General features: G+C 45.1%; 34 protein-coding genes and 1 pseudogene. 22 read left to right on the top strand and 13 right to left on the bottom strand.

The window, feature by feature from the left end:
- Nucleotides 1-73: 73 nt before the first annotated feature.
- A complete protein-coding gene (locus AAE02nite_RS24005; RefSeq protein WP_146904564.1) occupies nt 74-2,236 on the bottom strand; it encodes a TonB-dependent receptor in 2,163 nt (720 codons plus the stop codon).
- Nucleotides 2,237-2,620: 384 nt separating this feature from the next.
- Between AAE02nite_RS24005 and AAE02nite_RS27105 the strand changes: the two are divergent.
- Nucleotides 2,621-3,023: pseudogene (locus AAE02nite_RS27105) on the top strand (transposase).
- Nucleotides 3,024-3,190: 167 nt separating this feature from the next.
- On the opposite strand, the gene leuD reads toward AAE02nite_RS27105, so the two are convergent.
- The 6 genes from leuD to thrA all read right to left on the bottom strand — a co-directional run bounded on the left by leuD (nt 3,191) and on the right by thrA (nt 11,880).
- Complete coding sequence (leuD, locus tag AAE02nite_RS23995) at nt 3,191-3,817, bottom strand: 3-isopropylmalate dehydratase small subunit (protein WP_146904561.1); 627 nt, start codon at nt 3,815-3,817, stop codon at nt 3,191-3,193.
- A gap of 6 nt (nt 3,818-3,823) precedes the next feature.
- The gene (gene leuC, locus AAE02nite_RS23990) at nt 3,824-5,239 is read right to left on the bottom strand and encodes a 3-isopropylmalate dehydratase large subunit (RefSeq protein ID WP_146904557.1); all 1,416 of its coding nucleotides are present in this window, start codon (nt 5,237-5,239) and stop codon (nt 3,824-3,826) included.
- 2 nt (nt 5,240-5,241) lie between these two features.
- Complete coding sequence (locus tag AAE02nite_RS23985) at nt 5,242-6,426, bottom strand: 2-isopropylmalate synthase (RefSeq protein WP_146904554.1); 1,185 nt, start codon at nt 6,424-6,426, stop codon at nt 5,242-5,244.
- A gap of 114 nt (nt 6,427-6,540) precedes the next feature.
- Nucleotides 6,541-7,872, bottom strand: coding sequence for a threonine synthase (thrC, locus tag AAE02nite_RS23980; RefSeq protein ID WP_146904551.1), 1,332 nt, complete (start codon nt 7,870-7,872; stop codon nt 6,541-6,543).
- Nucleotides 7,873-8,133: 261 nt separating this feature from the next.
- Entirely contained in the window at nt 8,134-9,060 is a 927-nt protein-coding gene (locus tag AAE02nite_RS23975) for a homoserine kinase (protein WP_146904548.1), read from the bottom strand.
- A gap of 375 nt (nt 9,061-9,435) precedes the next feature.
- Nucleotides 9,436-11,880 (bottom strand): bifunctional aspartate kinase/homoserine dehydrogenase I, encoded by a 2,445-nt coding sequence (gene thrA / locus AAE02nite_RS23970; RefSeq protein WP_146904545.1) that lies wholly within the window; start codon nt 11,878-11,880, stop codon nt 9,436-9,438.
- 515 nt (nt 11,881-12,395) lie between these two features.
- On the opposite strand from thrA, the gene ilvD reads away from it, so the two are divergent.
- The 6 genes from ilvD to AAE02nite_RS23940 all read left to right on the top strand — a co-directional run bounded on the left by ilvD (nt 12,396) and on the right by AAE02nite_RS23940 (nt 20,284).
- Nucleotides 12,396-14,099 (top strand): dihydroxy-acid dehydratase, encoded by a 1,704-nt coding sequence (ilvD, locus tag AAE02nite_RS23965; protein ID WP_146904542.1) that lies wholly within the window; start codon nt 12,396-12,398, stop codon nt 14,097-14,099.
- Nucleotides 14,100-14,201: 102 nt separating this feature from the next.
- Nucleotides 14,202-15,941 (top strand): biosynthetic-type acetolactate synthase large subunit, encoded by a 1,740-nt coding sequence (gene ilvB, locus AAE02nite_RS23960; RefSeq protein WP_146904539.1) that lies wholly within the window; start codon nt 14,202-14,204, stop codon nt 15,939-15,941.
- Nucleotides 15,942-16,090: 149 nt separating this feature from the next.
- Nucleotides 16,091-16,651 (top strand): acetolactate synthase small subunit, encoded by a 561-nt coding sequence (ilvN, locus tag AAE02nite_RS23955; RefSeq protein ID WP_146904536.1) that lies wholly within the window; start codon nt 16,091-16,093, stop codon nt 16,649-16,651.
- A 131-nt stretch (nt 16,652-16,782) separates the two neighbouring features.
- Nucleotides 16,783-17,829 (top strand): ketol-acid reductoisomerase, encoded by a 1,047-nt coding sequence (gene ilvC / locus AAE02nite_RS23950; protein WP_146904533.1) that lies wholly within the window; start codon nt 16,783-16,785, stop codon nt 17,827-17,829.
- Nucleotides 17,830-17,924: 95 nt separating this feature from the next.
- Nucleotides 17,925-19,199 carry a threonine ammonia-lyase IlvA gene (gene ilvA, locus AAE02nite_RS23945; protein ID WP_146904531.1) on the top strand — a complete coding sequence of 425 codons (1,275 nt, stop codon included), beginning with the start codon at nt 17,925-17,927 and terminating at the stop codon, nt 19,197-19,199.
- A 719-nt stretch (nt 19,200-19,918) separates the two neighbouring features.
- A complete protein-coding gene (locus AAE02nite_RS23940; RefSeq protein WP_146904529.1) occupies nt 19,919-20,284 on the top strand; it encodes a response regulator in 366 nt (121 codons plus the stop codon).
- A 132-nt stretch (nt 20,285-20,416) separates the two neighbouring features.
- Here the strand turns inward: AAE02nite_RS23940 and AAE02nite_RS23935 are convergent, their stop codons facing one another.
- Both AAE02nite_RS23935 and AAE02nite_RS23930 read right to left on the bottom strand, forming a co-directional pair.
- Complete coding sequence (locus AAE02nite_RS23935; protein WP_246151236.1) at nt 20,417-22,978, bottom strand: ABC transporter permease; 2,562 nt, start codon at nt 22,976-22,978, stop codon at nt 20,417-20,419.
- A 126-nt stretch (nt 22,979-23,104) separates the two neighbouring features.
- On the bottom strand, nt 23,105-23,818 hold the full coding sequence (locus tag AAE02nite_RS23930; RefSeq protein ID WP_146904526.1) for an ABC transporter ATP-binding protein: 714 nt from the start codon (nt 23,816-23,818) through the stop codon (nt 23,105-23,107).
- 168 nt (nt 23,819-23,986) lie between these two features.
- Here AAE02nite_RS23930 and AAE02nite_RS23925 point away from each other — a divergent pair, with 168 nt between their 5' ends.
- The 8 genes from AAE02nite_RS23925 to AAE02nite_RS23890 all read left to right on the top strand — a co-directional run bounded on the left by AAE02nite_RS23925 (nt 23,987) and on the right by AAE02nite_RS23890 (nt 39,832).
- Complete coding sequence (locus tag AAE02nite_RS23925; RefSeq protein ID WP_146904523.1) at nt 23,987-24,670, top strand: arylesterase; 684 nt, start codon at nt 23,987-23,989, stop codon at nt 24,668-24,670.
- A gap of 440 nt (nt 24,671-25,110) precedes the next feature.
- The gene (locus AAE02nite_RS23920) at nt 25,111-26,307 is read left to right on the top strand and encodes a ribonuclease D (protein ID WP_146904519.1); all 1,197 of its coding nucleotides are present in this window, start codon (nt 25,111-25,113) and stop codon (nt 26,305-26,307) included.
- 589 nt (nt 26,308-26,896) lie between these two features.
- The gene (locus tag AAE02nite_RS23915) at nt 26,897-33,421 is read left to right on the top strand and encodes a PKD-like domain-containing protein (RefSeq protein WP_146904516.1); all 6,525 of its coding nucleotides are present in this window, start codon (nt 26,897-26,899) and stop codon (nt 33,419-33,421) included.
- Nucleotides 33,422-33,458: 37 nt separating this feature from the next.
- The gene (locus AAE02nite_RS23910) at nt 33,459-34,406 is read left to right on the top strand and encodes a PorP/SprF family type IX secretion system membrane protein (protein WP_146904513.1); all 948 of its coding nucleotides are present in this window, start codon (nt 33,459-33,461) and stop codon (nt 34,404-34,406) included.
- A gap of 30 nt (nt 34,407-34,436) precedes the next feature.
- Nucleotides 34,437-36,419 carry an OmpA family protein gene (locus tag AAE02nite_RS23905; protein ID WP_146904511.1) on the top strand — a complete coding sequence of 661 codons (1,983 nt, stop codon included), beginning with the start codon at nt 34,437-34,439 and terminating at the stop codon, nt 36,417-36,419.
- 203 nt (nt 36,420-36,622) lie between these two features.
- The gene (locus tag AAE02nite_RS23900) at nt 36,623-37,081 is read left to right on the top strand and encodes a GNAT family N-acetyltransferase (RefSeq protein WP_146904509.1); all 459 of its coding nucleotides are present in this window, start codon (nt 36,623-36,625) and stop codon (nt 37,079-37,081) included.
- A gap of 143 nt (nt 37,082-37,224) precedes the next feature.
- A complete protein-coding gene (locus tag AAE02nite_RS23895) occupies nt 37,225-37,863 on the top strand; it encodes a hypothetical protein (protein WP_146904507.1) in 639 nt (212 codons plus the stop codon).
- Between the two features lie 226 nt (nt 37,864-38,089).
- A complete protein-coding gene (locus AAE02nite_RS23890) occupies nt 38,090-39,832 on the top strand; it encodes a S41 family peptidase (protein WP_146904505.1) in 1,743 nt (580 codons plus the stop codon).
- An 87-nt stretch (nt 39,833-39,919) separates the two neighbouring features.
- Here the strand turns inward: AAE02nite_RS23890 and AAE02nite_RS23885 are convergent, their stop codons facing one another.
- The gene (locus tag AAE02nite_RS23885; protein ID WP_146904503.1) at nt 39,920-41,410 is read right to left on the bottom strand and encodes a hypothetical protein; all 1,491 of its coding nucleotides are present in this window, start codon (nt 41,408-41,410) and stop codon (nt 39,920-39,922) included.
- Nucleotides 41,411-41,766: 356 nt separating this feature from the next.
- Here AAE02nite_RS23885 and AAE02nite_RS23880 point away from each other — a divergent pair, with 356 nt between their 5' ends.
- The 4 genes from AAE02nite_RS23880 (at nt 41,767) to AAE02nite_RS23865 (ending at nt 46,271) form a co-directional block, all read left to right on the top strand.
- A complete protein-coding gene (locus tag AAE02nite_RS23880) occupies nt 41,767-41,952 on the top strand; it encodes a hypothetical protein (protein WP_146904502.1) in 186 nt (61 codons plus the stop codon).
- A gap of 102 nt (nt 41,953-42,054) precedes the next feature.
- Nucleotides 42,055-43,791 carry an ABC transporter substrate-binding protein gene (locus tag AAE02nite_RS23875; protein ID WP_146904501.1) on the top strand — a complete coding sequence of 579 codons (1,737 nt, stop codon included), beginning with the start codon at nt 42,055-42,057 and terminating at the stop codon, nt 43,789-43,791.
- A gap of 4 nt (nt 43,792-43,795) precedes the next feature.
- Nucleotides 43,796-45,175: an ABC transporter permease gene (locus AAE02nite_RS23870; RefSeq protein WP_146904500.1), complete on the top strand. Its 1,380-nt coding sequence runs from the start codon at nt 43,796-43,798 to the stop codon at nt 45,173-45,175.
- Between the two features lies 1 nt (nt 45,176).
- Complete coding sequence (locus tag AAE02nite_RS23865; protein WP_146904496.1) at nt 45,177-46,271, top strand: ABC transporter permease; 1,095 nt, start codon at nt 45,177-45,179, stop codon at nt 46,269-46,271.
- Between the two features lie 112 nt (nt 46,272-46,383).
- On the opposite strand, the gene AAE02nite_RS23860 is transcribed toward AAE02nite_RS23865, so the two are convergent.
- Nucleotides 46,384-46,881, bottom strand: a complete 498-nt coding sequence (locus AAE02nite_RS23860) for a DUF4112 domain-containing protein (protein WP_146904493.1) — start codon at nt 46,879-46,881, stop codon at nt 46,384-46,386.
- Between the two features lie 87 nt (nt 46,882-46,968).
- Between AAE02nite_RS23860 and AAE02nite_RS23855 the strand changes: the two genes are divergently transcribed.
- The gene (locus AAE02nite_RS23855) at nt 46,969-47,955 is read left to right on the top strand and encodes a lipid A deacylase LpxR family protein (RefSeq protein ID WP_170252680.1); all 987 of its coding nucleotides are present in this window, start codon (nt 46,969-46,971) and stop codon (nt 47,953-47,955) included.
- Nucleotides 47,956-48,129: 174 nt separating this feature from the next.
- Nucleotides 48,130-49,758, top strand: a complete 1,629-nt coding sequence (gene ligD / locus AAE02nite_RS23850; protein ID WP_146904487.1) for a non-homologous end-joining DNA ligase — start codon at nt 48,130-48,132, stop codon at nt 49,756-49,758.
- 104 nt (nt 49,759-49,862) lie between these two features.
- Here ligD and galU read toward each other — a convergent pair whose 3' ends face one another.
- Entirely contained in the window at nt 49,863-50,747 is an 885-nt protein-coding gene (gene galU / locus AAE02nite_RS23845; protein ID WP_146904484.1) for a UTP--glucose-1-phosphate uridylyltransferase GalU, read from the bottom strand.
- Nucleotides 50,748-50,866: 119 nt separating this feature from the next.
- Nucleotides 50,867-51,862, bottom strand: a complete 996-nt coding sequence (locus AAE02nite_RS23840) for a mevalonate kinase family protein (RefSeq protein WP_146904481.1) — start codon at nt 51,860-51,862, stop codon at nt 50,867-50,869.
- A gap of 1,270 nt (nt 51,863-53,132) precedes the next feature.
- Between AAE02nite_RS23840 and AAE02nite_RS23835 the strand changes: the two genes are divergently transcribed.
- Nucleotides 53,133-55,051 (top strand): putative Ig domain-containing protein (locus tag AAE02nite_RS23835; RefSeq protein WP_174761996.1); only part of this gene is annotated, 1,919 nt, incomplete at its 3' end.

Below are 55,051 nucleotides of genomic sequence, written 5' to 3'. Positions count from 1 at the left end.
TTACATAGCTGGTAAAAGGAGAATGGAGAACAATAATTAAAGTTGATTTACCACCTGCCAGCCTAAACCTACCTTAGATCGAAAGCTTAAGAGATATATTTATAGCCCGACCTTCTACCGGCATGTAAAGCGGCTTAAAGATAGGGTTGGTAACGGTGCCTTCTACCAAGGGTTCAAATTTAGATTGGCGCACATCAAAGATATTTTCGCAGTTTAAAACCAGGCTATTCCGGCCAAAGTTCTTCTGGATTACGGCTGCCGTAAAAAGGTAATTTTTTACTTTCTGGTTATTAAATAAATATTGGTTGGCGCTGTAACTGGCTTCTACCCCTAAGCGCCAGCTTTCTTCTACCTCGTAAGCCAACGTAGTCGAGAACTTGTCGCGGGGATTAAAAGGCATGTTTACGCGTTGCCGGGTATATTGCTGGTAGGCAGCGGTATGGTTGTAGCCCAGGTAAAGCTCAACCTCATCGTATTGCAGGCGTACGTAGGTATCGGTACCCACGCTGTTAACTTTATAATCGCCGTTTATCAGGGTTTGCAGGCCGGCACTGTTGGTCGTTAAAATATTAACCTGGTTAATATACGTGTAATAAAAAGCCTGATTAATATTAACGTTAATGGTATTAAACAGCAAGAGTTTGTAATTAATATCAGCATTTATGCCTTTAGATTTCTCAGGTTTAATATTCCGGGAAAAATCAATCAGGTAAAGAGAAGGATCGGTAAAGTCGAAGAGCGAAGGAGCCTTGTAACCGGTGCCAAAAGCCAGTCGCGCCGCCAGGGTATTCACGGGCTTGTAAAAAAACGAGATGCGCGGCAATACAAAATTACCAAACCGGTTGTGGTGGTCGTACCGCAAGCCGGTTTCTAAAGAGAAAGTAGGCGTTAGCTGCCAATCGTGCTGCACAAATACGCCCGGTATCAGGTTTTGGTAATCGGTAAAGGCAACCGCTGGGCCGGTATTTTTCCGGAAGGTTTCGGTAGTTAAATTAAGCCCGGTAATTAAGCTTTGCTTTTTGGTTTGCCAGAGGTTATTTATTTCGGTGTAAGAATTATACTGGGTGCCTTCAAAATCAAAACCCGGTAATTTTAAATGCCGGTTAAAAATATTACCCGCCGATTTTACCGTAAGGCTGTTCTGTTCGTTTAGCTGATGACGAAATTGCAACTCCGCCATATTCCGGAAAACCTTCTCGGTTTGAAGATAGGGATGGTCGGAGGTAGCCCGCTTTTGAATAGCCTGAATATCGCCGCCCTGGCGGTAGTTATAGGTGCCGGTGTAGCCAATATTTAAATCGGTGCCCGGTTTAAGGTAAAAGAATAAACGAGGGTGGATAGTCATGTTGTCATCGTAGGGCACTTCGGCAAAGCCATCGCGGTTAACATCGTTGGCTTGTTTGTGATTGGCGCCGGCAAATAAGGTAAAACCCACTTTGTTCCATTTGCGCGAGGCATACGCATTGAGGTTATACTCCCGCAGGGTGGTAGCATTTAATAACACCAAAGTTTGGGCCGAATCGGCGGGCGTTTTAGAGATAAAATTAATCAAGCCTCCAATAGCGCCGCCCCCGTAAAGCGTAGAGGCCGATCCTTTGATAATTTCGACCTGTTTTAAATCTAAAGGCGGAATAGAGAGCACACCTAAACTCCCCGAAAAGCCGCCGTATAAGGGTAAACCATCGCGTAATATTTGGGTATAGCGCGCGTCTAAACCCTGCATCCGGATTACATCGTTGCCATTAACCGGATTGGCCCGCTGCACGGTAATAATGGCCAAGTCGCCGAGTAAACTCGTGATATTGCCCGGTACAATTAAACTCTCTTCGTTCATCTCCTCCTGGCCCAGCACCTCTACCCGAATAGGTAAGTCTTCGATGCGGGCATTGGTACGGGTAGAACTAATCAGCACCTCGTCCAGGGCAGCGTGGGTGGGGACCAGTAAAATGGTAATGGGCTTGGCCGGATTTGCCAGCGGAAAGTTGTAAGTAGCCTGTTTTTTACCGTAGCTCAGGAAACTGAAAATAATGGTTTGTTCTCCCGCCGGAATATTCTGGAGAGTGGCCCGGCCCCGCGCATCGGTGGTTGTACCATTGGTGGTATTTTCGAGTAAAACCGTAACGCCCGGTAATGGTTCGTTGTTGCTGCTATCGCGTACTATCCAGGTAAGGGAATTTTGCCCGTTAGCCGCCAGGCAAACCAGCCAGAGCAGCAAGCTTAAGTATAATTTCCGCATAAGTAATTTTACGGATAAATAGAAAACTGGATAGAAATCTAAATTCCCGCAGGTTGTTTATGATGGCATTTTTATAATGGACTCAATAATATTGATTGACTTTATAAGGAATTCTAAAATTAAAATAATCAGAACTTATGCCTTTCCTTAAAATCTGGATTCATTTGGTGTGGTCTACTAATACCAAATAGTAAATATACTGTTCCATAACAGCATAACAACCTGCTTTTCTTACTTGTCATTCTGTTAAGAATCTTCTGCATAAATTGGGTAAACAGGTAATAAACCAAGTCTGGTATTTGCCTGTTATGCTTTCTATGCAGAAGATTCCTCCGGAATGACGGGTGTGGAGGAAATGATTTATACTTTCAGCTATAGAAGGTCATTCATACTAACTGGTATAAAAACCGGGAGCCTTTCTTAACCAGAGAAATCCGGCAAAAAGTGTTCCGGCAAATTCAGGAGAACGCCAAAGAAAAGGGTATCTATATTGATTTTATTAATGGCCATATTGACCACGTACATTGCCTAATTTCTTTAGGGATAAGTCAGAACATAGCTACAATAATGCAGCAAATAAAAGGAGAATCTTCGTTCTGGATAAACAAAAATAACTTATGTGCGGGTAAATTTGAATAGCAGGAAGAATATTTTGCGGTATCGGTGAGTGAGTCTATGGTGGATAAGGTGCTACATTAAAAATCAAGAGAGGCATCATCAGTTTAAAACCTATGCAGAGGAGCAGGAAGACTTTAGGCGGATCTATGGTTTTGAAAAGTTGGGCTAAAGCCTTTTAAAATAATCTGGTTCCTCCATCTAAAGATGGAGGCAATTCAGGGACGAGTAGATAAACAGTATTTTCTGGACAAATGAATGGCCACTAGCTTTAGCTAGTGAAAACAAAAAAGCCAGCTCAAACGAACTGGCTTTTCTATTTATAAAAATTCTTAAAACTTAAGCTTCTACTTCCTGGTCTTGACTTACTAAATTCAGGTATTTACTTGTTTTTTCGTAAGCTTCAATTTTCTCCCGCAGGTTCAGCAAATAATCAATATCATCGTAGCCGTTGATTAAGCAGGTTTTCTTGTATTGGTTAATATCAAACTTTTCCGAAATACCGGTACCCGCAATGGTTACGGTTTGGGCTTCTAAATCTACTTCTAATTGCGTGTTTTTATCAGCAAATATATGCTCGAACACGGTGGCTAAGAATGATTCCGTTACTTGTACCGGCAGCAAGCCGTTGTTCAGGGCGTTGCCTTTAAAAATATCGGCGAAGAAGCTGGAAATAACAACTTTAAAACCGTAATCCGCAATGGCCCAGGCGGCGTGCTCGCGGCTAGAACCGCAACCAAAATTTTTGCCGGCTACTAATACTTGCCCGCTAAAATTAGGGTTGTTCAGAATGAAATCTGATTTCGGATTATTTTGGTTATCGTAACGCCAGTCGCGGAACAGGTTATCGCCGAAGCCATCGCGGGTGGTAGCTTTCAGGAAACGCGCCGGAATAATCTGGTCGGTATCAATATCTTCTATGGGTAACGGAACAGCCGTTGAGGTTATCTTTACAAATTTTTCCATGGCGTACTAAGCGTTTAACAATTCACGAACATCGGTTATTTTACCCGTAATAGCAGTAGCGGCGGCCGTAAGCGGACTTACCAGCATGGTGCGAGCACCAGGGCCCTGACGGCCTTCAAAATTCCGGTTGGAGGTAGAAACGCAATATTCGCCTTTGGGTACTTTGTCTTCGTTCATGCCCAAGCAAGCCGAGCAACCTGGTTCGCGCAGTTCAAAGCCGGCTTCTTTTAATATTACATCTAAGCCTTCGGCTTTGGCCTGGTTTTCTACCTGCTTCGAGCCCGGTACAATCATGGCGTTTACGTTAGGGGCTTTGTGTTTGCCTTTTACAAAATCAGCTACCAGGCGTAAATCTTCGATGCGGGAGTTGGTGCAGGAACCAATAAACACGTAATTAACCGGTTTGTCTATTAAAGTGTCGCCGGCGTTAAAGCCCATATACGCCAATGATTTTTCGAAAGAAGCTTTGCCGCTTTCTTCTTTTAAATCTGCAACCGTAGGAATATGTTCGGTTATTTTAATGCCCATGCCGGGGTTGGTGCCGTAAGTAATCATCGGCGTAATATCGGCGGCATCGTAGGTATATTCTACATCAAAAGTAGCGCCTTCGTCGGTGAAGAGCGTACGCCAGTAAGCCACGGCTTCTTCAAATTTCTCGCCTTTAGGCGCAAACTCGCGGCCTTTAATATAGTCGAAAGTAATATCGTCGGGGGCAATTAAACCACCACGGGCTCCCATCTCAATGCTCATGTTACAGATGGTCATACGGGCTTCCATGCTCAGGCTGCGGATAGCCGAACCGGCATATTCCACAAAATAACCGGTAGCACCGCCCATCGATATTTTAGAAATGATGTACAGGATGATATCTTTTGAAAGCACGCCGTTAGCCAGCTCTCCTTCAATATTAATGCGCATGGTTTTAGGCTTGCTTTGCATGAGGCATTGCGTAGCCATAACCTGCTCAACTTCGGAGGTGCCAATACCAAAAGCAATGGTACCAAAAGCGCCGTGCGTAGAGGTGTGGCTGTCGCCGCACACGATGGTCATGCCGGGCAAGGTTACGCCTAGTTCCGGCCCGATTACGTGGACAATACCCTGGAACGGATGGCCCAAACCATAGAGTTCAATACCGAATTTTTTACAGTTTTCGGTTAATTTATCTACCTGAAAGCGCGATAGCGGCTCGGCAATGGGTAAATGCTGATCTTTGGTGGGTACGTTGTGGTCGGCGGTGGCCAAAACGTTTTGCGGCCGGAATACCCCAATACCTCTTTTTTCCAGTCCGGCAAAAGCCTGCGGACTGGTAACTTCGTGAATTAAATGCTTATCGATGTACAATACATCGGGTCCTTCTTCGATGCTGGTTACGACGTGCGCATCCCAGATTTTCTGAAATAATGTTTTCTTATCCGATGTCATTACTAAATATTAGCTTTAATACCTGCCTTCTCTTTCTTCGTCTCAATTTTTTGGTAAAGTACGCCCAGGTGGTCGTCATTTACAACTTTTACCTCATCTGCTAACACTAAGTAATCTTTATAAATTTCATCGAGCTCTTCTTTTGAGATAAAGTAGCCCAGGTTTTCCATCCGGTGCTTTAAAGCGGCGCGGCCGCTGCGGGCGGTTAATACAATTTTAGAGTTATCTACGCCCACATCGTGCGGATCGATTACCTCGTACGTTTCGCGGTGTTTCAGGAAGCCGTCTTGGTGAATACCAGAAGAGTGCGCAAAGGCATTGTCGCCTACTATGGCTTTATTTGGCTGCACACGCATCCTCATCAACCTTGAAACTAAGCGGCTGACGGGGTAAATGCGTTTGGAGTTGATACCGGTATTTAAATCCAGCTCTTTGTGACTCTTCATAATCATCACCACTTCTTCCAAAGAGGTATTACCAGCCCGTTCGCCAATACCGTTAATGGTACACTCAATCTGGCGGGCACCGTTCATAACGCCTGCAATAGAGTTAGCGGTAGCCAAACCTAAATCGTTGTGGCAATGCACCGAGATGATGGCTTTATCTATATTTTTTACGTTTTCGCGGAGGTATTTTATTTTCTGGCCATAGTCCCAGGGCAAAGTATAGCCGGTGGTATCCGGAATATTTACCACGGTAGCGCCAGCGGCAATAACCGCTTCCACCATCTGGGCCAAGAAAGGCAAATCGGCCCGACCAGCATCTTCGGCGTAAAATTCTATGTCTTCTACAAATTGCTTGGCGTATTGCACGGCCCAAACACCGCGTTCGAGTACATCTTCGCGGGTAGAATTAAATTTATGCTTAATATGCATATCAGAAGCACCAATGCCGGTATGAATACGCTTGCGCTTGGCAAATTTCAACGACTCTACGGCCACATCTATATCTTCTTTCTTAGCGCGGGTTAAGGCACAAATAACCGGTTCTGAAACCGCTTTCGAAATTTCAACGATTGAAGCAAAGTCGCCGGGGCTGGAAATAGGGAAGCCAGCCTCAATTATATCAACGCCTAGTTCTTCCAGGGCCAGAGCCACCTCAATTTTTTCGCGGGTGTTAAGCTGACAACCGGGAACCTGTTCGCCGTCGCGCAGCGTGGTGTCGAAGATATAGACCTTGTCGTTCATGAGAATTGATCTTTATAATTAAAAAATAATGGTTATTGGTAATATATTTTTACAAGTTACTAAGTTCAGCAGAAATTCTGAACAGAAATTTAGGTTTTTTGCTAAAACTGCGGCTTAGGCCTGCGAAATCAGGAAATCTTTTAATGCTTCGTAATCCGTTGTCATCCGGATAGATTCTTTCTTTTTCTCCAGGTAGCCCTGTAAATTAAAGGGTATTTCTATTTTTTGATTAATGGTATCTTCTACCACATCAATAAATTTAGCGGGGTGCGCCGTTTCCAGAAAAATACCAATCTGTTTCGTTGTTCGTTGTTCGTTGTCCGTTGTTCGATTTTGTTCTTCGAAATATTTCTTCAAGGCGCCGTAGCCAATAGCACCGTGCGGGTCCAGTACGTAATCGTATTGCTGATGGACTTCCTGCATCAGTTGGCGGGTTTCCTCGTCGGTAAAGCTGTAACCAATTATTTCTTCCCGAATTTTCTCCAGTGAGTTATCGTACATATCCATCAGGCGGGCAAAGTTGCTGGGGTTGCCCACATCCATGGCGTTGGAAATGGTATGCTCCGATGGCCGCGGGATAAAGAAACCGGTGTGCAAATATTCCGGCACAATATCGTTGGCGTTAGTGGCGGCAATAAATTTATGCACCTGCAAGCCCATGCGTTTAGCCAGTAAACCACCCGTAATGTTGCCGTAGTTGCCACTCGGGGTAGCAAACACCACTTCTTTTCCTTTGTCTTTTACCTGCGCATAAGCATAATGATAGTAAAACGATTGCGGAATAAGCCGGGCAATATTAATGGAGTTAGCCGAAGTTAACTGCATTTTCTGGTTCAGGTCTTTGTCGAGGAAGGCCTTTTTTACCAAATATTGGCAATCGTCAAACGTGCCATCTATTTCTAAGGCGGTAATATTCTGGCCCAGGGTGGTAAGCTGTTTTTCCTGAATATTGCTCACCTTGCCGCTTGGGTAAAGAATAACCACGTTAATGCCGGGTACGCCTAAAAAGCCATTGGCTACGGCGCTACCGGTATCGCCGGAGGTAGCTACCAAAACGGTAATTTGCTTCTGGCTATCCTGGGTAAAGTGCGCCAGCAAACGCGCCATAAACCGGGCTCCTACATCTTTAAAAGCCGAAGTAGGGCCGTGGAATAATTCCAAGGAGTAAATATTATCGTGTACCGGTACCACCGGAATATCAAAATTCAGGCTGTCTTCTACAATCGTGTGCAAATCTTCCCGGCTAATTTCATCCTTCAGCAAAGCTGTAGATACTTCCAGCGCAATTTCAGGCAAGGTCAGCTTCTGAATATTTTCGAAAAAAGAGGCTGGTAATTGCGGAATATGCGTCGGCATGAACAAACCGTTATCATCGGCCAGGCCTTTTACCACGGCTTCTTTTAAGGTAACTACCGGGGTTTGTTTATTGGTGCTATAGAAAGACATAATTTGGTTGTTAGTTGTTGGTCAGAACTGTGATAGTCTGAACTATGATTTAAATGATTAACCAGACTGACTTTGATTTATTGTTAATTCATCTATTTAGGCGAATGACCTGTGTTGTTAAAGCTTAAGCTATAAATCATTGAAGAATAATCAAACGGATGTATTGTTACTTTTTATTTTCTTTCTTATTTCTATTTCAAAATAAATCACAGTCAATCTGATTAATCATCTAAATCATAGTTCAGACTATCACAGTTCTGACTACAATATTTTCGGACCTTGCTTGTTAATTTTACTTACGTAGCTGTGGTTCTCAATTTCAAACTGGCTGAAAGTTTTGGTCATGGCCTGGGCTACTTGCTGCGCCGTTTCCAGGGAACTACTCAATGCAAACATTGACGGACCAGAACCCGAAATACTGGCACCCAAGGCTCCGTTGGCCAAAGCAGCTTCCTTTACTTCATCGAAACCCGGTATTAACATGGAGCGGATGGGCTCAATAATTACATCTTTCAACGAACGGCCAATCAGCGGGTAATCGCCTTTCATGAGGCCGGCAATTAAGCCGGCAATATTGCCCCACTGGGTTACCGCATCTTTCAGGGTTATGCCTTTCCTTAATATTTTGCGGGCATCTTCGGTTTTTACTTCTATCTGCGGATGAATAATGGTGCAATACAATTCTTCCGGGTAAGGAATCTGAATTAAATCGAGCGGGTCGTAGCTGCGCACCAGCACAAAACCGCCCAGAAGTGCCGGCGCTACGTTGTCGGCGTGGGCTACACCAGCGGCGGCTTTTTCGCCCTGCATGGCAAACTGCACCAAATCGGTTTGAGCCAGCGGCCGGCCTAATAATTCGTTCACGGCAAACACACTGGCTGCCGCACTCGCCGAACTAGAGCCAATACCGCTACCGGGTTTAATTTTGGAATGAAACGTAATCTCAAAACCATCTTCCGAACCCAAATGCTCTAAATAAGCTTTCAGGGAAACTACAGCTGTATTTTTATTTACATCGCCCGGGAAAACGGTATCTGCGGTTTTATTAATCACGGTAAACCCTGGCTCGTCCCGGCGGCGCACTTCAATCTCGTCACCCGGACTTTCCAGAGCAAAACCCAATACATCAAAACCACAAGCCACATTGGCCACCGTTGCCGGCGAAAATACTCTGATACTCTCTTTCATTCATGTAAGCCAAAGGCTCCTGGCCCTGGTTATAAATTATTACTCGGGGCGAAAATAATCACCCTTTTATCCCTCCTAAACTTAGATGGGGAACATTACTCTTTTCGGCTGTGGCACTTTCCAGCCTAAACTTTTAATAACCCTTGCTAACGCAAGGGTCCCGCTTGCGTCTATTTTCTTCTGCCCTCCGGATAATAGTATTTAAGTATTACTATAGGCCAGCGGCCTTATAAATAGTAGACACGAGGCATAGCCTCGCGCCAGCAAATTTGAAAATCGCAATATCCAATTCTTTTACAACCACGACTTGTAGCTTACTACCCGTTAGCCCGGCTCCCCGCCTTAGCTAAGGCGGGGAAGGGGGTGGTTGGATAATTAACTGGCAATCCGGATAATATCGGCAAATACCCCAGCAGCCGTTACTTCAGCCCCAGCGCCGGAGCCTTTCACAATTAGCGGCTGCACTTTATAACGCTCGGTCGTAAACAGAATAATATTGTCGGAGCCCGATACCGAATAAAACGGATGACCTTTTTCTATTTCCCTTAACTCTACGCGGGCTTTGCCTTCTTCCCAGGCTGCAATCAAGCGATAGCCTTTGCCTTGGTTTTCTAGTTCGGCGCGTTGGGTTTCAAAGGTATTTTCGTAATCCCGCAGATTTTGCCAGAATTCATCCATTGGTCCGTCTTGTAAGCAGTTAGCCGGTAAAAATGGCTTAATAGCTACATCTTCCAGTTCCAGGTTTTCGCCGGTTTCGCGGGCCAAGATTAATATTTTGCGGGCCACGTCCTTGCCACTTAAATCGATGCGCGGATCTGGTTCGGCGTAACCCAGATCCATGGCTTCCTGTACCACAGTGCTTAATTTCTTATCGGCACTAACGGTATTAAACAGGTAGTTCATGGTGCCCGAAAAAATACCTTCAATCTTCAGCACGGTATCGCCGCTGCGGATTAAATCGTTAAGCGTGCTGATAATGGGCAAGCCGGCGCCTACGTTGGTTTCGAACAAAAATTTAACGCCCCGTTTGGCAGCTAGCGTTTTTAATTCTTTATAAGTATGGTAATTACCCGAGGCGGCTATTTTGTTCGGTGTTACTACCGAAATGCTTTTGTCGAGCAAGGTATTATAAACCGAGGCTACTTCGGCGCTGGCCGTGCAATCCACAAAAATGGCGTTCGGCAGGTTTAACTCCAGAATTTTGTCAACAAAGGTCTCAATGTTAGAAGGCTGCGTTGAATTTTGCAATGCTTCTTTGCAGGAGTCCAGCGGAATACCGGCTTCGTTGAAAATAGCAGTTTTAGAATTAGATAACCCAATTAATTTCAGAGCAATATTGTGCCCTTTGTATAAGTTAGCCGCCTGACCACTAATTTGATCCATTAAAGTTGCGCCTACAGTTCCGGTGCCCACCACAAACAAATGCAGGGTTTTAGTTTCCGACAAGAAGAACGACTCGTGTAGGGTATTAAGTGCTTTTTCTTCGTCTTTTTTCTGGATAACGCACGAGATATTCAGCTCCGAGGTGCCCTGTGCAATGGCACTAATATTAATGCCGTTGCGGCCTAAAGCACTGAAAAGTTTACCCGCTATACCCGGCGTATTTCTCATGTTGGAGCCCACCAGTGCTACAATCGCCAGGTTGTTTTCTATCTGCACCTTATCTACAATACCGGCTTGCATTTCCAATCGGAATTCTTCTTCCACGGTTTGTTGCGCCCGGGTAGCATCTTTCTGGTTAATACCTATACTAATAGAGTGCTCCGAAGAAGCTTGAGTAATTAAAATAACGTTAACGCCTTTACGGCCCAGCGCCCCAAAGAAACGCATGGCCACGCCCGAAGCACCCACCATGCCGCTACCCGAAATGGTAAGCAACGAAATTTGCTCGATAGAAGAAATACCTTTTACCGGCGCTTCGCTTGGCCGCGGACTATGGGTAATAAGCGTACCAAAGGCCTCCGGCGCAAACGTGTTTTTCAGCCTAATCGGAATATGGCGGCTCAGAGCTGGTTGAATCGTGGGTGGATAAATAATTTTAGCCCCGAAATACGAAAGCTCCAGCGCCTCTTCATAAGACATTTCCTCAATGGGAATCGCATTTTTAACCCGGCGCGGGTCAGCGGTCATCATGCCACTTACATCAGTCCAGATTTCCAGGCCTGAAGCCTCAATAGCCGCAGCAATAATGGCGGCGGTATAATCGGAGCCGCCGCGACCCAATGTGGTAGTAGTGCCGTGTTCGGTGGTACCCACGAAGCCCGGTATTACCAGCAGGTTTTCGTTGCCGGCAAAATATTTTTGAATATTCTGGTTCGTTAATTCAAAGTTTACGCGGGCGTTGCCAAAATTACTATCGGTAATAATAAAGTTGCGATAATCTACGGCCGCCGCGGGTAAGCCATTTTCTTTGAAAGCCTCGGCTATAATATACGACGACAAGCGCTCGCCAAAACTCAAAATAAAGTCTAAAGTTTTGGGGCTGAGCTCTTTTACCAGGAAAACACCTTGCATAATGTCTTCCAGTTCGTTCAGAATAAACTTAACGTTGGCTACAATAGAGCTTTGGCGTTTGGCATGAATCAGATCTTTAATAGCGGCCAGGTGCCGGTCTTCAATTTTAACTAACTCCTGTTTAAAGCTATCGTCGCCGCGCTCAGCCAGCCGGCTCGTGTGCAGTAAATGGTCGGTAAGGCCGCCAAATGCCGAAACAACCACTGCCAGTTGTTTAATAGAAGCATGCGATCGGACAATGTCCAGCACTTTTAAAATATTTTCAGGAGTACTGACCGAAGAACCGCCAAACTTAAGAACTACCATGCGTTGTATTAATTTGTACGTTACAAAATTGGGTAATCGAAATTAACTTTCTAAATATTAGTTTAATAAGTATAAAATTTTCTGCTGCTGGCCAGGCTCAAAAAAAGGTGGCAAAAGCCCGATTGGAAAATTTTAAATATTGCCTCAGAAAGGTTAACTTGTATTAAATATTTTGAAATTATTTAATCTAATTGCCTTCTGATTAGGTTTTGTGGGTGCCAATATGAAAAAATAGTACGGAAATTAAAATTTATATTTTGTTTTGTTCTGAATTATTAATTACTTAGCGGCCCAAAATAAACATTTACCGAACAGAGAAAATAATGAACTTTCGTCACGTCATCCTAAGCCAGATTATTTTTAGCGTCATTATCGACGCTAAGCGGTTAATGGTGTGATTTTGTTTTTAAATAGAAGATAAGCGCCATTCCCGAAAGAGTGGCGCTTTTTTTTAACTGTGCCGGTACCGAAATAGCATTAGTGTTAAATAAATTTTTAATACCCTAATTAAAACCATGAGTACAAAACTAAACCGATACAGCTACCTGGTTACCCAGGAAGAAACCAATCCGGCCGCTCAGGCCATGCTGCACGCCATTGGCTTAAACGATGCCGATTTGCAAAAAGCCCAGGTGGGTATTGTAAGTACCGGTTTCGACGGTAACCCTTGTAACATGCACCTGAACGACTTAGCCAAACTGGTTAAAAAGGGCGTTAACAGTACCGACGATGTATTGGGTTTAATATTTCATACGATTGGGGTAAGCGATGGCATTTCGATGGGAACGCCGGGTATGCGTTATTCTTTGCCTTCGCGGGATATTATTGCGGATTCTATTGAAACCGTGGTAAATGCCCAGAGCTACGATGGCGTAATTGCCGTAGTAGGCTGCGATAAAAATATGCCGGGTGCGCTTATTAGTTTTGCCCGTTTAAACCGCCCGGCCATCATGGTTTATGGTGGTACCATTGCTTCGGGTAATTACTGCGATGCCGCCGGTAAATTCACTGATAAAAGATTAGATATTGTTTCGGCGTTTGAAGCGCTCGGCGAAAAATATGCCGGTACTATTTCGCCGGAAGATTTCAAAGGCGTAATTGAACATGCGTGTCCGGGTGCCGGCGCGTGCGGTGGTATGTACACCGCCAACACCATGGCTTCCGCCGCCGAAGCATTAGGCATTGCTTTGCCTTATACTTCTTCTAACCCGGCAATCAGCACCGAAAAAAGCGAAGAATGCGTGCAGGCAGGTATTGCTATTCGGCAGTTGCTGGAGAAAGACATTAAACCGCTGGATATTTTAACCAAAAAGGCTTTCGAAAACGCCATGGTAGTGGTTACGGTTTTAGGTGGTTCTACCAATGCCGTACTGCACCTGCTGGCTATTGCCCGAACCGCTGGCGTAGATATTACCATCGATGATTTCCAGCGCATCAGCGATAAAACGCCTTTGCTGGCCGATATGAAGCCGAGTGGTAAATACCACATGGAGCAGGTACACAAAATTGGCGGTATTCCGGCCGTGATGAAAATGTTATGGAAAGCTGGTTTACTGCACGGCGATTGCTTAACCGTTACCGGTAAAACCATAGCCGAGAACCTGGAAAACGTGCCGGATATGGCCGAAGGGCAAGATGTAATTATGCCTTTAGATAAACCAATAAAAGAAACCGGACATATTCGCATTCTCTACGGCAACTTAGCGGAGCAAGGCGGCGTGGCTAAAATCACGGGTAAAGAAGGCGAAATATTTACCGGTACGGCTGTGGTGTTTGACGGGGAGTTTGAAGCCAACGACGGTATTCTAGCTGGTAAAGTAAAAGAAGGCGATGTTTTGGTAATCCGGTACGAAGGCCCGAAAGGCGGACCCGGTATGCCCGAAATGCTGAAACCTACTTCTTTAATTATGGGTGCTGGGTTAGGTAAATCAGTAGCTTTAATTACCGATGGCCGGTTCTCGGGTGGTACGCACGGCTTTGTGGTGGGTCATATTACGCCGGAAGCGCACGTGGGCGGCATGATTGGTTTGCTGCAGGATGGCGATAAAATTACCATTGATGCAGTTAATAACCGGTTAGAAGTAGAACTGAGTGAGGAGGAAATCGTTCGCCGCCGGGCTGCCTGGCAGGAGCGGCCTTTGCGCAAAACTTCCGGTATATTATATAAATATGCCAAAACGGTGTCATCGGCATCGGAAGGTTGTGTTACCGATAGATAATTTACTTCGCTGATAATCAGAAATAAGTAAAAAAATAATTCTTCGGGATGGAATAATTATCTTTGTAAGATGGTTGATTAAATAAACTTAAGGTTAAAAGTCATGAGTGTAGCAGTAGAAATTAAGGAAAAGGAACCGAAAACCGAGCCCAAAAAGATGCTCGTTACCGGCGCGCAAGGTGTGTTACTGTCGTTGCTGGAAGAAGGGGTCGATACTATTTTTGGATACCCGGGTGGCGCTATCATGCCCATCTACGATGCACTCTATGATTTCTCCGAACAACTAAAGCATTATCTGGTCCGGCACGAGCAGGGTGGGGCGCACGCGGCGCAGGGTTATGCCCGCATTACCGGCAAACCCGGTGTTTGTTTTGCCACTTCGGGCCCGGGTGCTACTAATTTAATTACCGGTATTGCCGATGCCCAGATAGATTCTACCCCGATGGTTTGTATTACCGGGCAGGTATTTTCGCACTTGTTGGGTACCGATGCTTTCCAGGAAACCGATGTACTAGGGGTAACCATGCCGGTTACCAAATGGAGTTATCAGGTTACCCGCGCCGAAGAAATTCCGGAAGCGATTGCCAAAGCATTTTACATTGCCACTTCCGGCCGGCCTGGTCCGGTACTGATAGATATTACCAAGGATGCGCAGAATGCCACTTTTGAGTTTAACTATAAAAAGTGGAAAAAAATTACCAGCTACATTCCGGTACCTAAGTTAAAGTTAGCCGAAGTAGAAGCGGCCGCCGAATTGATTAACCAGGCCAAAAAGCCATTTGTTATCTGGGGACAAGGCGTTCTGTTAAGCCATGCCGAAGAAGACTTTAAAGCTTTTATCGAGAAAGCGGGCTTACCGGCTGCCTGGACCATATTGGGGTTATCAGGACTGGAGACCGAACATCCTTTGAACGTGGGCATGTTGGGTATGCACGGCAATTACGGCCCTAACCTGAAAACAAACGAGTGCGATGTGCTGATTGCCATTGGTATGCGTTTCGACGACCGCGTAACCGGCGATCTAAAACGTTATGCCAAGCAGGCCAAAATTATTCATATTGAAATTGATCCGGCCGAAATAAACAAAAACGTACGGGTTGATGTAGCGGTAAACGCCGATGCCAAAGAAGCGTTGCAAGCCTTGTTGCCGCTGGTAGAACAGCGGGAGCATAAAGAATGGGTACAAAGCTTTTTCGATGCTTATAAAATAGAGTTCGATAAAGTCATTCGGGAACAACTGTACCCGAGCACACCCGGCTTGCAGATGGGTGAAGCCGTGCGGATAATTTCGGAGTTAACCGAAGGGAAAGCCGTTTTGGTAACCGACGTAGGGCAGCACCAGATGGTGGGGATGCGTTACTATAACTTTAAAGAAACCCGCAGCAATATTACCTCGGGTGGCTTGGGTACGATGGGCTTTTGTTTACCGGCTGCCATGGGGGCCAAAGTTGGTGCTCCCGACCGTCAGGTAATTGCGGTTATCGGCGACGGCGGGTTCCAGATGACGATCCAGGAATTGGGTTGTATTTTCCAGTACCAGATTGGGGTTAAGATTGTAATTCTGAACAACAACTTCTTAGGAATGGTACGCCAATGGCAGCAGCTTTTCCACCAGAAACGCTACTCGTTTACCGAAATGGTTAACCCTGATTTTGTGGGAATTGCCAAAGCTTACGGCATTGCCGGCAGCAAAGTAACCGAACGCGAATATTTGCAAGGACAAATTAAAGAAATGTTAGAGCACGATGGTCCTTACTTACTGGAAGTAGTAGTGGAGAAAGAAGAGAACGTGTTCCCGATGGTACCGGCCGGCGATTCAGTAGCTAATATCCGGTTAGATTAATAAGTACCTTTAATATTATAAATAATAAATAAGCACAAACAGCCGGTTTGTTAGAAGCTAAAAGTTAAGGGTTACAGGTAGCTAAAACTTGTAACCTTTAATACTAAACCTTTAACCCAACCCCGGCAACAGCCAGAAATATAACAGCAATGGATACAGCGCCCAATTATTCCGATTCAGAAGAAAGAAATTATACCATATTTGCCTTTACGGAAAACAAAGTAGGTCTGCTGAACCGGATAGTCATTATTTTTACCCGGCGACATATAAATATCGAAAGCTTAACGGCCTCTGAATCGGAGGTGCCGGGTGTTTACCGTTATACCATTATAATCCGGGCGCGTTACGAGCAGGTTGAAAAGCTGGTGAAGCAGATCTCCAAACAGGTAGATGTCCTGCGCGCTTCTTTTTACCCCGAAGACGAAACCGTATTTCAGGAAATGGCCCTGTATAAAATACCGATGACTTCGCTGATCAGTGGCCACGAGGTAGAAAAAATAGTGCGCGATAGCTACGCTCGTATTTTAACGGTAGACCCGCAATATATTATTATTGAGAAAACGGGCCACCTGGAAGAAACAAAAGCTTTATTTGAGCAGCTAAAGCCCTTTGGTATTCTGCAGTTCTCGCGTTCCGGCCGGGTAGCTATTACCAAGCACATGAAAGATCTCAGCACCTATTTAAGAGAACAAGCAGAAGCACACTTGTAGTAAACAGATTACTGCAATGCTGTTACCGTTACAATATTAAGCAAGGTTAGATCTGAATATTACTGGAAAGTAAACGGTAGCCGGGAAAACAAAAACTAAGGAAAAATCACTAATAAATAAAAAGTAAAACAATGGCAAAAATTAACTTCGGCGGAACAGAAGAAAACGTAGTAACCCGTGAAGAATTCCCACTTGACAAAGCCCGGGAAGTACTGAAAAACGAAACAATCGCAGTATTAGGTTACGGCGTGCAAGGTCCTGGCCAGGCATTAAACCTACGCGACAACGGTTTTAACGTAATTGTTGGCCAGCGTAAAGATTCTAAAACCTGGGAAAAAGCCCTGAAGGATGGCTGGGTAGAAGGTGAAACTTTGTTCGAGCTGGAAGAAGCTTGCGAACGCGGTACTATTCTGCAGTTCTTACTTTCTGATGCCGGACAAATTGCAGCTTGGCCAATGGTACAGAAAGCCCTGAAACCAGGTAAAACCCTTTACTTTTCACATGGTTTCGGTGTTACTTTCAGCGACCGTACCGGTATTGTGCCGTCTAAAGATGTAGATGTTATTTTAGTAGCGCCTAAAGGTTCTGGTACCAGCTTACGCCGCATGTTCCTGGAAGGAAAAGGTCTGAACTCCAGCTTTGCCATTTATCAGGATGCTTCTGGTAATGCTCGTGAAAAAGCGGTTGCCTTAGGTATTGGTGTTGGTTCTGGTTATTTATTCGAAACTGATTTCAAAAAAGAAGTTTATTCTGACTTAACCGGTGAGCGTGGTACTTTAATGGGTGCTTTAGCGGGTATCCTGGAAGCGCAATACAACCTGCTGCGCAAAAAAGGTCACTCGCCATCTGAGTCTTTCAATGAAACCGTAGAAGAATTAACCGAGAGCTTAATTCTATTAGTTGCCGAAAACGGTATGGACTGGATGTACGCCAACTGCTCTACCACTGCGCAGCGCGGTGCCTTAGACTGGAAAAACAAATTCCGCGATGCGGTAGCGCCTGTGTTCGAAGAACTGTACGAAAGCGTAGCTACCGGCGAAGAAGCTCAGCGCTCTATCGATACTAATAGCCAGCCAGATTACCGCGAGAAACTGGATGCGGAGTTAAAAGAATTGCGCGACTCAGAAATGTGGCAGGCAGGTGCGCAAGTGCGTAAACTGCGTCCGCAGAATAACTAATAATATAAAGTTTAAAGCTATGAGGCCACAGTAACAGAAGAATGAAACCCTATTCTGTTGCGGTGGTCTTTTAGTTTATTTAAAAAGATAATCAAATGTCAGAAGTAGTGCAGGCAGCTGTAAAAGATAAAGTAAGTGTAGCGGGCATACAAGCTGCCGAAGAAAGATTAAAGGAAGTAGTGGTGCGTACGCCACTTATCCGGAGTATGAATTTATCGGAGCGGTACGAAGCAAATATTTACCTGAAGCGGGAAGATTTACAGGTAGTACGTTCTTATAAATTACGCGGTGCCTATAATATAATGAAAAGCCTGACTGCGGACCAGTTACAAAATGGTGTAGTCTGTGCCAGTGCCGGTAATCATGCCCAGGGCGTAGCTTATTCGTGCCACTATATGGGTATTAAGGGGCATATTTTTATGCCAATCACCACACCCAACCAAAAAATTAAACAAGTACAATTATTTGGCCGCGAACACGCTGAGGTAGTACTGGTGGGCGATACTTTTGATGATTGTTATTACGAAGCGCTTAAGTTCTCAGAGCAGCATCAAATGGCGTTCATTCATCCTTTCGATAACCCCAAAGGAATTGAAGGGCAAGGCACTGTGGGCGTAGAGATTCTGGAAGACATGAAAGGGCCGGTAGATTTACTAATTGTACCAGTTGGCGGTGGCGGTCTGGCTGCCGGCGTTTCTACTTATTTTAAAGCGATGAGCCCTGAAACCAAAGTTGTGGGGGTGGAGCCGGCTGGTGCGCCTTCCATGAAAAAATCGCTGGAAGCCGGCCAGAAAGTAACCCTCGACCAGATCGATAAGTTTGTAGATGGAGCGGCGGTAAAATCGGTAGGGGATTTAACCTTCCAAATTTGCCGCGAAAACCTGGACGATATGCTAACCATACCCGAAGGTAAAATCTGTACCACCATTTTGCAGCTTTACAACGAAGAAGCCATTGTGGCCGAACCGGCTGGTGCTTTATCTATTGCGGCTTTAGACTTCTTTAAAGACGAAATAAAAGGCAAAAACGTGGTGTGCGTGGTAAGCGGCGGCAACAACGATATTACGCGTACCGAAGAAATTAAAGAGCGCTCGTTGCTGTACGAAGGCCTGAAGCATTATTTTATCGTAAACTTCCCGCAACGCGCCGGTGCCTTAAAGGAGTTCGTAAACGATATTTTGGGACCTACCGACGATATAACCCATTTTGAGTACACCAAGAAAAACAGCCGCGAAAAAGGCCCGGCCTTGGTAGGCATAGAACTAAAAAACCGCGACGATTTCCAAGCATTGGTAAAGCGAATGGCCGATCGTAACTTTAATTGCGAATACATTAACGACCGCCCAGAGTTTTATCACTTTATTATTTAAGTACCGAATCTAAAATTTTAGATTTGGCTAGCTGGCTAGCGCTTTTTAACTGCCAGCTTTGGTCTCCATAAAAGATTAGAATAATTAATAATATTCTATTAGCCCAGCGTTAATTTTAAACGTTGGGCTTTTTTGTTATTTTAAATTAATAGAGACAATATTCTTTATGGCTATAGAAGTGTCCACCCGAAAAGTTTAAGGATTATGCTGTCTGCATTATTGATGTACTAAAACTAGTAGGTTCTGGTATAGCCGCTAATTGCTTTACACGGTATTAGTTTAACCCGCCATTTTCAGTTAGTTGTTATTCAACTACACCCTCTGGAATTATTTAGTAAGTCTTAGTATAATGTAAATATGTTAATGTGTGTAAATTTCAAAAACTAGAATTAATGTCTATAAAATGGAAAATGTTATATTGGTAAATAATTGTGTTATGATTTAAAATATCAATAAGTATATATAGCTTCTACAATAAAATAATAAAATATGCTTGATTAAAGCTGTATAAGCGTATAATGATAACTATGTTAGATTTATTATTTGTACAAATTGTATAAGCTGTTATTAAATGTAATGATTCGGTATTGAAAAAGTAAAAAATGTATTTATAATCCTTAACAAAGTAGTTATTGTAATTTTTTAATAAAATTGCATATAGTTAAAATTTAATATTTACCTTTAAACCAGTTAAAACAACTAATAACGATTAAAGGAATATGTTTAAAATTCTGTTGGCAGAGGACGATAAATTTAACCAGAGTTTGGTAGCAAAAGTTACAACTGATTTTGGGTTTGACTTAGATATTGCCGAAGATGGACAAGCAGCAATAAATAAATTAATTCAGAACGAATATGATTTGGTACTAATGGATATAGAAATGCCAATAATGAATGGGTATGAAACCACTACCTATATTCGTTCTAAAATGGGTGCCAAAAGCAATATTCCTATTATAGTTGTTTCCTGTAAATCCGATTTAAGCGAAGCTGCAAAATGTATGTTGCTGGGGGCAAACTCATACATGTCTAAGCCATTCAATTCTAATGAACTTTTATCCGAAATAAACACCTTGTTTTTATAATAAGCTAAGCTGCAATCCTAAATTAATTGGTAATATTAAACAGGCACAAGCTAATATGCCTGCCAGTTAATTTGGGTTATGGTTTGCAAATTGGAGCTAGATAAAAGCTTCAAATTTTTTAGCAGTTTTAGTTTATACTTCGGTGCGCAGAATTTCCAGCGGCGATTTAATTAATACGCTGCGGCTGTTTAACAAGCCAATGGCTACTGTAAGTAAAGAAACAATGGCAAATACAGCCAGTGGTGGTCCTAAAGACGGGTTAAAAGGCGCTTCAAAGCTGAACCTGGCTAAGGCCCAACTAGCAGCCACCGATAATAAAATGCCGGTAGCAGCAGCTAAGGCACCCAAGAAGAAATATTCCAGCGCGGTTATGGTCAGGATTTGCCGCCGGTTGGCGCCTAAGGTACGCAGGAGTACGCTTTCCTGAATACGCTGGTACTTGCTGATGAGCACCGAAGCAATAAGTACGACCAAACCCGTGCTGATGCAGAAAGCGGCCATAAACTTAATAACAAAGGCGATTTTACCTAATATTTCATCGAGCGTAGCTAAAATAAGTGCCAGGTCAATTACCGAAACATTGGGAAAGGTGCGTACCAACGCCTGCTGAAAACGGGCTGAGACCTGGTTGGATGGTACGCGGGTTACCAGCACGTGAAATTGTGGTGCTTCTTCCAAAACACCTTTCGGGAAAACCACCAGGAAATTGGTTTGCACCCGGTTCCAATCTACTTTCCGGAAACTGCCTATAACTGTGGGTATTAAGGCTCCCTGCACATTAAACAGTAGTCTGTCACCAATTTTAGCATTCAAATTATCAGCGTAATTTTCGGCTACCGAAATATAGATGGTGTCGTTGGGTGAGTTAACCGTGCCACGCCATTTACCTTCGATAATTTTTTCTGAATCTACTAGTGTATCACGGTAAGTAACCCGGTATTCCCGATTGAAAACCCAAGGCCTTATTTCAGCGGTGCTGTCTGCTTTTATTTCTACGCCGGTGCGGCCATTTATTTCTTCCAGGCGCATGGTTACAATGGGCACCTGCTGTAGCAAAGGTAAGTTGTTTTGTTGGGCCATTTTGGCTACCTGATCGCGTTGGTTCGTCTGAATATCAAACAAAACCATGTTAGGCTGGTTGCCGCTCGCCGATAAACTAACCCTATCTATCAAGATGCCCTGCACAAAATAAAGCGTAGAAATAAAAGCGGTGCCTAAGCCGATAGAGACCAATAAAATTAAAGTTTGATTATTGGGCCGGTATAAATTAGCAAAACCCTGCCGCCACAGATAGCCCCAGGAATTGGGAATAGACCGGCGCATCAGCCACATTAAACCGTAGGCTACGGCGGTAAGTACCGCAAAACCCAATAATACGCCACCGGTAAAATATACCGCCTGGCGCCAGTTTTCCATTTGCAGCAAGCTAAAGCTTAAGACAAACAAAATAATGAGGCCGTACACCAGCCATTGCAGCGGATCGCGGCGAAAATTTACTTCTTCTAAAGAAAGCCGCAGCGTGTTCAGCGGTGAAATATTCCGGACCGAAACCAAAGGCAACAAGGCAAAAAGCAAAGAAATAATTACCCCTAAAGCAACGCCTTGTCCAATGGCGGCCCACGAAGTAGCCATGGTAATTTCAATGGGTAGAAAATCGCCGAGTACGGCGGGTAGAGCCCTTTGCACCAGGGTGCCCAAAGCCGCCCCAATGAGCGAACCTAATAAGCCGATGCCCACAATCTGGATTAAATAAATCAGGAAAGCTTGTTTGGCCTTAATGCCCAGGCAGCGTAAAACGGCTATGCTGGCTACTTTTTCGCGCATGTAAATATGAATGGCACTGGCCACACCAATACAGCCCAACAGCAAAGCAATAAAAGCTACTAAAGTTAAAAAGCGGGTTAAATCAGCGAAGGAACGGCCGGTATTTTCTTTAGTAGAGGCAATGGTATCTTGGTTAAGGCCTTCTTTATCCAGGCGAGGTTCTATGGCTTTGGATAGTTTTTCAGCATCAACGCCTTCGTCAAACTTATAATAATACCGGTAGTTAACGCGGCTGCCTTTTTGCACCAAGCCGGTTTGCTCTAAATATTGCAGCGGAATATAAACAGCCGGCGCCACGGTACTCGTAAGGCCAGTTTGGCCCGGCGCTTTGTTTAATATGCCGGCAATGGCAAAAGATAAATTTCCTATTCTGATAGAATCGCCCACGTGGGCATTAAACTGCAACATCAAGGTTTTATCTACCAGGGCTTTCCGGCTGTTCCGGAAATTCTGGTTAGCACTGGTGGGGGTGGTTTCGAGAGCCCCGTAATACGGATAAGCGCCCGCTAACGCTTTAACCTGTACCAAACGGGTACCCTGATTTTTAATGAAATAAATCATCGAAGCAAAACTCCGTTCCTGCGAGCGAGTAGTGCCTAACGAATCAATCATTTTTTGCAAAGCCGGGGCTGGAACCTGGTTGCTCGAAATAACCAAATCGGCTCCAAGTAAAGTTTTAGCCTGATTATCTATATCGTCGCGCAGGTTGTAGCCAAACGAATAAATGGCCACCAAGGCCGCAATACCCAGAATAATAGACGACACAAATAAAAACAAGCGCGAACGGTTTCGCCGGCTATCGCGCCAAGCCATTTTTAGCAGCCAGGGCAAGTTTAAAGGTGTCTTAAAAATAGTCCGGTCAATGTCCATGGTTTCGTTATTCGTTCCTCGTAGTTCGTTATTCGAGAATCTCTGGTGGTTAATTTCTAATTGATAGATGTTCCTGGAGCTAACTAACTCTTTCCTGTTTACTGTTAACTGATTACTGTTTCCTGATCACTGATAACTGTTCCCTGCCAACTGATCACTGTTAACCAATTCGTCGGAAGCAATGTGGCCGCCTTTAATCCGGATAATGCGTTGGGTCTTGGCTGCTAAATCAAGGTTGTGGGTTACCAATACCAAGGTAGTGCCGGCATCCTGGTTCAGATCAAATAATAATTTCTCTACTTTGTCGCTGGTTTCGGCATCCAGGTTACCGGTAGGTTCATCGGCAAATAATATTTTGGGTCGGTTAGAGAAAGCCCGTGCCAGCGATACCCGTTGCTGCTCGCCGCCCGAAAGTTGGGCCGGGTAATGGTGGTGCCGGTGCGCCAAGCCAACTTTATCGAGTAAGTCCAAGGCCTGGTTTTTAATATTTTTCTCGCCGCGTAGTTCTAACGGTACCATTACATTTTCGAGGGCCGTAAGCGTAGGTAATAGCTGAAAATTCTGGAAAATAAAACCCACGTACCGGTTGCGCACCTGAGCCCGCTGGTCTTCGCTGAGGTCATCGAGCCGGATGTTATTTAGTTCTACCGAACCGGAAGACGCCCGATCCAAGCCGGCACAAAGGCCTAATAAAGTAGTTTTGCCGCTGCCCGATGGCCCTACAATAGAAACGGCCGCGCCTTCTTCAATCGAAAAATTTATATCGGTTAATACGGCCAGTTCTTTGCCGCCGCTCCGGTAGGTTTTGCCCAGGTTCCGGATATCTAATATTGTCGCCACTTTGCTTTTGGGTTATGAAGGCGCTTTTGAATATATTGCCTCCCGGATGTTGTTTTATTACTATAATAAACTCTTAAGTACGAAAATTATTTTAATATCTAAACCCTTAACCCCGCTACCTTGTTTAAATAAACGCTGGTTTTATAATAATCAGGTAAAATAAATTTTATGCTTAAAAATATTATATACGCGTGGCTGTTTTCCGTACTGGTGCTGGCTGGCTGTAATTCCGATAGTAAAAATCAAGCGCAGGAAACTACAACAGCTGCAGAAAAAATAGTGGAAGAAAATAAAATAGCAGAAATGAAGACCATTTTGTTCTTCGGCAACAGCCTGACCGCCGGTTATGGCTTAGATCCGTCCGAAGCCTTTCCGGCATTAATTCAGCAGAAAATAGATTCGTTAAATTTGCTCTATAAAGTTATAAATGCGGGACTGAGCGGCGAAACTACCGCTGGCGGCAAAAACCGGATAGATTGGCTGTTGCGCCAAAAAATAGATGTATTTGTGCTGGAACTGGGGGCGAACGACGGTTTGCGCGGCATACCGGTTACCGAAACAGCCCGTAATTTGCAGATTATCGTGGATAAAGTAAAAGCCAAATATCCGGATGTAAAACTGGTGCTGGCCGGTATGGAAATTCCGCCCAATATGGGAGGCAAGTACGCGGCGGAGTTTAGGTTAATATTCCGGCAGATAGCAGAAAAAAATAATATGGCTTTTGTGCCTTTCCTGCTCGAAGGGGTAGGCGGGATGCGTGAGCTAAACCAGGGCGACGGCATTCATCCGACCGAAAAGGGCCACCGCATACTGGCCAAAAACGTTTGGGAAGTGCTTGAAGAAGTATTATAGAAGTTGATCTCCATAGAAATTTATATGAACTGACCAGCAGATTAAGCCAAGCTATTGCTCCAGTATTTTTTCAGAAAACATATCCATCAGATAAAATATTGTAATTCGGATTGATGATGATTTTAATTCCTGATTCGGCGAAGCATTATTCTATTTAGAGCTTGTTTAAATTTTGTTTTTGAGAGCGAAAAGGATAGGAATTACGTTCTGGCGAGACTCATTTTGAGGGGCATAGCAGCGCTACGTCCCGAAAAATAGGCGAAGTCAGGTTCCAATAGCAAGCCTTTGCAGCCCAAAGAACAAATTTTAAACATGCTCTTAAATATATTTAATTAGCCAAATTAAATCCGGACTAAAACAAAGGAAATAATGGTTTGTTAGCTTGTATACTATTAATGTAAAGCAGATTATTTAATTTTGATAAAATAAGCGAATAGTACATGGCTGATGCAATAATTCCGTTGAATGGGTACGAGGTAAAATATATTTCTGATGATGCTGCTTTCCAAGAGGCCATAGTGAAATTAGAAAAAGCCCCGACTCTGGCTTTTGATTTGGAATTTGACGATAACCGCTACACCTACGGCCTGACGCTTTGCCTGATTCAGGTAGCCGATTTAGATACCTGCTTTTTAATTGATCCTTTTGGTATAACCAGTTTAAAACCGCTCTGGAGAATTATCCAAGATCCGGCGGTGTTAAAAATATTCCATAGCGCCAGCAATGATATTTTGCTGCTAAAAAAATTGGGTTGCCAGCCTCGCAATATTTTGGATACCGAAATTGCTTCTAAAGTTCTGAATTACGGGCGCACTTCTTTTGCCAACATGATGGCCGCATTGTTTAATATTGAGATAGATAAATCGTACCAGGTAAGCAACTGGAATATTAGGCCGCTTTTTGAAGAGCAATTAAATTATGCCGCTGCCGATGTGGTGTATTTACACGCCCTGAAAGACCGTTTGCTCTCGCAGGTGGAGTTACTGAACCGCCTGGACTGGGTATGGGAAGAATGCCGTTTGCTGGAAGGAATAGAACAGAAAGGTCAAACCGACCGCTATCTGAAATTGCGCGGCGCCGATCGCCTGACTTATTTTGAATTATATATTCTAAAACACCTTTATGATTTCCGTGAGAGCCTGGCCATAAAATTAAACAAACCGTCCGGCTCGGTTATTCCGAACGAAGTACTGGTGAACCTGGTGCTAGAGCCGCTCACCGATTACCGAGATTGGCAAAACACCAAAGGCCTGATGGGGCGCATTAAAGACCATGCCCATTACAAACTATTTCAGAAAGCTTTCCAGGAGGCCCAGGAAGAAGCCCGCGATTTAAATATACCAATGGAAAGGCCGCCGCGTCCCCGTCGTCCGGATTACCTCGTTACCCGCGAAGAAGCCGAGCGCCGTAAAAGCCGCCTGCAGCCAATTCGGCTTAAAGTTATTGAAGAATATGGCGAATTTGCCGCCAGTCTTGTTTTTCCGCAGGGTTTGGTTAATGATTACGCCGAAGGTAAGCCCCTGGAAATCAAGAAAAAATATGCCCTACAGTTATTAACTCCGCTTATTCAGCCGTTTTTAGGCGAAGAAGTTTTATCTGGTAATTCTGCCAATCTCTCCGGTTCTCAACCAGAATAATTTATAGCTCTTTTTCAAATATAGTTTAAGCAATTTTTGGCATCAAGGGTGGTGTTATCATCGCCAATCTCAATGCTTCAGCTATGCCACTTGCTGGTGAAAACACGCCGCAAGGGCAGCGGTACCAGCTAATTTATAATTCCTAAACACCTTTCTCTTTACAAAATATAATATAAGTAACTTTTAACCGGGTTTGATTTGGCCTTTCTTGTTCGGCTTATAAGTTATTTTTATTGAACTTTACCTGGTTATAGTTATTGAATTATTTTGTGTACTGTACCGATATTTTATTTTATAAATTAAATTATTCCTAAATACATAGTTTAATTTATATATAAATAATCGCGGGTTATTGCAAAATAGTTAGATTAAATATACCCCTTTATGTGTGCCAGAATGCTTTATGGGGTATATATTAGATTTAAATGTAAAAAAATATACCCTTACGTTGAAGTTGTATATTTTGTTGTGCAGGCCTTGGTAAATATAATTTTTATTTCGGATATTTGGCTTCGATGAGAATTGTACTTAATTAAAGTAGCTCTAGGCGTGAAAGTTTTTGGTATAAATTTACTTTAAATTGTATTGGATGAAAAAAATTATACTCTGTCTGATACTTTCTTCTTTTATAGCAATGGCCGGAATGGCGCAGGTGCGGCCTGCGCTCGGGTCGGCTGCCCGTTTTACGGTGCTGGCCGGAACCGGGGTAACCAACGCCGGTAATACAGAGGTAGATGGTAACCTAGGCGTGGCACCGGCTAACAGCTTAACCGGTTTCCCGCCGGGCACCATTCGCGGGGGTACCCATCTGGGCAACAGTACCGCCATTACAGCCCAAACCGATTTGACCATTGCTTACAATACGGCAGCTACCCAAGCCGCTACCCAAAACCTGACTGGACAAAACCTGGGCGGAAAAACTTTGAAGCCGGGCGTTTATAAATTTAATGGTAATGCCGCTTTAACCGGTACCCTGAGCCTGGACAACGACGGCAACCCCGATGCGATATTTATTTTTCAGGTGGATGGCAATCTGCTGGCTTCGAACAGTGCTACCATCGACCTACTGGAATTGGCTAAGCCACGGATTGGCAATATTTTCTGGCAGGTAAATGGCAGTGTTACCATTGGCGCCGGTAGTTTCTTCCGGGGTACCATTATGGCCAATCAAACCATTAACATGGAAACCGGTGCTACCATTCAGGGCCGTTTACTGTCCCGGTCCGGCAATGTAAACCTGGTTAATAATATTATTACCATTCCTACAGATTTGGCCGTTACCAAGAGCAAGAGTCCGGGTGTTAAGTTTCCCGAGTTATACTCGGTTGGCGAAAATATTACCTTTACTATTACGGCCCGTAACCTGGGGCCGCTGGACCGAACCAATGTGCGGGTGAATGATGTTTTACCGGCCGGTTTAACTTATATTAGTTCCAGTACCACCAGCGGCACCGCTTACGATCCGGCAACCTCACTTTGGGTTATTAATAATTTACCCGTTGGAGTTACCGAAACACTCACCATTGTTACCCGCATTAATACCAGCCCTTCAGATTTTATCGTGAACAGCGCTACTATTGCCGGCGATGGGTTTGACGAAATAATTGAAAATAACAGTGCTACTATTAAAGTTTGCGTGGCGCCTTCCGATCCCGGCAATATTGCCGGACCGGTTTCGGTTTGCGTTAATAGTACCGGCAATACTTACAGCATTACCCCTATAGCTGGGGCCCGTTCTTATAACTGGACGGTACCAACCGGCTGGACGATTACCAGCGGGCAAAATACGGCATCTATTACCGTTACCGCTGGCAGCAGTGGCGGTCAAATTTCGGTTACCGCCGAAAATGTTTGTGCGGTAAGTACCGCTAGCCGGAAAGATATACAAGCTTCTAAATTATTGCCTCCTATGCCAGGCCCCATAACGGCCAACCCGGCTACGGCTAATGTTTGTGCCAATCAGTCAGGCTTTACGTATTCAATTGCGCCCGTTGCAGATGCTGCCTCCTATACCTGGACCGTACCGGCTGGTTGGACCATTACCGCCGGCCAGGGAACCACCACGATTACCGCTACAGCGGGCACTACTTCCGGTAATATTTCGGTAGCCGCCGTAAATGGTTGTGGCAGTAGCCAGCCCCGTACGTATGCCGTTTCTGTTTCTACTACACCACCGGCGCAACCCGCTGCGATTACCGGTAATTCCGGACCTTGTATTGGGGTAAGTACTACTTATTCGGTTACGGCCGTGAGCGGTGTAAACTCTTATAGTTGGACCGTACCCACCGGCTGGACCATTACCGGTGGACAAGGCACCAACACCATTACGGTAATAGCCGGCAATAACCCGGGAAATGTGGCTGTTACAGCGGCTAACGGTTGCGGCATTAGTACAGCGGCAAATCTGGCAGTTAGATCCATCACGAACACGGCGCCGGGTGATATTACCGGCATAACAGCACCGTGCGTTTCCAGCACCGGTAATAGTTACAGTGTGGAAGCCATACCGGGTGCCACCAGCTATACTTGGACGGTGCCCAATGGCTGGACCATTACGGAAGGACAGGGAACTACCAGAATTAAAGTTACCGCGGGAAGTAATGCTGGTAATGTTACAGTAACCGCTTTCAATGATTGCGGGCCTAGTGCCACCAAAAATTTTGCGGTAAGCCCCACCAACAAACCCGAAATACCCGGCGAAATAACCGGAACAACCAAACAACCTTGCGCTAGCCAGAGCAGCTTAACTTATTCTATTGCAGCCGTAGCGGGTGCTACCAGTTACGCCTGGACCGTACCGGCTGGCTGGACCATTACCGCCGGGCAGGGAACCACTACGATTACTGTTACGGCGGGTGTTACTTCCGGCAATATTGCGGTAGCCGCTGTAAATGGCTGTGGCAGCACGCAGCCCCGCACGTATGCCGTAATTGCTTCAACCGCACCGCCGGCACAACCCGCCGCCATTACTGGTAATTCCGGACCTTGTATTGGGGTAAGTGCAACTTATTCGGTTACGGCCATTAGTGGTGTAAATGCTTATAACTGGACGGTACCTACCGGCTGGACGATTACCAACGGACAAGGTACCAACACCATTACGGTAACTACTGGTAGTAATGCCGGTACTATTGCCGTTACAGCCGCTAATGGTTGCGGCATTAGTACGGCAACTAATCTGCCGGTAAACCCTATTACGAATACAATGCCAGGCAATATTACAGGTGCAACAGCACCTTGTGCAGCCAGCACCGGTAATAGTTACAGTGTGGAAGCCGTGCCGGGTGCCACCAGTTATACCTGGACGGTACCCGCCGGCTGGACAATTAACAGTGGCCAGGGTACTACTAATATTACGGTTACTGCTGGCAATAACCCTGGCAATGTTACGGTAACTGTGTTCAGCGATTGCGGCCCCAGTACCACCAAAAGTTTAGCGGTAAGCCCCACCAACAAACCCGAAATACCCGGCGAAATAACCGGAACAACCAAACAGCCTTGCGCCAGCCAGAGCAGCTTAACTTATTCCATTGCAGCCGTAGCGGGTGCTACCAGTTACGCCTGGACCGTACCGGCCGGCTGGTCGATTACGGCCGGGCAGGGAACCATTACGATTACTGTTACCGCGGGTGCTACTTCCGGCAATATTGCAGTAGCTGCCATAAATGGCTGTGGGGCGGGTATTGCTGCTACTTTAGCCGTTACGCCTAGTACTACCGTGCCTGCTGAGCCGCTTAGCATTATTGGTAAAGAAAATCCTTGCGTAAGCGAAACCAATGTAACCTACTCGGTAAATCCGGTAGCGGGTGCTACTGGTTATGCCTGGACCGTCCCGACCGGCTGGTCAATTATTGGTGGCCAGGGTACTGCCAGTATTACCGTAACTACCGGCAGCATTCCCGGTGAAATTACTGTAGCCGCAACAAATAATTGCGGACCTGGTTCTGCCAAAGCATTGCCGGTGGTTGCCTCCACGGCTCCCTCACCGGCTCCCGGGGCTATTACCGCCAGTCAGTTACAGCCTTGCTCCGGCGAAACCAATATTACCTACTCGGTTGCCGCGGTAAACCGGGCCACCAGTTATGCCTGGACGGTACCCGCCGGCTGGATTATTAACAGTGGTCAGGGCACAACGGCCATATCAGTAACAGCCGGTGAAACGTCCGGCAAAGTTACGGTAGCCGCCGTAAACGGCTGCGGTACCAGCGCAGCCAGCGAACTAAACGTAACGCCGGTATTAAGTGTGCCCATAGCGCCTATTGCTATAACAGGTACTTTTATTCCTTGTGCCGGACAAAATAACCTAACTTATTCCATTGCCGCCGTGGCCAATGCTAATGCTTATGTCTGGACGGTGCCGGTCGGCTGGAATATTGTATCCGGTCAGGGAACAACCAGTATAACGGTAATGGCCGGTACCCAGCCAGGTGATATTTCAGTAACAGCAAAAAACAATTGCGGCAGCAGTTCTGCTAAAATACAGGCAGTAAGTGTAAGTGCCATAGCGCCAGTTACACCTGGTGCCATAACGGGTAATACTAATTTATGTGCCGGCCAAACTGGTATTACCTATTCGGTGCTGCCGGTGGCCGGAGCTACCAGCTATAACTGGACGGTGCCAACGGGCTGGAATATTACCGCGGGCCAAGGTACGAATGCCATTGTAGTAAGCGCCGGTAATACGGCTGGGATTATTTCGGTAAGTACCACTAACAGTTGTGGCACCAGTACTCCGCGCGAAATTAATGTAGCGCCTACCAGCAATGCCCCGGCCAACCCAGGTGTTATTTCTAGCAGCAGCCTCGCGATTTGTGCGGGTCAAACCAATGTTACTTACTCAGTATTGCCGGTAGCCGGTGCTACTACTTACAACTGGTCGGTGCCGAGCGGCTGGAATATTACCGCCGGCCAGGGAACCAACAGCATTACCGTTACGGCAGGCAGCACTGCCGGTACCGTTTCGCTGATTGCTTTTAATAATTGCGGGGCTAGTCCGGCAGCAGCTTTAGCGGTAACCCCCGGCTCGTTGCCAACCGTACCCGTGGCTATTCTGGGTAGTATTGCCCCTTGCGCCACCAGTACCGGTAATACTTTCCGGATTGCTCCGGTACCAGGCGCTACTTCTTATATCTGGACGGTGCCAGCCGACTGGACGATTACGGCCGGTGCAGGAACAACAGCTATTACGGTTACCGCCGGTGCCGGTAAAGGCGCCATCACGGTGGCTGCCGTTAATGATTGCGGTACCAGCGTAGCGGCCAGTATTAATGTTGGGTCGGCTACTGGGGTACCGGGGTTACCAGGCATTATCTCGGGCAGCGGCAGCGTGTGCGCGGGTGTAGCTGACCTGACGTATGCGATTCAATCCGTTGAAAATGCTTCAAATTATATATGGTCGGTACCAGCGGGTTGGGCAATTACCGGCGGGCAAGGTACTTCTGCCATTACCGTAACAGCCAGCAGCAGCCCCGGCACCATCTCGGTTATTGCCGAAAACGGTTGTGGTTTCAGTACAGCTAGTATTTTACCAGTAGCGGTTACCGGCTCGGCGCCACCCATACCCTTGGCTATAAAAGGAACCACGCAAGTTTGTGCAAATCAGCATGAGGTAGAATATTCGATAGGTGCTGTAAACGGAGCTACTACTTATACCTGGACCGTACCAACCGGCTGGACGATTATTTCGGGTCAGGGAACTACGGCGGTTAAAGTAAAAACCGGTACAGTTTCCGGTAGCGTAAAGGTAGCGGCCGGTAATGGTTGCGGTGCCAGCACGGCGCAGGCTCTGGCAGTAGCTATTACCAATGCACCCGACCAGCCTTTAGCCATTTCGGGTATTCTGAACCAATGTGCGGGTACTACCGGCAGCCAGTATAAAATTGCTGCTGTGCCGGGTGCTACTGCTTACACCTGGACGGTTCCGGCCGACTGGCAAATAACGGCCGGACAAGGCACTACTACCATTACCGTAACCGCTGGTAAAGTATCCGGCGATATTTCGGTATCGGCAACCAACGATTGCGGTAACAGTAAGGCCAGTACCGTAGCGGTTACCTCGGCTACTACACCCTCACCGGCCCCCGGTCGCATCCGGACCAGCCAGGTATTGGCTTGCATTGGCCAGGAGAATATTACTTATACCATTGAGGCAATAGAAACTGCTACTGCTTACAACTGGGTTGTGCCTGCTGACTGGATTATTACGGCCGGACAGGGAACCACCAGTATTACGGTTGTTGCCGGGTCAAAAGCCGGCAGTGTTTCGGTAAAAGCGGTAAACGGTTGCGGCGAAAGCCAGGCCAGCAGTATTAGTGTAAATCCGAGCCAAACCCCGGCGGTAGAAGTAGGGGTGGTAACCGGCGAACCGGTGGTTTGTGACGGCACCAAAAATTTAATTTATGCCATCGAACCAGTGCCCGGCGCCCTTAATTACGCCTGGGAGGTACCAGCGGGTTGGGTAATAGTCAGTGGCCAGAACACCAATACCATTACGGTTACGGCCGGCAGCACCACCGGCAATATTTCAGTTACGGCGAGCAGTTCCTGCGCCACCAGTTTCCCGAGTACCCTCGCCGTAAAGGTAAATCCGGCACCGCAGGCCCTTGGCGAAATAAAAGAGGAAAGCAGTTCTTGTACCGGCTTATCTTACTCTGTGGCAGCCGTAAGCGGTGCTACCGGTTATACCTGGGAAGTGCCCACCGGCTGGACGGTTACCAGCGGCCAGGGAACAAACAATATTACCGTTACGGCCCCGGAAAACAGCGGCAAAGGCATTATTAAAGTTTCTTCTGTAACGGCCAGTTGCACCAGCGAACCGGTAACGTTAGAAGCCGACCCGAGCCGGGCCAAATCGAACCTGACCATCGCCAATGTGTTTTCGCCGAACGGCGATGGCACCAACGACAAGTGGGAGATACCGAATATCCTGAATTTCCCGGATAATGACCTGGTTATTATTAACCGCTGGGGTAACGAGGTGTATCGGGGCAAAAGCTACCAGAACAATTGGGACGGCGGTGGCCTGAGTGCCGGCACTTACTTTTATGTGTTAAACGTGAAGGAATGCGACGGCAACTACAAAACTTACAAAGGCTATGTAATGATTATGCGCTAAGATGTTTGGTATTAAGAAAGATAAAAAGCAGCAGGATATGAAAAAACTTTTACTCTTCTGGTTATTACTCTTGGGCTACGGGGCCTCGGCCCAGCAAAACCCGCAGTACAGCCAGTATATTTTTAATGGCCTGGTTATCAACCCGGCTTATGCCGGCAGCAAAGGCATTTTAAATATTAACGGCATTTACCGTACGCAATGGGTAGGTCTGGAAGGAGCACCCACCACGCAAACCCTGAGTTTAGATGCCGCCGTGGCCAAAGAAAAAATAGGCCTGGGTTTACACGTCATGAACGACCAGATTGGGGCGCAGGGGCAGAAAAGCTTTTACCTCAGCACGGCGTTCCGAGTACGACTCGGCGAAAGCGCGCGTCTGGCATTAGGCCTGGCGGGTGGCGCTTCGGAATATTACATCGATGGTACCCAACTACACCCCACCGAGCCGGGATATGATAGTGCGATCCCGACCAGTTATGAGAGATCGATGCTGCCCGACGCAAAAGCCGGGATATTTTTTAACACCGAACGCTTTTATCTGGGCTTATCAGCCTCCAACCTGGTTGGGTTTAAAAACGATTTTGTAGCCACGCCCACGCGGCATTACTTTATTACCACCGGCTATGTTTTCGACTTAAGCGATATGATTAAGTTTAAGCCCAGTGTTTTGCTGAAAGATGATTTAAAAAGTACGGCTAACCTGGATCTGAACAGCTTTTTCCTAATCGGGGACCGGATTTGGCTGGGCGGCGGTTACCGCATGGGGGTTAAATATTTAAGCAAGCCCAACCCCGAAAACCAGGATTTGAGTATGCGCAACGCCTGGATGGGCATGACCGAAATTTATTTCACACCCAAAATAAAAATTGGGTACTCGCACGATATTACCCTTACCAGCCTGAGAAGCTACGCCACGCACGAAGTATCTATTGGCTTTTACTTTTTCAAAAAAGAAGAAGCCCGCACCCTGACCGTCCGGTATTTCTAAGATCAATATTTTATTAGTATTCAGTTTTTTATGATACGTCGATATACTTTTGCTGTAATCTTATGTTCGTTGCTGATAGGGGTGTTTACGCCCGTTTCGGCGCAGAAAAAAGAGTTAAAAGCAGCCAACGCCCTGTACCAGCAATTCCATTATGCCAAAGCGGTAGATGCCTACAAAAAAGTATTGGAAAAAGGCCAGCCTACGTTAGAAGTAAGCCAGAAAATTGCCGACTGCTACCGGCTCATGAATAACCCCAAAGAAACGGAGTTCTGGTACGCGCAGGTAATAGGTTTTACCGGCCATACGGCGAAGGATATCTGGAATTATGCCGAAGCAGCCCGCAAAAACGGCAATTATGCCAAAGCCCAGCAATCGTATAGTGCCTACGCGCAGGCCGTGCCGGCCGAAGCCGCTGTTGCCGAAAACCTGGCCGCTGCTTGTACCCGGGCCCAGGATTGGCTGGCCAAGCCGCTGGCCTACGAGTTAAAAAAAGTAACTGCTCTTAATTCCGATAATGCCGATTTTAGCCCCACGTATTACCAGGAAGGCTTGGTGTTTACCTCTAACCGGCCGGGCACCGAAAAAAAAGCTGAAGTTTCGGGCTGGACTGGTAAACCCGATTTTAAACTCTTTTACGCCAAAGGCAACGACAGCACCTGGCAGGCGCCCGAGCTGTTGCCCGAGCCCATCAATAATAAATTTCAGAATGGTTCAGCCGCTTTCTCGCCCGATCAGGGAGCCATATATTTTACCCGCATCAACAAAGTAAAAAAGAAAACCAAAAAAGCCAATACCGATCCGTTCAGCTGGGTAAAATTCCAGGGCGGCAACGAATATATTAATCGTTTAGAAATATTTATTTCGGAGAAAAAAGAAGAAAAATGGACTGAACCCAAAGCTTTTCCTTATAACAAAGTAGCCGAATATTCTGTAGGGCACCCGGCTCTGTCGCCGGACGGCAATTATTTATATTTTGCTTCGGATATGCCCGGCGGGCAAGGCGAAACCGATATTTACGTTTCTCAGAAACAAGCCGATGGTACCTGGGGCAAACCCGAAAACTTAGGGCAGAATATTAATACGCCTGGTAAAGAAATGTTCCCCACTTTTGGCCCCGACAGCACTTTTTATTTTTCGTCGGAAGGGCACAACGGCATGGGCGGGTTGGATATTTACGCCGCTGAAGGCTCGGGCAGCACCTGGAGTAAACTCCGGAACTTAAGAGCACCCCTTAATTCGCCGCAAGACGATTTTGGCATTTTGTTCGATAAAACCAACGAAGCCGGTTACTTGAGTTCTAACCGTGAAACCGCCGATGGCTCCGATGATTTATATACTTTTAAACTGGTGCGGGTGCCTTGTAACCTGGCGGGTAAAGCCATCGAAAAAATTCAGGTAAAGCCGGGCGTATTCCGCGAAGCGCCGGTAGAAAACGTATTGCTGCAATTATTTAAAGAAGGGGATACCACTGCCGTCAAAGCTTTTTCGGATGCCAACGGTGTTTTTTCTTTCCCAATTCTCGATGGGGTGCAGTACGTAGTAAAAGGCAGCAAACCCGGTTATTTAACCCGTTCGGTTACGGTAGCGCCTAATTGCGAGTCTACGCTGGATATGATTAAAATGGGCATGGTTTTAAACCGCAACACCCTGAACAAACCCATTATTATCGAAAATATTTATTATGATTTAGATAAATACGACATCCGGCCCGACGCGGCCGTAGAGTTAGATAAACTGGTGCGCACCCTGAAAGATAACCCGACCATTAAAATTGAGTTAAGTTCGCACACCGATAGCCGCCACAGCCACTCGTATAACAATTTGCTTTCGCAGATGCGGGCCGAAGCCGCCGTAAAATATATTATTTCGAAAGGGATTGCCGCTGACCGGATTACCGCCAAAGGCTACGGTGAAACCCGTTTGCTGAACAAATGCGCCGATAACGTAAACTGCTCCGAAGCCGACCACCAGTTAAACCGTCGGACTGAGTTTAAAATATTAAAGGTTAACTAAAGCCTATTTTATTATTCAACCCTAAACAGCTTTTACCTATAAATTACTTTAATATTTCTTAATACCGCCGCATTGTAATTCTGGCTCCTGTATCTTACTTTTCGACCAGATTAAAAAAATAGCTTTCCCGGTTGCTTTTTACCGGGAAAGCTATTTTTTTAATCTGGCAAAACAAGAACCTTAACCACCTACCAGCTAACCGAATGCTAACGTTAACCAGAACAGATGCTACTAATCCGGAATTTATACAACTCGTTCGTTTGCTCGATGAAGATCTCCGTATCCGGGACGGCGAAGACCATTCGTTTTTTGCCCAATTTAACAAAATAGATGCTATCCGGCATGTAGTGGTAGCCCAATTAAACGGGATGCCGGTAGGTTGTGGCGCTGTAAAGGCTTACACCAACCAGGTAGGAGAAATTAAAAGAATGTACATGCGGCCCGAATTCCGGCAACAAGGTATTGCCAGTTTTATTTTAAAGGAATTGGAAAAATGGGCTTTGGAGTTAAACTTTAAAGAGGTAATATTAGAAACCGGTAAAGCCCAGCCCGAAGCCATAAACCTTTATACCAAAAGCGGCTACCAGGTAATGCCCAATTATGGGCAGTACGAGCACGTTGAAAGTAGTGTGTGTATGAAGAAACCGACTTCACTGGCTTAGAAGCGGTTAGTTTGTTGGGCTTGCCTCCGGCTACACAGGTTTATCTTTTAGGGGGCTTGCTTCGTACGTAGCTAAGAATTAGGACCAAAGCTTACGGCATGGCGATATTTCAAAAGCTATTTTAAAAGCTGGTTATATAAAATTTGGAGAAACCGGTTTCAGAAGACCTGCACGAAAAAATAAGGCTGAATTCCTTCGGGGAAAAAAGCCATTCGCTGCTATTAAATAATAGCCAGTTTATTTTAGGTAATACCAGCATAAAGCTGGCCGAAATAAGTCATTTCAGATTCGGAACTAAATTATTGCAGTTTGGCATGTTTCCGGTGGGGAGGAGTTACCAAATAAGCCTGAAAACGGCCACTCAGGAGTTTAACCTGGTTTTAAGAAGTTTTTTTGGCATCCGGGATAATTACCTGGCTGGTTTGTACGAGAATTTAGCCGATAATTTATGGCTCCGGATAGGAGAGCGACTTTTAAAAGATGCTGTAGCGGCGCTTAAAACAAATAATTCGTTTAGGGTTGGAACTTGCCAAATAATCAAAACAGGAATACTCCTCCGTAAATCCCCATCCAGTAAGGTTATACTGATTCTATGGCGCGATTTAAGTTATGTAAAAAAATATAACCGTTTGGAAATAAACAGTAAAAACGATACCCGCATTTGGTTTAACCTCTATTTTTTAGAACAATGGAATGTAGAAGTGTTAATGGATTTACTGGATTGGATTTTTGAAGAAGGTGGCTTGGCCGAACTGGAAAATTATACCGATTCTCAGGAATAATTTTATTCTTTTCTGCTAAAACAAAAGAAAAATCAGGTTACGTGCTACATGGTATTAATCTTAGAAAAATAAATATTAAGAAACGCTTTAAAACTTATATATAATATATTAATTTTACAATATAGTAATGCGGGTGTAGTTAAAAGCACTTCTGCATTATCAACTTAAAAGAATAAATGTATATATTGGTTGCCTTGTATTTTTTGAAAGCCAATTGCTTTTGCTTATGAAAAAAATTACTACCCCACTTAAGCCTTATCTTGTTTCTTTATCGCTGCTCACGGCTTTCGTTGTGTCTTCTGGCTTCGCCGATCGGTATTTCGAGATTGCCCGGCACCTCGACACTTTTGCTTCGCTTTACCGCCAACTGAACAATCATTATGTAGACCAGGTAAATCCCGGCGCATTAATGCAGGAAGGCATTGGCGCCATGCTGAGCTCGTTAGATCCCTACACCGAATATATACCAGAGTCGGAACTGGAAGATTTTAAGATGAACTATGTGAGCAAGCAATATGCCGGTATAGGTGCTTCGGTTTTTAATAACAAGGCTGGTAAAGTAATTATATCGGAGCCTTACGAAGGATTTTCGGCACAAAAAGCCGACATCCGGGCCGGAGATGAAATTTTATTTATCAACGGGGTTTCTGTTGCCGGTAAAAATAGCACCGGCACTACCGATTTGCTTAAAGGTCAGAAAGGGACCAGCCTCTCGATTGTGATTAAAAGAGACGGCGAAAGTAAACCCATTGAGAAAACCTTAACCCGGGAAGTAATTACGTTTAAAAACGTGCCTTATTATGGCCTCATAAACGACAGCACCGGCTATATAAAGCTGGATAAATTTTTAGAAAATGCGGCCCAGGAGGTGCGGGATGCATTTATAACGCTGAAAGCAAAACACCGCATTAAAGGATTGGTATTAGATTTACGCGGCAACGGCGGTGGCATTGTGCAGGAGTCGGTAAATATTGTAAACCTGTTTGTTGAAAAAGGACAGCCCATTGTTACCCAGAAAGGCCGGGTATCCGACCGGGATGTAACGTATAAAGCCGTTTTTACACCCGTAGATGCTAAAATCCCGCTGGTAGTACTGGTAGATAAAGGTTCGGCTTCGGCATCTGAAATTGTATCGGGAGCTATTCAGGATTTGGACCGGGGTACTATTATTGGGCAGCGCACCTTTGGCAAAGGGTTGGTACAGCAAACCATTAGCTTGCCGTATAATTCTTTGTTAAAAGTTACAGTGGCCAAATATTATACGCCCAGCGGGCGCTGCATTCAGGCCATGGATTATTCGCACCGCAACTCCGATGGCAGCGTTATCCAGATTTCCGACTCGCTGATGCACGAATTCAGAACCCGGCATGGCCGTCTGGTTTATGATGGCAGCGGTATTTATCCGGATGTAACCACCCCCGAAATTAGCTACAGCAATATTACCAATAGTTTAATCAATAAGATGCTGCACTTCGATTTTGCTACCTATTACCGCAACACACACCCGGTTTTGCCGGCTCCCCGCCAGTACAAAATGACCGACGCCGATTACGACCAATTTCTTAAATTTATAGCTAACCGGGATTACAGCTATACCACCAGAAGCGAAAAGCATTTGCAGGACCTTAAAAAACAGGCGCAGAAAGAAAAAAACTTTGAGCACATAAAAAAAGAATTTGAAGCCCTGGAAAGCCGTCTGCAGGAAAACAAAAAAGATGATTTGATTGCGTATAAAGAAGAAATAAAAGAAGTACTGGAGGCCGAAATTGTTGCCCGTTATTACTTTCAGAGCGGCAAGGTGGAAGCTTCTTTCAAAGATGATGCAGAAATTAAAGAAGCCTTAAAAGTACTGAATAATAAAAAGCTTTATGCCGATATTTTAAAAGGAGACGGATCTTACAAAATTATTGGTAAGCCTAAATCGCTGGCTTATGTTAAGTCAAACAATTCTTCCGGTAGCGAGAACTAAGGGGCTCCGGATAAATACAAAAGCACCCCAGGTTATTTAATATTTAAATTAGCCGGGGTGCTTTTGTACATAAAGATTAAAGGTGGTTTATTGCTCTAGTTCCTGCAATATATTCAGCAGTATGGCCCATAATTGCTCGTAAGGAATTATTTCAATTTCGGCAAAGGCATCACCGGGTTCCGGGGTATCCTGCAGCCGGTCGTAAAAGGTTTTACCTTTCTTCAGGGCTTCCTGGTAATCTAAGTTGGCATTTACTACTACTACCAGCAGTTTAAAGAAATATAGGCTTCTCTTGCTAAAGTTATCGCGTAAATGGCGGCCGGCATATTTCTTTAAGCTTTCGATGAGGTAACCCAAAACATCGGTGTCTTTGGCCCGCACGTGGTAAAGAAACTGCAACACCATAATAGCTACGTTAAACCCTTGTTTGTCTTTGCTGTATTCCGGAATAGAAGAAATAAGCTGTTTGTAAGACGATTGCCGCAGCAAGTTTTTGGTTGGGTTTACAAAATACAGGTAACTGCTGTAGAGCGTCCAGCGCTCCTTCGCATTCTCCCTGATTTTTTTGAAAAAGGAATTACCCGATACGTCTTCAAATATTTTAACGGCCAGGTCGTACTTGCCGGCGTGCATGGCCAGCAACATATAGTTTTCCATAAAGGCAAACCAGTTGTTCGTAGACCGGTTAAAAGCATTTAAATTAGCTTCGGCAAAGGCTAAGCCGCTCTGGTAATCTTTTACCCGTAAATAAGCGTAAACCGTTATAAAGATATTATACCGCACATCGAACCGTTTCTTGTTTATTTTGCCTTCCTGCAAAAGTTTTTCGGAGGTGGTGGTAATCTTTAATATTTCGGTAAAATTGCCATAAAGCTCTTGCTTGGTAATGTCCAAAATATAAAAATATTCAAAAATATTCGCCGATTGTGTGGCTTCCCAAAGTTCTTTTAAACGGGCTAAGGATTTTTGTAACTTAGGCAAGAACTCGCGTTTAGCTAAAATAGATTTGTTTTGTTCTAATTTTGCTGTATAGTACAAATCTTCGGCTTCGTGTTCAAATGCCGCTAACTTTCGGTAATGTTCGAGCGTTTTCTTGGTTTTGTAATACAGGTTAGATTTAACCGTAAGCGAGTAGTTAATCAGCAGAAGTTCCAGGCAGGAAATGATGATAGCGGTAAACTCCGCTTCGATGGCCAGCTTTAAGGCATTCTGCAGCAGCTTAGCCGAAATCCGGTGCTCACCCTCATTCATGAGGGTACGACCCTGGTGCAAAAGGGTAAGGCATTCCTGCTCGTACCGCACCGATACTTTCAGGCGGCTATCCGAAAAATCGAGGAAAAACAAGTGATTAAGCAGTTTTTTGCGCAGCCGCGACTTGAGCATCTTGAGCCGGGGATCGTCGGGCTTACATTTATATAAAGCCGCCGCCGCATCTTCATCGGTTTGTAACTGGCCTCTCTTTATTCTTAAAAATAAATCGGTTTCTTTGGCCGCATTTTTATTTTTTGTTTCGATTAAAGGATGAGCCTTCTGACCTCTGTTAGTTACAATTTGCACGAGCTTCCGCAAGTCTTCCATCTTAAAAAAGGTTAAATTATATTCTTTTAAAATTTAAATTGCAAGGTAGTAAAAATTAATTTATCAGAATTGGATAATACCTATAAGTGTGTATAGGTGGATATATTTCCTAAAAATAGAATATTTTAATAAATTAATTTTTAATAAATTTGTTACAAATAAAGGATGTTTACGTCAAAATTAAAAATAATTTATGGCGAAATATAATATTTAGACCCTTTTTTGTTTTTGCTGGTGGGTTTTTATGGTTAAAAACCCTTGTTACTTTTTGTGGCACATTGTCCTTTTTTTCGCATAAAGAAATACTGATATTTGTTACATCAAATCAGAAACCAAACACTTAAAAAAATACAGCCATGTTAGAATTACTTTTTTCCCTTTTATTGCAATTAGCTACCTTACAAAACGGTGGCCTGACACCAGTAGGCGATGATAAAGCCGCCACTAGCAAAACTACTACTACCGTAAAAGCAGCCAAAACCACTACTACTACTCCACTGGAGCCAGGTATCGGCAGCGGTGGCTGGGATGATAAAAACTAGTTATCTAAAATTAAAAAATATAAATAAAGTAAAGATTAACCGTAAGTTAATTTCTCTCGTGCTATCTTAGGGTGTTTAAAAAACACAAGAACTAAGCTTTAGATGAGAAGAGCGACGCTTACTGTTTTAATCTTTACTTTATTTGTTTATTTATTTTTTTACGCTTGCCAGAAACCATCGTCCGGGCAGGATAATACCGTAAGAATCAGAGCCTCGCAGGACCCGGAAAATCTGAATCCGGTAAATTACAATAATGCGGCAGCGCTCGAAATTATTAACCTGGTATACCAAAGCTTGTTAGCGCCGGACCCAGAGACAAAAGAAATATATCCGGTTTTAGCCGCCGCGCTACCGGTTGTTCAGAAAACGGACAGTACGGCAGTTTTTAATTTTAAGCTCCGGGAACAAGCTAAGTGGTCGAATAATCAGCCTGTTACGGCGGCCGATGTTATTTTTTCTTTAAAGTTGCTCCGGGCTCCCCGCCTGGAAAACGGCCGTTTAGCCGATCGGTACGATTTCATTAAAGAGGTAGTAGCCGATAAAGCCAATCCGCTGGCCTTTCAGTTAATTTGTGAAAAATATACACCCGACATGAATTTAATGACGGGGGATTTTGCCATTCTGCCGGAGTACCTCATCGATCCCAAGGGGTTATTAAGAGCCTTTTCTTTCGCGCAGCTAACCCGGCAAGCAGATTCTCTAAGCAATCACCCCAGCATACAAGAATTTGCCGATTGGTTTAACTCCGACCGTTTTAGCCGTAACAAAGCATTTGTGCAGGGGAGTGGCGGCTACTTGCTCGATGATTGGAAAACCGGACAATTTGTAAGGTTAATTAAAAAGCAAAACTGGTGGGGCAGTGGTTTAAGCGATACCACCCGCCTGACAGCCAATCCAGATAAAATAATTTACCGCATTATACCCGATAACACCGCCGCCGTGCAGGCACTCCAAAAACAGGAAATAGATGTGTATGCCGGCATACCGGTTTATACCTATCAGCAGTTAAGCGCCGACAAAGATTTTAAACAGAAGTATAATTTGTTCTCGCCGGAGTCGTATGACTTTACCTACCTGGGTATAAATGGCCGGCTGGCAAAATTTGCCGATGCCCGTACCCGGCAGGCCCTGGCGCATTTGTTAAACGTAGACCAAATTATAAACGGGGCGCTGGCGGGGTTTGCCACCCGTACGGTAGGACCGGTTGCCCCTACCGATAAACGATTTTATAATACTGCTATTACCCCGTATGCCCATGATCCGGATAAAGCAACCGGGCTCTTACAGCAGGCCGGTTGGGTAAAAAAAGATAATCGTTGGCAGAAAATAATAGGCGGGCGCTGGGAACCGTTAACCGTTACTTTAAACTATAAAGCCGGCAATACCGAATTTGAAAGAATCGCCCTTTATTTTCAGGAGGCCGCTGCCAAGATAAATATTCCGGTTTCTATTCAGCCGATAGAAGGTTTATTGCTGACTGATAATCTTAAAAATCACCGGTTTGAAGTTTTTTTACGTTACCTGACCGGTAACCCATTTGTAAATAATTTTAAAGAAATTCTGCACACCGAAAATGCAGTTGGTGGGGGCGCTAACTTTACAAACTTTGGCAATCCCGCCAGCGACCAACTGATTGAACAGATAAACAGTACTTCTGATATACCAGAAAAAGCCCGGATGCTGAAAAAGTTACAGGAGGTGCTGCACGAGCAAAGCAACTATATTTTCTTGTACGTAACCAATGAGCGCATTGCGGTAAGTAAGCGTTTTAGTAACCTTAAAATTTCGGGGCAGAAACCCGGGTACGATGTTAGTGCTTTTACCCTGAAATCCCAGTAGCGTTATGTTGGGGTACTTCCTGAAAAGGCTGTTGCTCATTCTGCCTACGGTTTGGCTGATTGGGTCGCTGGTTTTTTTATTAAGCCGGATTATTCCGGGACGATACAGCGATATTAAGACGGAAGCAGAAATGTCGGCGGTGGGTGGCGGAAGTTTTAAGAATAACCGTAAGATTTATTTGAGACAGTTGCAGGAAAGCGGTGAAGATAAACCTTTGTTTTATTTTTCGGTCCGTAACCGGGCGCAACCCGACACCTTGAAAAAAGTTTTCCCGGAACAGGACCAAACCTTACTCCAGAATTTACTGAACCGGCATGGTAACTGGCCGTTGGTAGCGGCCTATTACCAAAGTTTAACGCATCTGAATGCAGCAACTGAAATGTCAGCCGGCAGCACACCTGCGAATTGGCAGGAAAATGTTCAGACATTGTTTCAAACCGCCGATCCGGCTGTTATAAGCCATGTGTTAGGGGAGTTGATGGTGCAGACTACTACTTATAAGCCAAAAGTAGCAGCCCTACAGGAGCGGTTTACCCAGATGCAGCAACATCCTAAACCCATATATTTATTAACACCGCGCATTCGGTGGCATGGATCGCAAAACCAATATCATCTGTGGCTGCAGGGTTTACTGGCAGGTGACTTGGGAAAGTCTATTCGTTTTAAAGAGCCGGTTACGAGAGTTATCGCAGAGGCAATTGGTAATACCATGCTGCTGCTCGCCGGCAGTGTAGCTTTAACCTTTGCCGTAAGTATAAAATTAGCGCTTGCTTTATGCCGTTGGCGTAATGGACGGTCAGCGGTGCTGAATATTTTGTACGCGCTGGATAGTACCCCTTTATTTATATTAGCACAATTGCTATTTACTTACCTGGCGGGGCCCGGCTATTTAGGCTGGTTTCCGGTATTTGGCCTGGGCGAAGAGGAGCCGGCCAGTAATTGGCTGGAATGGATTTTGAACCGGTTGTGGCACCTTTTGCTTCCGGCCTTGTGCCTGCTTTTAACCAGCTTGCCTTATATTACTACCCAATTATACCAGAACCTGCAACAGGTATTAAATCAGCAGTTTGTAATAACGGCCCGCGCCAAAGGTTTGTCCGAAGAAAGTGTACTGCAGCAGCACGCTTTCCGGAATTCGTTGTTGCCGTTAATAACATTATTTACCGGTAGTCTGCCCGGTATTATTGCGGGCGCATTGGTAATAGAATATATCTTTGGTATACCGGGTACCGGCCTGCTGCTGGTCGATTCGGTGACAGGGCGGGATTATCCGGTTATTATCGGCTTGGTTTTATTAATTGCCACGATTCAGGCTTTTGCCCATTTGCTGGCCGATTATCTTTATTTCCTGGCCGACCCCCGGACCCGTTTACAACCAGCATAATATGCGTAAATTATTCAGAAGCCTGACCAACGCAACTCACAGCAAATGGATAACGATACCGGCTATCGCCTACCTGCTGCTGTTGCTGGTGCTGGCCTTATTTGCCGACTGGCTGCCGCTGGCTTTCTCGCCGGGAGAGGCAATGGCGCATACACCGCTTCTGGAACCCTTTAACTGGGAGATGTACGAAGTTGGTAAACCGTTTCACTGGTTGGGTACCGATTACATGGGGCGCGATTTATTGGCTATTCTGGTGTATGGCGCCCGCACCGCCCTCCGGATAAGTGTGCCAACCATGGCGCTGGCTACCCTGGTAGGGGTGGGGTTGGGTATAGTAGCAGGTTATTACGGGGATACGGGTATAAAATGGTCGCTGGGTAAAGGGCTGGCGTTACTGATAGCTTCCTTCTTTTTCGTTTTTTTTGCTTTCGTGGCCAGATTCAGTTTCCTGCCGGGCAACAATCCGGATGGTAACTCGGTTTTAAAAATAATATTGGTGGCCGTAACAAGTTATCTGCTAAATAAAGCACTGTGGTTTCTTTTCTTAAAGCTGCCTTTTTTTGGCCGGAGAATTCCGCTGCCCGTAGACTTCTTTCTTTTAAAAATAATAGAGATTTTTGGCGCAGTACCGCGGCTGCTACTGGTTTTGTGTTTGGCGGCCTTTTTCCCACCATCTGTTCAAAATATAATTTGGTTAGGCATGTTTACCTTCTGGCCCGGTATTGCCCGATTAGCACGAGCCGAAACCCTAAAGCAAAAAGGCCTGCCTTATATGGAAGCCGCGGTTTCGCTGGGTTTTTCGCCGGTCCGTATTTTAACCCGGCATGCTTTGCCCAATATGCTGGTGCCAATAATGGTGGCGGTTACGTTTGGTATTTGCAACCTCATTGCGCTGGAATCAACCCTTACCTTTTTAGGTTATGGCCTGCCTCCCGAAACGCCCAGTTGGGGACAGGCAATCCGGGGTTTCCGGGCTTATACAGATGCCTGGTGGTTATTACTGTTTCCCGGTTTATGCATCATTCTGTTGGTGCTCGCCCTGCAAAATGTAAATAATTATCTCATCCAGCGGTTGCAGCCAAATAAAGCCCGGTAAATATTAATCAATAATACATACGCAGCCTGGGTCCAACGCTGGTTGCTATTGTGGCGTGTTTTCACCAGCTTCTAACCGGCTCCTGATAAAGGAGCCGGTTAGAAGCTGGTTTTTAAATTAGGGATACAAAGTACTGAATTAATTGCCAGGTGCCGTAAACAATCAGCCCCAGTATTAACAACAGCGCTATTACAATAACAATTAATAAGCCAGTGCCGTGTCCCTGGTACTTACCTTCCTGGTAGTGCTTGCGCAGCAGCGATACGTTTCTTTGGTTAGCTTTGAAAGCAAAATCGAACAAAGTGCCAATAACCGGAATACTGCCAATAATCGCATCCAATACCAGGTTACCCAGCATCATAATTAAAACTTTGCGGCTTACCCCGTATTTAAACATGGTAACCAATAAACCCGCCGAAACGGCAAAGCTGGCTGCACTGCCGCCAAAAGGTATAAAGCTCAGAATTGGATCAAGGCCAAACCGGAAGTTGGTGCCGGGTAACCGGAATTGGCTATCCATAAACCGCGAAACCATTTCAATCCAGCGCAGTCTTTCGTCCTGAACCGCCTGATGGCCCGGATGTATATAATGTTGATTATTTTGAAACATAATAGCGCATACGTTATTCGTTTTAATACGATTATTATTGTGGAATTGCCGTATAAATGGCTTCGATTAAAATATTTTCCAACTGTTTTGTCTCTACGTTTAAAAGCTTCTTTTTTTCTCGCGTTTATCTTGGTGGCTGGGCCGGTAAAGGCCGCTTTAATTAACCCACCCGACAGCACCCGCAGCAACGACAGGATTGTAGCCGGTACTTTTGCCAACGATGCCACTTTCCGGACCGATTATTATTATACGCAGGGATTGGGCATTAATCTAGTACACCCGGGGCTGGCGGCATCACCAGTAAATAATATACTGTTACACCCGGCCGGTGGAAACCGCTACCATGGGCTTCAGATTCAGTTCGATACGTTTACCCCTCTAAAAATATTGGACCCCAATATTCGCTACGGCGACCGGCCCTATGCCGGTTATATCTATGCTACCCAATATTTAATCGCGAACAATGCTGCCAGAAAGCAACGACTTACCTCTGGATTAGCACTTGGGTTTTTAGGACCAGGAGCCGGCGCCAAACAATTGCAAATAAAGGCCCATGAATTGTTAGATTCGCCGCGGCCCTTGGGTTGGGATAACCAACTCCGAACCGATTTAATTTTGGGTTATCAGGCGGCCCTGGATCAGCAATTGTTAGCGGCGGGTAAGGTGCTGGAATTAATTGGCCAGGCCGATGCTTCGGTAGGAACCTTGTACACCGGAGCGGCGGGTGGTTTGTTTTTGCGGGCCGGTAAAATGAATTCATATTTTCAGAATTTAGGCATAACAACCCGTGAGAACCGGCGAGGTACTCAGAAGTTCCAGTTTTATGCGCAGGGCAGATTAACCGGTAAACTGGTGGGCTACAACGCAACGCTGCAAGGCGGCCTGTTAAACAAAAGCAACCCTTATACCTTGCCGGGCGAGTTGGTTAAGCGTACGGTTTTACAGAAAACAGCCGGCTTGGTGGGGGCTTACGGCGGCGTTAGTTTCGAGAGTTCGGTCGTTTGGATTACACCGGAATTTAAAGGTGCCCGTTCTCACCAGTGGATGTATTTTGAACTGCGTTTTGTTTTGTAGCAGCTTTGTAAGTTTTATGCAGCAATAGCCAGTGGTAAGATTCAAACTTCAATTTCTCAGAAAAAGTGAGCCGGTGAAGCTGGATCTGATTTTAGATACCAACAGTATTATACAAAATTAATATTTCTCGTAAAAGCAGGCAGAAACTATTTAACTCACGTCAATTTATTATCAATGGGCCTGCAAGAATATAACCAAAAGCGTGATTTTAGCCAGACCAAGGAGCCAGCCGACTCTGCTGATTCCAATAAAGGTGCTTTAAAATTTGTAGTGCAGCGGCACGAAGCCTCTAAGCTGCATTACGATTTTAGGTTGGAGATGGAAGGCGTACTAAAGAGCTGGGCCGTACCCAAAGGCCCGTCGCTGAATCCTAACGATAAACGGCTGGCCATGATGGTGGAAGACCATCCGTTTAGTTACCGCACTTTTGAAGGCGACATTCCAGCTGGTAATTACGGGGCAGGCCACGTTGCCATCTGGGACGAAGGGGATTACCAGGTTGTGGATATGAACGACCGGAAAAAAGGCGAACAAGAATTATTAGCCGGTTTGCAGAACGGCAGTATTCGGTTTGTACTACACGGTAAAAAGCTACGGGGCGAGTTTGCTTTAATCCGGATGAAAGGCCGGCAGGAAAATGCCTGGTTGCTCGTGAAAAAACCGGACGACTGGGCAGTGCCGGAAGCTTACGATGCCGAAGATTTTGTAGAAGGCAGCAAGCGCACAAAAACCAAGACCAGCGCCAAAGAACAAAATAAACCGAAAGTAGCCGCGAAGAAATCAGATATGCCCGAAGCGTCAGAAAAGAAATTAATTAAACCCAAAGGCACCGGACGTATAAAAGAAAAGGCAGTGGCTACAAAAGAGAAAAAAGCGGGTAAAGATAAATCCAATAAAGAGGAGGACCGGGAAATAGAAGGGCAGGTGGTACATTTAACCAGCCTCGATAAACTTTACTGGTCCGACGAACATATTACCAAAGGCGACCTGATAAATTATTACCAGAACATTGCCGATATTTTGCTGCCGTATTTAATAGATCGGCCCGAATCGTTGCTGCGGCATCCGAACGGAGCCGGGGCACCCGGCTTTTTTCAGAAAGATGTGGGCGATAACGTGCCGGAGTGGATTGAGACAACAGATATTCATTCGGAATCTACGAACCAGGAGGTCAATTATATTGTGTGTCAGCACAAAGCCACCTTGGCTTATATGAATAACCTGGGCTGCATTCAGCTAAACCCCTGGAACTCCCGCATTCAAGCCCTGGAAAAACCAGATTGGGCCGTAATAGATTTGGACCCGGGCGAAAATACTTACGATGAGGTGATTGAAGTGGCGTTGTTGGTAAAAGAAATTGCTGATGCCATTGGGGCCGATTGTTACGCCAAGACTTCGGGCGCGACCGGTATGCACCTTTATTTCCCGCTCCAGGCCAAATATCCTTTTGCCGAAGTAAAGGAATTTGCCCATCTACTCGCAAAAAAAGTACACGCGCAATTACCCCAGCTCACCAGCCTCGAACGCCAGCCCAAAGAACGTCGCTACCAGATATACCTCGATTTTTTACAGAATGCCATAGGCCAGACCATTGCAGCGCCTTATTGTGTCCGTCCTAAGCCCGGCGCCACCGTATCGGCCCCGCTGGCGTGGACCGAAGTGAAAAAGGGTTTGCACCCGGCGCAGTTTACAATTAAAAATATGCCGGAGCGGCTGAAGCAAAAAGGAGATTTGTTTAAAGGTGTGCTGGGCCAAGGCATTGGTTTACCCAAGTGCCTCCAGGCTTTAAAGAAGTCAAAATAAATAATTTTATGCGGGGAAAAGAAGTAAGCCCAAATATCAGTCAGGAAAAACTACTCCATTATTGGTTAAGTAGATTTTCCCGCCTGATTCTAAAATATAAATAATTATGCTTTGTCGCCGTTTGGTTGATGGGTGGCTACAATCTCCTGTAAAAAGCGGAAAAAAGGATTAGCAAATTCTTCCCGGTGCAGCGCAAATTCTACGGTAGTTTTCAGGAAGTCTAATTTATTGCCAATGTCGTAGCGCTTGCCTTCTATGGTATGCGAATAAATTTGCTCCCGCTTTAACAAATTCAGGAGAGCATCGGTTAGCTGCAATTCGTTGTTTTTGCCTTTAGGGGTACTTTCAATGGCTTTAAAAATACCCGGCGTTAAAATATAGCGTCCGGCAATAGCCAGGTTAGAAGGAGCCGTTTCAATGGCCGGTTTTTCTATTAGCTGATTTAATTGTAGCATCGAGTCGCTGATTTTCTGGCCGCCCACAATACCGTAGCGGTTTACCTTATCGGCCGGTACTGTTTCTACCGCAATAATCGTAGACTGATATTGGTTGTATAAATCGGCGAGTTGCTGGGTTACCGGAATAACCGAAGTCATAACCGTGTCGCCGAGCAGGACGGCAAAAGGCTCGTTGCCGGTGTGCTGGCGGGCGTAATAAATGGCATCGCCTAAGCCTACAATTTCTTTCTGCCGGATAAAATATATATTGGCCATATCCGACAGCCGGCGCATTTCCTGGTACAACGCTTCTTCTTTCTGCTGCAGGCGTTCTTCCAGTTCAAAATTGCGGTCAAAATGGTCTTCGATGGCCCGCTTGCCCTTTCCCGAAATAATCAGAATATCTTCAATGCCCGAATCAACGGCCTCCTGCACCACATACTGGATAGTAGGGGTATCAATAATCGGCAGCATTTCTTTAGGCTGGGCTTTGGTGGCCGGTAAAAAACGGGTGCCCAATCCGGCGGCCGGTATTACGGCTTTTTTTATCATATATTTTAGTTATGTTAATTTTATAGTTGTCAGCTGATAACGCTTAATTTTAAGTTAATAATTTTAACCAGGTAAAAGCCAAATATTAAAACTAATTGCTAACAGCTAATTACTAAAGACTAAACAACCGTTGGTTTAATTACCCGGGCGTTTAGCTTTTTAAGTTCTACTATTAAATTGTTCAGCATTTTATCACCGTAATATTGCCCGATAATAGAGCCGCCGGACCCGGTAAAGGTAGCCGAAGCGCCGCAGGCCCGGGCCGTGTTAATGAGCTCCATGTTGCTGTCGCTGATGTTCATGATTTTGCAGCGTAAATCAAAATTTTCGTTCATGAGGGCGTGCAGCGTTTTGTAATCTTTTTGCTGCAGGGCTTCTTTGCCTAAGTCGGCTAAGTTGGCAATATTGGCCAGGGTATCTATTACAAATTTATCGCCCTGGTCGTAGCGTGTCCGCACATCGTTTAGCACTTTACCCGATACCTTGCTTAATTCGGTTTTATAGGCAATAAACAAATTCGGCAGGAAAGCCGGGTCTAAGGGTTCGTAGTGGCCGTGGCCCTGCTGCTGAATTAATTCTTTGTTAAAATCCATGTAAACCAGGCCTTCGTACACCTGAATGACCCGGTCCTGCAAACCGGCATTAATGCCCAGCTCGTCTACCTCAGCCGACATGGCCAGGCTGGGAAAATAGACCTGCGGAATCTGCACCTCATAAAACTCGGAAAGCGCCCGTAGGGTAGAGATAATAATGGCGCTGGAGCCGGCCAGGCCCACCTGCCGGGGGATTGAGGAGCTATACCGAACCGTAAAGTTTTTATTGGGCAGGGTAATGCCTTGCTGCTGGCAAAATTCGCAGAACTTTTTAATAGCAGCTTTTACCAGCGGAATGCCTCCATGGTAACCCGTCAGGCTTATTTGTTCGCAGAGGTCATGAATATTTTTGTATTGGTGACAATCTTGCTGCTGCGGCGCAATTTCCAGTTCGGGAGTTTGGTAAAGCTGAATCTGCGCCCCAAAATTTTTAACTATCAGCGAAATAGTTTTGCCAAAGTAGCCATCGGACGGATTGCCCAAAATAGCCGCTCTGGCATAAGCCCGGGTTTGAATAATCATACAGGTTGTAATCGGTTAAAGCGCACTAATGTAGTACGCGCGATTTAAATATTAAAATTTTTTAATAAATAAAAGCAAGGCGGTTTTTTTTATTACGGCGCAACGGAAGTTTTTATTAACATTCATTTTATGCTTATAAGGTCGTTAAACTGGCAGGTAATAAATTATTAGCTTGCAAATTTTTATAACTTACGAGAGGTTTGTACTGTATGAATTATATAGAAAATAATGTTGCCAGTTGTTGTTTAAATTAAATGGATAATTGAAAATATTATATTGTCAGCCTATAATTTTTAAGATATTTATAAAAAAATATAAGATACTCATTTTTAGGTATTGTGTTTAAATATGCTTTCTATTATATTGCACTTGTTCTTTATTTAGGAATGCAATTTTTAAATATTCAGGGCTAATAAAGTTAAGGACAAATGGAAGTGATTTGTTTCATTACCATGTTATTTGATAGGCTACCTCTTAGAAATAGGATTAGAGAAGGAAATAAGCTGGAAGCACCGCCTGTTAAAAAAGAGTTCAAACCAATACACGTGCAGGCTAAAATAGCTGCACCCCAATTAATTTACAACGCATTAACAAGAATCCCGGCAAGGCCTAAACTAATTAAGTATTTATTGTTCAGCGAATTGCCGGTAGTCCGTTTTTTTTAGCTCCACCCCAACCTAGGTTCAGTGGGGAAATTCTGCCGTTTCTTTACTTTTTAATAAGACAAAGTATTTTTTCTATTTAGCATCTGGGTTTGTCTAAACTCAAATTACCTGATTAAACAAAATTTAATACCCTTTACTAGTTATAATACATATTAACCGGCCGCTAATTGGCTGAAGCATGACCAGCGTTTTTGTGTTGGGTGCCACAATATAAACTATTTGGGAAGCAGGGATAGCGTTTCAGGATTTAATGCCTGGTTATAAGAATAATCGTGTACAGACTATATGCTAACATTGTAATTTTTACGGGGAGGCATAAGGTATTTTTCTTTTTGCTTAATAAAGCCGGACTTAATAGTTATAGCTTTTCAATTATCATTTTTAATAAGCGCTGCGGGTATCTTTTTGGGCTAAATGGGTAAGCGCAAGGTTTACACGTAGGTTTCGAATTGGGTAAATATTTTAAATTATTAAAGTTCTGTACCCGGTGTTTCTTATGGAAAATTACAACAGGGTTCCGTTGCTAACCAGCAGGTAAACCCTGCCTGATTTTTTATTTTCATTTCTCCTTTACTCTAATTTTTTCAACTTAAATTTTTAAAACTATGCATGAAAAATTACTTCATTTTGAACAGCCGGGAATAAATTCCTGTGCAAAGCCGGAAAACAATAGCCCAGGACTATTCAGGCTCAAAGCGCTTTATTCCTTGGCTTTGGTACTTTCCTTTATTTTATGCGTTGGCGTTACTACTTCCAATGCTTCTCACTTCCGGTACGGAAACATTAGTTGGCGGGTAGTTGGTCCCCGAACAGTAGAATTTAAAGTATCTCAGGCATTTCGGAGAAGTTACTTTTTCCCAAATCCCAATGTAGGCATGACCATGAATCCGGATGTTGAATTTGATTTTGGAGATGGTACTGAATTCGATTACTCTTTGTCGGTTACATCCGTTAACTTAACCCAGGACTGGTTTTACGGTGAAGCCACTTTTACCCATACGTATGCTACTAACGGCACTTATACAGCCTTTTTCCAGAGCTGCTGCCGGATAAGCACCTTGCGCAATAACGCCGATGATACTTATCGGGTGGAAACTACTGTACAGGTAGGAACCGGTAATAATTCGCCGGTTGTAACCCTGCCTCCTATCAGAACTTTATCTAATAGTCTAACCAATGCCACCTTCCCAATTCCGGCCACCGATTTTGAAGGAGATGCGCTTACCTACCGGCTGGCTACATCTGCCGAAATGGGTGGTGGCACCAACCCGGCCGGTTTAACCATTAACGCCACTACCGGTGTTATAACCTGGACAACATTAGGCAGACCTAATGGCTTATACAATGCAGCAATTGCCATTACGGATGCCCGTGGGGCCAAAGTAGTGGCTGACTTCTTGATTTCGGTACAAGTAGTGCCACCGCCGCCGCCGGTTTTTGATTTTACAGTTACACCTAATCCAACGCCGGCTATTGAGGCAACCGTTGGTGTTCCGGTTAATTTTAATGTCAGAGCTACTGATATGCCTTCCGGCAGTACGGTAACTTTATTTGCCTTGGGTATGCCTCCGGGAGCTACTTTAACCCCCGCGCTAGTTGGCAATCCGGTTCAATCCGGCTTTTCCTGGACCCCAACCACTACCGGATCGTATGTAATTACATTTGTAGCAGAAGACAACGAAGGTAACCAAACCACAACTTCTGTAACCATAAATGTTTCTGGGGTGGCCTGTAACCTGGTATTATCGGCAGCTACAACAAACGAAACAACCCCACCCGGTAACAATGGTGCCATCGACCTGACCGTAACCAATGGTGTTGCCCCTATTACCTATAACTGGACGATGGGTGGTACCACAGTTGGTACTACACAAGACCTTACCGGGTTAATGGCCGGTACTTATACAGTTACCGTAGTGGATGCTAGCGGCTGCCGGCAAGTTGCTACTTATACAGTAGGTAGCGGTACTGCTTGCAATATAACCCTGTCGGCATTAACAACCAATGTTACTACGGTTGGCGGCAGCAATGGCGCCATAGACTTGACGGTAACCGGCGGTACCCCGCCTTTATCTTACCTTTGGACGATGGGTGGCACTACCGTTGGTACTACACAAGACCTTACCGGATTAATGGTTGGAACTTACATGGTAATGGTAACTGATGCAACCGGTACCTGCCAAAGAATGGCTTCTTATACCATTACCGGACCAACAACTCCGCCGCCACCGCCAGGCTGCCACTTAGCGTTAACCACACGGGTAGTACAAGCCGAACCGTGGTACGGCATGTGGGGCGCACTCAACGGGGCGGGTGCCATTGACTTGAGTGTGCAAGGCGGCACGGCTCCTTACACTTACCGTTGGAACGCTGGTCCGGCTACCCAGGACATCTCGGCCGCTTCGCCGGGCTTCTACTCGGTTACTGTAACCGATGCCACCGGCTGCTCGGGCATGACCACCGTGTACGTGGGCCGCAAAAACGATTTCCTGCGCGTGCTCTCTTCCCACCAGGATGCTTCCGT

Origin of the sequence: Adhaeribacter aerolatus (genome assembly GCF_007991635.1) — a bacterium.
Taxonomy (GTDB): Bacteria; Bacteroidota; Bacteroidia; order Cytophagales; family Hymenobacteraceae; genus Adhaeribacter; species Adhaeribacter aerolatus.
Note: the sequence above shows the minus strand (reverse complement) of the source record. Positions and strands in the feature narration are given on the sequence as shown.

Bases quoted from the DNA above. Each gene is read 5' to 3' on its own strand.
- AAE02nite_RS23925 (WP_146904523.1), top strand. From the start codon at position 23,987: ATGCTTAAAAATATTATATACGCGTGGCTGTTTTCCGTACTGGTGCTG.
- ilvD (WP_146904542.1), top strand. From the start codon at position 12,396: ATGAGTACAAAACTAAACCGATACAGCTACCTGGTTACCCAGGAAGAA.
- AAE02nite_RS23875 (WP_146904501.1), top strand. From the start codon at position 42,055: ATGAGAAGAGCGACGCTTACTGTTTTAATCTTTACTTTATTTGTTTAT.
- AAE02nite_RS23935 (WP_246151236.1), bottom strand. From the start codon at position 22,978: ATGGACATTGACCGGACTATTTTTAAGACACCTTTAAACTTGCCCTGG.
- AAE02nite_RS23910 (WP_146904513.1), top strand. From the start codon at position 33,459: ATGAAAAAACTTTTACTCTTCTGGTTATTACTCTTGGGCTACGGGGCC.
- leuD (WP_146904561.1), bottom strand. From the start codon at position 3,817: ATGGAAAAATTTGTAAAGATAACCTCAACGGCTGTTCCGTTACCCATA.
- AAE02nite_RS23870 (WP_146904500.1), top strand. From the start codon at position 43,796: ATGTTGGGGTACTTCCTGAAAAGGCTGTTGCTCATTCTGCCTACGGTT.
- AAE02nite_RS23915 (WP_146904516.1), top strand. From the start codon at position 26,897: ATGAAAAAAATTATACTCTGTCTGATACTTTCTTCTTTTATAGCAATG.
- AAE02nite_RS23940 (WP_146904529.1), top strand. From the start codon at position 19,919: ATGTTTAAAATTCTGTTGGCAGAGGACGATAAATTTAACCAGAGTTTG.
- thrA (WP_146904545.1), bottom strand. From the start codon at position 11,880: ATGGTAGTTCTTAAGTTTGGCGGTTCTTCGGTCAGTACTCCTGAAAAT.
- AAE02nite_RS23985 (WP_146904554.1), bottom strand. From the start codon at position 6,426: ATGAACGACAAGGTCTATATCTTCGACACCACGCTGCGCGACGGCGAA.
- thrC (WP_146904551.1), bottom strand. From the start codon at position 7,872: ATGTCTTTCTATAGCACCAATAAACAAACCCCGGTAGTTACCTTAAAA.
- ilvA (WP_146904531.1), top strand. From the start codon at position 17,925: ATGTCAGAAGTAGTGCAGGCAGCTGTAAAAGATAAAGTAAGTGTAGCG.
- AAE02nite_RS24005 (WP_146904564.1), bottom strand. From the start codon at position 2,236: ATGCGGAAATTATACTTAAGCTTGCTGCTCTGGCTGGTTTGCCTGGCG.
- AAE02nite_RS23975 (WP_146904548.1), bottom strand. From the start codon at position 9,060: ATGAAAGAGAGTATCAGAGTATTTTCGCCGGCAACGGTGGCCAATGTG.
- ilvC (WP_146904533.1), top strand. From the start codon at position 16,783: ATGGCAAAAATTAACTTCGGCGGAACAGAAGAAAACGTAGTAACCCGT.
- AAE02nite_RS23860 (WP_146904493.1), bottom strand. From the start codon at position 46,881: ATGTTTCAAAATAATCAACATTATATACATCCGGGCCATCAGGCGGTT.
- AAE02nite_RS23900 (WP_146904509.1), top strand. From the start codon at position 36,623: ATGCTAACGTTAACCAGAACAGATGCTACTAATCCGGAATTTATACAA.
- ilvB (WP_146904539.1), top strand. From the start codon at position 14,202: ATGAGTGTAGCAGTAGAAATTAAGGAAAAGGAACCGAAAACCGAGCCC.
- AAE02nite_RS23905 (WP_146904511.1), top strand. From the start codon at position 34,437: ATGATACGTCGATATACTTTTGCTGTAATCTTATGTTCGTTGCTGATA.
- AAE02nite_RS23840 (WP_146904481.1), bottom strand. From the start codon at position 51,862: ATGATTATTCAAACCCGGGCTTATGCCAGAGCGGCTATTTTGGGCAAT.
- ligD (WP_146904487.1), top strand. From the start codon at position 48,130: ATGGGCCTGCAAGAATATAACCAAAAGCGTGATTTTAGCCAGACCAAG.
- AAE02nite_RS23880 (WP_146904502.1), top strand. From the start codon at position 41,767: ATGTTAGAATTACTTTTTTCCCTTTTATTGCAATTAGCTACCTTACAA.
- ilvN (WP_146904536.1), top strand. From the start codon at position 16,091: ATGGATACAGCGCCCAATTATTCCGATTCAGAAGAAAGAAATTATACC.
- AAE02nite_RS23890 (WP_146904505.1), top strand. From the start codon at position 38,090: ATGAAAAAAATTACTACCCCACTTAAGCCTTATCTTGTTTCTTTATCG.
- AAE02nite_RS23885 (WP_146904503.1), bottom strand. From the start codon at position 41,410: ATGGAAGACTTGCGGAAGCTCGTGCAAATTGTAACTAACAGAGGTCAG.
- AAE02nite_RS23920 (WP_146904519.1), top strand. From the start codon at position 25,111: ATGGCTGATGCAATAATTCCGTTGAATGGGTACGAGGTAAAATATATT.
- leuC (WP_146904557.1), bottom strand. From the start codon at position 5,239: ATGACATCGGATAAGAAAACATTATTTCAGAAAATCTGGGATGCGCAC.
- AAE02nite_RS23865 (WP_146904496.1), top strand. From the start codon at position 45,177: ATGCGTAAATTATTCAGAAGCCTGACCAACGCAACTCACAGCAAATGG.
- galU (WP_146904484.1), bottom strand. From the start codon at position 50,747: ATGATAAAAAAAGCCGTAATACCGGCCGCCGGATTGGGCACCCGTTTT.